The organism is Arcobacter sp. F155, assembly GCF_004116455.1.
Lineage (GTDB): Bacteria > Campylobacterota > Campylobacteria > Campylobacterales > Arcobacteraceae > Halarcobacter.
Map to the genome: position 1 here is coordinate 1 of NZ_PDJU01000001.1, position 57,671 is coordinate 57,671.

General features: G+C 29.3%; 50 protein-coding genes and 1 pseudogene (1 of these 51 running past the window's edge). 30 read left to right on the forward strand and 21 right to left on the reverse strand.

What is annotated here, in order from left to right; all coding sequences use genetic code 11:
- From glyA to CRV03_RS00015, 3 genes and pseudogenes are all read right to left on the reverse strand, one after another.
- Positions 1-251, reverse strand: a pseudogene (glyA, locus tag CRV03_RS00005) (serine hydroxymethyltransferase); the annotation flags it as partial.
- 20 nt (positions 252-271) lie between these two features.
- The gene (gene lysS, locus CRV03_RS00010; protein WP_375153729.1) at positions 272-1,798 is read right to left on the reverse strand and encodes a lysine--tRNA ligase; all 1,527 of its coding nucleotides are present in this window, start codon (positions 1,796-1,798) and stop codon (positions 272-274) included.
- A 2-nt stretch (positions 1,799-1,800) separates the two neighbouring features.
- Entirely contained in the window at positions 1,801-2,526 is a 726-nt protein-coding gene (locus CRV03_RS00015; protein WP_129083089.1) for a CvpA family protein, read from the reverse strand.
- A gap of 100 nt (positions 2,527-2,626) precedes the next feature.
- Between CRV03_RS00015 and ispG the strand changes: the two genes are divergently transcribed.
- From ispG to CRV03_RS00075, 12 genes are all read left to right on the forward strand, one after another.
- Entirely contained in the window at positions 2,627-3,700 is a 1,074-nt protein-coding gene (gene ispG / locus CRV03_RS00020) for a flavodoxin-dependent (E)-4-hydroxy-3-methylbut-2-enyl-diphosphate synthase (RefSeq protein ID WP_129083090.1), read from the forward strand.
- The gene (locus CRV03_RS00025; RefSeq protein ID WP_129083091.1) at positions 3,700-5,139 is read left to right on the forward strand and encodes a replicative DNA helicase; all 1,440 of its coding nucleotides are present in this window, start codon (positions 3,700-3,702) and stop codon (positions 5,137-5,139) included. Before ispG ends, CRV03_RS00025 begins: the two co-directional genes overlap by 1 nt.
- A gap of 67 nt (positions 5,140-5,206) precedes the next feature.
- Complete coding sequence (locus tag CRV03_RS00030) at positions 5,207-5,596, forward strand: type II secretion system protein (protein WP_129083092.1); 390 nt, start codon at positions 5,207-5,209, stop codon at positions 5,594-5,596.
- A gap of 8 nt (positions 5,597-5,604) precedes the next feature.
- Positions 5,605-6,129 (forward strand): D-glycero-beta-D-manno-heptose 1,7-bisphosphate 7-phosphatase, encoded by a 525-nt coding sequence (gene gmhB / locus CRV03_RS00035; protein ID WP_129083093.1) that lies wholly within the window; start codon positions 5,605-5,607, stop codon positions 6,127-6,129.
- Positions 6,130-6,183: 54 nt separating this feature from the next.
- Complete coding sequence (locus CRV03_RS00040; protein WP_129083094.1) at positions 6,184-6,726, forward strand: adenine phosphoribosyltransferase; 543 nt, start codon at positions 6,184-6,186, stop codon at positions 6,724-6,726.
- 9 nt (positions 6,727-6,735) lie between these two features.
- Positions 6,736-7,953, forward strand: coding sequence for a tryptophan synthase subunit beta (gene trpB, locus CRV03_RS00045; RefSeq protein ID WP_258238952.1), 1,218 nt, complete (start codon positions 6,736-6,738; stop codon positions 7,951-7,953).
- Between the two features lie 12 nt (positions 7,954-7,965).
- Positions 7,966-8,640: a DedA family protein gene (locus tag CRV03_RS00050; protein WP_129083095.1), complete on the forward strand. Its 675-nt coding sequence runs from the start codon at positions 7,966-7,968 to the stop codon at positions 8,638-8,640.
- Entirely contained in the window at positions 8,641-10,047 is a 1,407-nt protein-coding gene (locus CRV03_RS00055) for a leucyl aminopeptidase (RefSeq protein WP_129083096.1), read from the forward strand. It abuts the gene before it with no gap.
- Between the two features lie 30 nt (positions 10,048-10,077).
- Positions 10,078-11,070, forward strand: coding sequence for a D-glycero-beta-D-manno-heptose-7-phosphate kinase (gene rfaE1, locus CRV03_RS00060; RefSeq protein WP_129083097.1), 993 nt, complete (start codon positions 10,078-10,080; stop codon positions 11,068-11,070).
- A gap of 19 nt (positions 11,071-11,089) precedes the next feature.
- The gene (locus CRV03_RS00065) at positions 11,090-11,770 is read left to right on the forward strand and encodes a response regulator transcription factor (protein ID WP_129083098.1); all 681 of its coding nucleotides are present in this window, start codon (positions 11,090-11,092) and stop codon (positions 11,768-11,770) included.
- A gap of 164 nt (positions 11,771-11,934) precedes the next feature.
- Entirely contained in the window at positions 11,935-15,102 is a 3,168-nt protein-coding gene (locus CRV03_RS00070; RefSeq protein ID WP_129083099.1) for a filamentous hemagglutinin N-terminal domain-containing protein, read from the forward strand.
- A 14-nt stretch (positions 15,103-15,116) separates the two neighbouring features.
- A complete protein-coding gene (locus tag CRV03_RS00075; RefSeq protein ID WP_129083100.1) occupies positions 15,117-16,787 on the forward strand; it encodes a ShlB/FhaC/HecB family hemolysin secretion/activation protein in 1,671 nt (556 codons plus the stop codon).
- Positions 16,788-16,852: 65 nt separating this feature from the next.
- On the opposite strand, the gene CRV03_RS00080 is transcribed toward CRV03_RS00075, so the two are convergent.
- Positions 16,853-17,521: a response regulator gene (locus CRV03_RS00080; RefSeq protein ID WP_129083101.1), complete on the reverse strand. Its 669-nt coding sequence runs from the start codon at positions 17,519-17,521 to the stop codon at positions 16,853-16,855.
- 89 nt (positions 17,522-17,610) lie between these two features.
- Between CRV03_RS00080 and CRV03_RS00085 the strand changes: the two genes are divergently transcribed.
- From CRV03_RS00085 to CRV03_RS00095, 3 genes are all read left to right on the forward strand, one after another.
- Entirely contained in the window at positions 17,611-19,488 is a 1,878-nt protein-coding gene (locus tag CRV03_RS00085; RefSeq protein WP_164968582.1) for a 7TM diverse intracellular signaling domain-containing protein, read from the forward strand.
- 120 nt (positions 19,489-19,608) lie between these two features.
- The gene (ychF, locus tag CRV03_RS00090; protein ID WP_129083103.1) at positions 19,609-20,712 is read left to right on the forward strand and encodes a redox-regulated ATPase YchF; all 1,104 of its coding nucleotides are present in this window, start codon (positions 19,609-19,611) and stop codon (positions 20,710-20,712) included.
- 50 nt (positions 20,713-20,762) lie between these two features.
- Positions 20,763-21,581 carry an HDOD domain-containing protein gene (locus tag CRV03_RS00095; RefSeq protein WP_129083104.1) on the forward strand — a complete coding sequence of 273 codons (819 nt, stop codon included), beginning with the start codon at positions 20,763-20,765 and terminating at the stop codon, positions 21,579-21,581.
- A 4-nt stretch (positions 21,582-21,585) separates the two neighbouring features.
- Here the strand turns inward: CRV03_RS00095 and recO are convergent, their stop codons facing one another.
- Positions 21,586-22,203, reverse strand: coding sequence for a recombination protein RecO (gene recO / locus CRV03_RS00100; protein ID WP_129083105.1), 618 nt, complete (start codon positions 22,201-22,203; stop codon positions 21,586-21,588).
- A gap of 116 nt (positions 22,204-22,319) precedes the next feature.
- Here recO and CRV03_RS00105 point away from each other — a divergent pair, with 116 nt between their 5' ends.
- Entirely contained in the window at positions 22,320-22,631 is a 312-nt protein-coding gene (locus CRV03_RS00105; protein WP_129083106.1) for a pyrimidine/purine nucleoside phosphorylase, read from the forward strand.
- 16 nt (positions 22,632-22,647) lie between these two features.
- Here the strand turns inward: CRV03_RS00105 and CRV03_RS00110 are convergent, their stop codons facing one another.
- From CRV03_RS00110 to CRV03_RS00125, 4 genes are all read right to left on the reverse strand, one after another.
- Positions 22,648-23,004: a hypothetical protein gene (locus CRV03_RS00110; RefSeq protein WP_129083107.1), complete on the reverse strand. Its 357-nt coding sequence runs from the start codon at positions 23,002-23,004 to the stop codon at positions 22,648-22,650.
- Positions 23,005-23,074: 70 nt separating this feature from the next.
- Positions 23,075-24,787, reverse strand: coding sequence for an HD domain-containing protein (locus CRV03_RS00115; protein WP_258238953.1), 1,713 nt, complete (start codon positions 24,785-24,787; stop codon positions 23,075-23,077).
- Positions 24,738-26,120 (reverse strand): PhoH family protein, encoded by a 1,383-nt coding sequence (locus CRV03_RS00120; protein ID WP_129083108.1) that lies wholly within the window; start codon positions 26,118-26,120, stop codon positions 24,738-24,740. Before CRV03_RS00120 ends, CRV03_RS00115 begins: the two co-directional genes overlap by 50 nt.
- A 48-nt stretch (positions 26,121-26,168) precedes the next feature.
- On the reverse strand, positions 26,169-28,085 hold the full coding sequence (locus tag CRV03_RS00125; protein ID WP_129083109.1) for a cache domain-containing protein: 1,917 nt from the start codon (positions 28,083-28,085) through the stop codon (positions 26,169-26,171).
- Between the two features lie 82 nt (positions 28,086-28,167).
- Here CRV03_RS00125 and CRV03_RS00130 point away from each other — a divergent pair, with 82 nt between their 5' ends.
- The 5 genes from CRV03_RS00130 (at position 28,168) to CRV03_RS00150 (ending at position 31,743) form a co-directional block, all read left to right on the forward strand.
- A complete protein-coding gene (locus tag CRV03_RS00130; protein WP_129083110.1) occupies positions 28,168-29,097 on the forward strand; it encodes a methyltransferase domain-containing protein in 930 nt (309 codons plus the stop codon).
- Between the two features lie 85 nt (positions 29,098-29,182).
- Positions 29,183-29,599 carry a disulfide oxidoreductase gene (locus tag CRV03_RS00135; RefSeq protein ID WP_129083111.1) on the forward strand — a complete coding sequence of 139 codons (417 nt, stop codon included), beginning with the start codon at positions 29,183-29,185 and terminating at the stop codon, positions 29,597-29,599.
- A 15-nt stretch (positions 29,600-29,614) separates the two neighbouring features.
- Positions 29,615-30,172, forward strand: coding sequence for a TlpA disulfide reductase family protein (locus tag CRV03_RS00140; RefSeq protein WP_129083112.1), 558 nt, complete (start codon positions 29,615-29,617; stop codon positions 30,170-30,172).
- A 60-nt stretch (positions 30,173-30,232) separates the two neighbouring features.
- A complete protein-coding gene (locus CRV03_RS00145; protein ID WP_129083113.1) occupies positions 30,233-31,441 on the forward strand; it encodes a hypothetical protein in 1,209 nt (402 codons plus the stop codon).
- Positions 31,442-31,449: 8 nt separating this feature from the next.
- Positions 31,450-31,743, forward strand: coding sequence for a hypothetical protein (locus CRV03_RS00150; protein ID WP_129083114.1), 294 nt, complete (start codon positions 31,450-31,452; stop codon positions 31,741-31,743).
- A 1-nt stretch (position 31,744) separates the two neighbouring features.
- Here the strand turns inward: CRV03_RS00150 and CRV03_RS00155 are convergent, their stop codons facing one another.
- Positions 31,745-32,212: a ferritin family protein gene (locus tag CRV03_RS00155; RefSeq protein WP_129083115.1), complete on the reverse strand. Its 468-nt coding sequence runs from the start codon at positions 32,210-32,212 to the stop codon at positions 31,745-31,747.
- Positions 32,213-32,290: 78 nt separating this feature from the next.
- A complete protein-coding gene (locus tag CRV03_RS00160) occupies positions 32,291-33,040 on the reverse strand; it encodes a hypothetical protein (protein WP_129083116.1) in 750 nt (249 codons plus the stop codon).
- Positions 33,041-33,337: 297 nt separating this feature from the next.
- Between CRV03_RS00160 and CRV03_RS00165 the strand changes: the two genes are divergently transcribed.
- Complete coding sequence (locus CRV03_RS00165; RefSeq protein ID WP_129083117.1) at positions 33,338-34,453, forward strand: pyridoxal phosphate-dependent aminotransferase; 1,116 nt, start codon at positions 33,338-33,340, stop codon at positions 34,451-34,453.
- Here CRV03_RS00165 and CRV03_RS00170 read toward each other — a convergent pair.
- From CRV03_RS00170 to CRV03_RS00200, 7 genes are all read right to left on the reverse strand, one after another.
- Positions 34,439-35,086 carry an HAD family phosphatase gene (locus tag CRV03_RS00170; protein WP_129083118.1) on the reverse strand — a complete coding sequence of 216 codons (648 nt, stop codon included), beginning with the start codon at positions 35,084-35,086 and terminating at the stop codon, positions 34,439-34,441. The two genes, CRV03_RS00165 and CRV03_RS00170, sit on opposite strands and share 15 nt — an antisense overlap.
- Positions 35,076-35,483 (reverse strand): ModE family transcriptional regulator, encoded by a 408-nt coding sequence (locus CRV03_RS00175; RefSeq protein WP_129083119.1) that lies wholly within the window; start codon positions 35,481-35,483, stop codon positions 35,076-35,078. Before CRV03_RS00175 ends, CRV03_RS00170 begins: the two co-directional genes overlap by 11 nt.
- Before the next feature lie 235 nt (positions 35,484-35,718).
- Complete coding sequence (locus tag CRV03_RS00180; protein WP_129083120.1) at positions 35,719-36,303, reverse strand: TIGR00730 family Rossman fold protein; 585 nt, start codon at positions 36,301-36,303, stop codon at positions 35,719-35,721.
- A gap of 4 nt (positions 36,304-36,307) precedes the next feature.
- On the reverse strand, positions 36,308-38,797 hold the full coding sequence (locus tag CRV03_RS00185) for an RND family transporter (RefSeq protein ID WP_129083121.1): 2,490 nt from the start codon (positions 38,795-38,797) through the stop codon (positions 36,308-36,310).
- Positions 38,798-38,803: 6 nt separating this feature from the next.
- The gene (locus CRV03_RS00190) at positions 38,804-39,376 is read right to left on the reverse strand and encodes a phospholipid-binding protein MlaC (protein WP_129083122.1); all 573 of its coding nucleotides are present in this window, start codon (positions 39,374-39,376) and stop codon (positions 38,804-38,806) included.
- Positions 39,377-39,379: 3 nt separating this feature from the next.
- Positions 39,380-40,111: a VacJ family lipoprotein gene (locus CRV03_RS00195; protein ID WP_129083123.1), complete on the reverse strand. Its 732-nt coding sequence runs from the start codon at positions 40,109-40,111 to the stop codon at positions 39,380-39,382.
- Positions 40,112-40,171: 60 nt separating this feature from the next.
- The gene (locus tag CRV03_RS00200; RefSeq protein ID WP_129083124.1) at positions 40,172-41,023 is read right to left on the reverse strand and encodes a M23 family metallopeptidase; all 852 of its coding nucleotides are present in this window, start codon (positions 41,021-41,023) and stop codon (positions 40,172-40,174) included.
- A 95-nt stretch (positions 41,024-41,118) separates the two neighbouring features.
- Here CRV03_RS00200 and CRV03_RS00205 point away from each other — a divergent pair, with 95 nt between their 5' ends.
- Entirely contained in the window at positions 41,119-41,826 is a 708-nt protein-coding gene (locus CRV03_RS00205) for a YebC/PmpR family DNA-binding transcriptional regulator (RefSeq protein WP_129083125.1), read from the forward strand.
- 22 nt (positions 41,827-41,848) lie between these two features.
- Here CRV03_RS00205 and CRV03_RS00210 read toward each other — a convergent pair whose 3' ends face one another.
- On the reverse strand, positions 41,849-47,152 hold the full coding sequence (locus CRV03_RS00210; RefSeq protein ID WP_129083126.1) for an ABC transporter substrate binding protein: 5,304 nt from the start codon (positions 47,150-47,152) through the stop codon (positions 41,849-41,851).
- Between the two features lie 76 nt (positions 47,153-47,228).
- Complete coding sequence (locus tag CRV03_RS00215) at positions 47,229-47,975, reverse strand: M48 family metallopeptidase (RefSeq protein ID WP_258238954.1); 747 nt, start codon at positions 47,973-47,975, stop codon at positions 47,229-47,231.
- A 93-nt stretch (positions 47,976-48,068) separates the two neighbouring features.
- Between CRV03_RS00215 and CRV03_RS00220 the strand changes: the two genes are divergently transcribed.
- Positions 48,069-48,959 carry a DMT family transporter gene (locus CRV03_RS00220; protein WP_129083127.1) on the forward strand — a complete coding sequence of 297 codons (891 nt, stop codon included), beginning with the start codon at positions 48,069-48,071 and terminating at the stop codon, positions 48,957-48,959.
- Here CRV03_RS00220 and CRV03_RS00225 read toward each other — a convergent pair.
- Positions 48,949-49,392, reverse strand: coding sequence for a YiiD C-terminal domain-containing protein (locus tag CRV03_RS00225; protein ID WP_129083128.1), 444 nt, complete (start codon positions 49,390-49,392; stop codon positions 48,949-48,951). The two genes, CRV03_RS00220 and CRV03_RS00225, sit on opposite strands and share 11 nt — an antisense overlap.
- Before the next feature lie 340 nt (positions 49,393-49,732).
- On the opposite strand from CRV03_RS00225, the gene CRV03_RS00230 reads away from it, so the two are divergent.
- The 6 genes from CRV03_RS00230 to CRV03_RS00255 form a co-directional block, all read left to right on the forward strand.
- A complete protein-coding gene (locus tag CRV03_RS00230; RefSeq protein WP_129083129.1) occupies positions 49,733-52,309 on the forward strand; it encodes a bifunctional aconitate hydratase 2/2-methylisocitrate dehydratase in 2,577 nt (858 codons plus the stop codon).
- A 135-nt stretch (positions 52,310-52,444) separates the two neighbouring features.
- A complete protein-coding gene (locus CRV03_RS00235) occupies positions 52,445-53,035 on the forward strand; it encodes a TetR/AcrR family transcriptional regulator (RefSeq protein ID WP_129083130.1) in 591 nt (196 codons plus the stop codon).
- Positions 53,036-53,103: 68 nt separating this feature from the next.
- Positions 53,104-54,003 (forward strand): Ni/Fe hydrogenase, encoded by a 900-nt coding sequence (locus CRV03_RS00240; protein ID WP_129083131.1) that lies wholly within the window; start codon positions 53,104-53,106, stop codon positions 54,001-54,003.
- Positions 54,000-55,355, forward strand: a complete 1,356-nt coding sequence (locus CRV03_RS00245; RefSeq protein ID WP_129083132.1) for a nickel-dependent hydrogenase large subunit — start codon at positions 54,000-54,002, stop codon at positions 55,353-55,355. Before CRV03_RS00240 ends, CRV03_RS00245 begins: the two co-directional genes overlap by 4 nt.
- Before the next feature lie 249 nt (positions 55,356-55,604).
- Positions 55,605-56,843: a hydrogenase small subunit gene (locus CRV03_RS00250; RefSeq protein ID WP_129083133.1), complete on the forward strand. Its 1,239-nt coding sequence runs from the start codon at positions 55,605-55,607 to the stop codon at positions 56,841-56,843.
- A 3-nt stretch (positions 56,844-56,846) separates the two neighbouring features.
- Positions 56,847-57,671: the 5' portion of a nickel-dependent hydrogenase large subunit gene (locus tag CRV03_RS00255; RefSeq protein ID WP_129083134.1), read on the forward strand. 912 nt of this gene lie beyond the right edge of the window; only the first 825 of its 1,737 coding nucleotides appear in the window; it begins with the start codon at positions 56,847-56,849; the stop codon falls past the right edge of the window.

Consider the following 57,671-nt stretch of genomic DNA (forward strand, 5'->3'; position numbering starts at 1 on the left):
CAAGCTCTGTCAATAGCTAATTGCTCAGCTTTGTCAGCAAATTCACATCCACCATAATATCTTTTATATGGATAACCCTCTGCATACTTGTTAGTAAATACAGAACCCATTGCTTCCATCACAGCAGGAGATGTGAAGTTCTCACTTGCAATCATCTCTAAGTGTGTTGTTTGTCTTTCTAGTTCTGCTTCTACGATATCAAAAATCTCTTTATCTGCTTGTTCTAGTCTTGCTTCTGTTATGTAGCTCATTTCAAGTCCTTCTTTAATATTTATTTTTCGTCTTCGTCTTCTTCTGCATGTAAATCAATTTCATGTTTGATTGGTTTCATAGCAGGGAATAATAATACATCTCTAATTGAGTGTTCATTTGTTAACATCATTACAAGTCTGTCAATACCAATACCTTGACCAGCACAAGGTGCCATACCATAAGATAATGCATTTACAAAGTCTTCATCCATTTCGTGTGCTTCGTCATCACCCGCATCTTTAGCTGCAATTTGACCTTCAAATCTTTGAAGTTGGTCTAATGGGTCATTAAGCTCAGAGAAGGCATTTGCAATCTCTTTTCCAGCAATAAATAACTCAAATCTATCAGTTAAATGAGGTTTCTCATCATTTCTTCTAGCTAGTGGTGAAATTTCAACTGGATATTCAGTAATAAATGTTGGGTTGATAAGTTTTTCTTCAACATACTCATCAAATAGTTCACCTTGTAATTGACCTAAATTCATAGCTTCATTTACTTCAAGGTTTTTCTCTTTCATAAATGCAATAATTTTATCTTTGTCTTCAGTAATATCAGCAGGAACTCCACCAATAGTAGTAAGTGATTCAATTAATGGAACTTCAGAGAACTTAGTAAAGTCAATTTCAACATCTCCATATGGAAGAGTCATTGGTAAATCTAAGTGCTCAAATAGATACTCAAAATACTCTTTTGTAATATCAATTAAATCTTTATATGTTTTATAAGCCCAATAGAACTCAATAGAAGTAAACTCAGGATTGTGAGTTGCATCCATACCTTCATTTCTAAAGTTTCTGTTGATTTCAAATACTGCTTCAAATCCACCAACAATTAATCTTTTTAAATATAACTCTGGTGCAATTCTTAAGAATCTATCAACACCTAATGCGTTATGGTGAGTAACAAAAGGTTTTGCATTTGCTCCACCTGGAATTGGGTGCATCATTGGAGTTTCAACCTCTAAGAAACCTTTATCTTCAAAGAATCTTCTAGTAAGAGAGATAACTTTTGATCTAATATGGAAAGTTTTTCTAACTTGAGAGTTCATGATTAAGTCTAAATATCTTTGTCTATATCTTAACTCTTTATCTTGGATACCATGGTATTTTTCTGGTAGTGGAGAAATAGATTTTGTTAAAATTGTTAAATCATGTACGTGTAGTGATAACTCACCTTTACCAGTAATAAATGGGTATCCTGTTACTTCAATGATATCTCCAACTTCAATGTTCTTTTTGAAAATATTGTTATAGAAACCTTCTGGTAGGTTATCTCTTGCTACATAAATTTGTAGAATTCCACTTTCGTCTTCAATTTTTAAGAAAGATGCTTTACCCATAAGTCTGAAGAACTTAATTCTTCCTGCAACTGTATAGTGTCTATTTTCATCTCTTTTATCTTCTTTTTGGAAAATATCTGTATTTACATTTAAATATTTACTAATAGTTGTATTTCTTGCACTATCATTTGCATATGGGTTTACCCCTAACTCTCTTAAAACATTAGCTTTTTCTATTCTTTGTTGTATATATTTATTTTCAAACAATATTAATTTCCTTTTTCCGTATTAGTTGTATTTTCTTCATTTGAAATTGAATTAACAATATTTTCTGTAGCTTCTTTAGTTGCTTTTTCAATCTCTTTGTTTACTGCTTCTTTTGTAGATTCAATTGTTTCATTAGTCGTTGTTTTTAACTCTTCAAAAGTTTTTTTTGCTTCTTCAGAGATATTTACTTTTTCACCATCTTCATTTGAAGGAAGTTTTTCTTCGATTTTTTTAGTAAAGTCTGCTGGGTCTAGTTTAATAATGAAATCACCAGTTTTTACAAGAAGAGGGAAAGTTATTGAAGTAGAAACTTTTTCATCTAAAAGGTTTCTAAATGACTCAATTTGATAAACAGCATAAGTAATTACTGAGAATATAAAGAATATTTTTGCACTACCAAATAAGAATCCTAAAATTCTATCAAAGATTCCAAGTCCACTTGCAGAGAAGATATTACTGATTATAATTCCAGCAACATAAAGAATAATCCAAAAACCAATAAGACCTACGATAAAACCAATAAGTTTATTAGTTGAACCATTTTCTAAGGCTAAGATAGGTGCAATAATACCACCAATATTTTCAGAAAGCCTAGATGCAACAAAAATACCACCTATTATTCCAACTAAACCAAAAACCTCTTTTATAAAGCCCTTCATAAGGCCTTTAAGACCTAATAAAACAGTAATACTTAAGATTATTATATCAAATGCAGTAAACTCTTGCATAAATATCCTTATATTTATAATATGGCGCAATTATATCTTAGTTTTTCTAAAATAAAAGTTTAAGAGATATTAATCTTTTTTTGCTAGAATTCTTTCTATTATGAACAATGTAAAAAGATATCCAACAAAAAAGATTTTCGTAGGTGATGTTGCTATTGGAGGAGATGCTCCAATATCAGTTCAATCTATGACATATAGTAAGACTTCCGATGTGGAAGCAACCGTAGAACAAATTAGAGCATTACACTTTGCAGGAGCAGACATCGTAAGAGTTGCAGTTCCTGACTTAAAAGCAGCAAATGCATTAAAAGCTATTAAAGAACAAACTTCTTTACCACTAGTTGCAGATATACATTTTAACTATAAATTAGCATTAATAGCAGCAGAAGTGGTAGACTGTATCAGACTTAATCCTGGAAATATAGGAGATAAAAAAAGGGTTACAGAGGTTGTAAAGGCTTGTCAACAAAGAAATCTTCCAATTAGAATTGGAGTAAACTGTGGTTCTTTAGAGTCACAATTTGAAGACAAATATGGCCAAACAGCACGTGGTATGGTAGAGAGTGCGGACTATAATATTAAGTATTTAGAGGATTTAGGTTTTGATGATATTAAAGTATCATTAAAAGCTAGTGATGTTCAAAGAACAGTTGAAGCATATAGAATGCTAAGACCTATGAATAATTATCCTTTCCACTTGGGTGTAACAGAAGCTGGAACACAGTTTCATTCAACTATAAAATCTTCAATTGCACTTGGAAGTTTACTTCTTGATGGTATTGGTGATACTTTAAGAGTGTCTATGACAGGTGAGCTTGAAAAAGAGATTGAAGTAGGGCGAGCAATACTTAAAGATGCAGGACTTGTACAAGAGGGCTTAAATATTATTTCATGTCCGACTTGTGGAAGAATTGAAGCTGATTTAGTAAGTGCTGTTGCAGAAGTTGAAGAGAAAACTAAGCATATTAAAACACCTTTAAATGTATCTGTTATGGGATGTGTTGTAAATGCTTTAGGTGAAGCAAAAGCTGCTGATGTTGCGATTGCATATGGAAAAGGAGTTGGGCTAATCATCAAAAAAGGTGAGACAATAGCAAAACTTCCAACAGACCAATTATTAGATAGATTTTTAAAAGAAGTAGAATTTGAAGCAAAGAAAGAGGGTAATAATTAGTGGATAGTGTATATAGTATAAATATTGAAAGAGCAGTTTTAAGTTCAGTTCTTTTTAATCCAGAGGAGTTAGAAGATATTTTAGGTGTTTTAAAACCTAAAGATTTCTATTTACCTGCACATCAAAAAATTTATGAAGTAATGTCAAAACTTCATGATGAGTCAATGCCAATTGATGAGGAGTTTATTAAAAAAAGAGTTGATTCTAAAGATGTTGATGATTCAATATTACTTGAAATACTTTCTGCTAACCCAATTACAAATACTTTAGCATATGTAAAAGAGATTAAAGATGGTTCTGTAAAAAGAGAACTAGCAACTCTTGCAACAACAATAAAAAAAGTTGCAATAGAAGATGAAGTAAGTGCAAATGATGCTTTAGACACAGTTCAAGGCGAACTTTATAAAATCTCTACAGATAGTGCAACTTCTGAGTTAAAAGAGATGGAAACTATTACTTCTGATACTCTTTCATACATAAAGAAAATGAAAGAGTTAGGAAATACTCACTTAACAGGGCAAACAACTGGATTTTATGATTTAGATAAAAGAACAACCGGATTTAATGAAGGTGACCTTGTAATTTTAGCTGCAAGACCTGCTATGGGTAAAACAGCACTTGTTTTAAATATGGCTTTAGCCAATGTTGAAGCAGGAAAAGGTGTTATCTTTTTCTCTCTGGAAATGCCAGCAGAACAACTTATGTTAAGGATGCTTGCTGCAAAAACTTCAATCCCTTTACAAAACCTAAGAAAAGGTGATATGGATGATAATCAATGGGCAAACTTAACGGGAGCCTTTGAAGATTTAAACCAGAAAAAACTTTTTGTTGATGATGGTGGTAGTATTAACATTAACCAGTTAAGAGCAAGGGTTAGAAAACTAGCTCAAAATGAAGATAATAAAATTTCAATGGTAATCATCGATTATCTTCAACTTATGCAAGGAACTGGAAATAAAGATAGACACCAAGAGGTTTCTGATATTTCAAGGGGACTTAAAATGCTTGCTAGGGAGATGAAAATTCCTGTTATTGCACTTTCTCAGTTAAACAGGGGACTTGAAAATAGACCTGATAAAAGACCAATGCTTTCTGACCTTAGGGAGTCTGGTGCTATTGAGCAAGATGCCGATATTATCATGTTTGTTTATAGGGATGATGTATATAGAGAAAGAGATGAAGCAAGAAAAGAGAAAGAAGCTAAAGACAAAGGTGAAGAGTATAAATCTACTTTTGTAAATAAGCCTGAAGAAGAAGCTGAGATTATTATTGGTAAACAAAGAAATGGTCCAATTGGTACTGTTAAACTTGATTTCCAAAAGCAATACACGAGATTTGTTGATAAAGAAAACTCTAATGATGCTCCTATTGAAGTAGTATTTGAATCTATTTCTGATACTGAAAAAGAAGCAAATATTGAGGTTCCTAATATTTTATAATATTTAAAGTTATTTATATTTAAGAAAGTACTTGCCATAATAATAAATCTTATTATAAGGTTTGATTATGAAAAAGGCTTTCTCCTTACTTGAACTTATTTTTGCAATTGTTGTAATAGGTATTATAGCTTCTTTTGCAGTTCCTAAATATATTGATACAAGAGATAGTGCTCTTGCTTCCACAATAAAAAGAGACTTAATTACTGTAATAACCTCCGTTCAAAGCTACTATTTAATAAACCAAGAAATTGAAAAAATCACTGATAGTGTAAGTGTAAACGAGTCAAATTGGCTAGTTGAAGATAAAAAAATGCTTTTTAATGACAAAAAAGAAGAGTGTCTAAGCTTAGAACTATCAGAGTCTAGTATAATTATTACAATTGAACCATCTAAAGGAAATGTTTGTAAAATATTAGAAGAGATGGGTGTAAAAAGTGAAACATTTGACTTAATATAAGGTTGCTGATGACAAAAGCTGTTTTTTTGGATAGAGATGGAGTAGTAAATGTTGAGAAAAACTACTTATATAAAATAGAAGATTTTGAGTTTATTGATGGAATATTTGACTCTTTAAAGAAAGTACAAAACTTAGGCTATAAACTTTTTATAATAACAAATCAATCAGGAATAGGAAGAGGTTATTATACAAAAGAAGATTTTGAAAAACTAACTTCATGGATGTTACAAGAGTTCAGAAATAATGAAATTGTAATATCGCAAGTAGAACTATGTCCCCACGGTCCTAATGACAACTGTCTTTGCCGAAAACCTAAAACTGGTATGATTGATAAGATACTAGAAAATCACAATATCGATTTAGAAAACTCATGGCTTGTAGGAGATAAATCTTCTGATATAAAATGTGCTAAAAATGCAGGAATACTAAATACAATACAGGTTAAATCAGGTCATAAATTTAATGAAAATGAGTCACTTGCTAAGTATATTTGTGAAAGTATTAAGGATATAGATAAAATTATACAGACATAATATTTTTTTAGATAGAATAATTACACTTTGTAAAAAATAATGTTAGGATTTAATATGGTATTAACTCAAGAAGAGAAAAAAATAATAAATGATTCAATTAGAGATATCAAAGATTTCCCAAAAGAGGGGATTGTTTTTAAAGATATTACAACACTATTAAATAATAAAGAAGCATATCAAACTTTAATGAACCATTTAGAACAAAGGTACAAATCCTATGATTTAGATTATGTTGCAGGAATAGACTCAAGAGGGTTTATTTTTGGTGCAGCATTAGCGGATAGATTAAAAGTTGGTTTTGTTCCAGTTAGAAAAAAAGGAAAACTTCCTAGTACAACAGTTTGTGAAAAATATGAATTAGAGTATGGTTTTGACGAAGTTGAAATTCATCTTGATGCTTTTCCAAAGAAAAATGCAAGAGTATTAATGATTGATGATTTAATTGCAACAGGTGGAACAGCAAATGCAGCTGCCAAACTTATCAAACATGTTGATGCCGATTTAGTTGAAGTATGTTTTTTATTAAACTTAACATTTTTAGAGGGTGCAAAAAAAGTAGAAGAGCATGCACCAGTATATTCAATATTAGAAATTTAAAGAAGTGATATGAAAGAAAATAACATTTATATACCAAAGAAAAGTAAATTTGATCCAGATGAAAATGGACATTTTGGAGAGTTTGGAGGAAGATATGTCCCTGAAACTTTAATGCCTATTTTAAAAGAGCTAGAAGAAGAGTATAACAAATATAGATTTGATAAAGGTTTTTGGACTGAAGTCAATGACTTACTTAAAGATTATGTAGGAAGAGAAAACCCTTTATACTTAGCAAGAAATGTTAGTGAAGAAATAGGTGCAAAAGTATATCTAAAAAGAGAAGATTTAAATCATACAGGTGCACACAAAGTTAATAATGTAATTGCACAAGGACTTTTAGCAAAAAAACTAGGAAAAACAAAAGTAATTGCTGAAACAGGAGCAGGACAACATGGTGTTGCAACTGCAACTATTGCAGCTCTTTTAGGTTTAGATTGTACTGTTTTTATGGGTGCAAAAGATGTTGAGAGACAAGAGTTAAATGTATTTAGAATGAAACTTCTTGGTGCAAAAGTTATAGCTGTAGAGTCTGGAAGTAGAACACTTAAAGATGCGATGAATGATGCTATTAGATACTGGGTTACAAATGCAAGGGATACATTTTATATCATTGGAACTGTTGCTGGTCCACATCCTTATCCATTAATGGTTAGAGATTTCCAAGCAATTATTGGATATGAAGCTAGAAAACAGATTTTAGAAAAAGAAGGAAAACTTCCTGATTATGTATTAGCATGTATCGGTGGTGGATCAAATGCAATTGGAATGTTCTCACACTTCTTAGAAGATGAAGAAGTAACTTGTGTGGGAATTGAAGCAGGTGGTTTAGGACTAGATACAGATAAACATGGTTGTTCTCTAGAAAAAGGGAAACCAGGAATTTTACATGGACAGTGTTCATATCTTTTACAAGATGAAAATGGACAAGTTTTAGAAGCTCACTCTATAAGTGCAGGGCTTGATTATCCAGGAATTGGACCTGAACACTCTTTCCATAAAGATAATAAATCAGTTCAGTATGATTCGGTTACAGATGATGAAGCTATGGATGCTTTTGTATGGTTAAGTAGAAAAGAGGGAATTATTCCTGCTTTTGAATCTGCTCATGCAATTGCATATTTAAAGAAAGCAAAAGATAAGTTACAAGGTAAGACTGTGATTATTAGTCTTTCTGGTCGAGGTGATAAGGATATGGTTCAAGCTAAAGAAATTTTACACTTTGACTAAATAAGGCTAGGGATGAAAGAGTTTTTAAGAAATAATGCAGGAAAAATACTTTTTATAGTAGTAGCTTTATTTGTGGTTTTTTTAGGATATAGCCTTTATCAAGCACCTGTTGAAGGTATTGAAAATAGGTTTGTTTATCTTTTAAAAACATATGGATATATAATTTTATTTGCTTGGAGTATTTTAGAAGGTGAAGCTGGTCTTATTATGGCTGGTCTTTTATCTCATACTGGTGATATGAATATGTATATGGCAATTTTTATTGCAGGACTTGGTGGCTTTGTTGGTGACCAAATCTACTTTTATACTGGAAGATTTAATAAGTCTTATGTTCATAGAAAGTTCAAAGGTCAAAGAAGAAAATTTGCCTTAGCTCATATTTTATTACAAAAATATGGTTGGCCAATTATTTTTGTTCAAAGATATATGTATGGTATGAGAACAATTATTCCAATCTCAATTGGACTAACAAGATATAGTGCAAAGACTTTTGCTTTTATTAATCTTATTAGTGCTTGGTGTTGGGCAGCTATTACTATCGTTCCAACTTGGTACTTTGGTGAAGAGATTTTAATTGTTTTAAAATGGTTAAAAGAACACTGGTATTATGCTTTACCATTCGCATTATTAATTGGTGGAAGTATAGTTTATTATTTCCATGTAATGACAAAGAAAAAGGAGAAATAAATGGTATTAAATTTAATTGAAAAAAATATAAAAAAAGTAAATACTGATTTAGAAATTATAATTGTAGATTCTATTAAAAATTTAAAAGAAAAAGAGATTTTAGAAAATTTAGGTTTTGAAGCAAAAGATGAAGTATCAGTTTTACTTCCTGAATCAAGAAAGATTTTTGTTGGTTGTGAAGCTAATGATTATGACTCTTTAGCAATTGCAATTGCAACTGCTGTTAAAAAATTTAACTCAACAAAATTTACAAGTGCAAAAGTTAAAGCTGAAAAAGAGAGTTTAAAAGCTTTAGTTGAAGGTGCTGCTCTTGGTGCTTATAAATTTGATAAATATAAATCTGAAAAGAAAAAAGAGAAAGAAAAAGAGTTAAACTTTTGTATTGAAAAAGTTACAAAAACTATTAAAAATAGTTTTGAAGAGTCTTTAGAGATTGCAAAAGCTGTAAATAAAACAAGAGATATGGTAAATACTACACCAGATGATTTCTATCCAGATGTTATGGCAAAAGAAGCAAAAGATATCGCTAAGGAAACAAAATTAGAGTGTGTAATTCATGGTGAAAAGTATTTAGAAAAAAATGCAATGTTTGCAATGCTAAGTGTTGGTAGAGCGTCAAGACATGAATCTAAACTTATTCATTTATCATATAAACCATCAAATGCTAAGAAGAAAATAGTATTAGTTGGAAAAGGTTTAACGTATGATTCAGGTGGGCTATCTTTAAAACCAGCAGACTTTATGACAACTATGAAATCAGATAAAAGTGGTGGTTGTGCAGTTCTTGGAATAATGAGTGTTATTTCAAAACTACAACTTCCTTTTGAAGTTCATGGTATTGTTGGTGCTGTTGAAAATATGATTGGTGGAGATGCTTATAAACCTGATGATGTATTAAAAGCTAAAAATGGAACTACTATTGAAGTTAAAAATACAGATGCAGAAGGAAGACTAGTATTAGCTGATTGTTTATGTTATGCACAAGATGAGATTAAAAATATTGATTATCTTTTTGATTATGCAACATTAACTGGTGCTTGTGTAGTTGGAGTAGGTGAATATACTTCTGGTATCATGGGTAATAATAATCAATTAGCTCAAGAAGTTGTAAATAATGCTGAAAAAGCAGGTGAATATGCTACTGTTTTACACTTTAATAGATTTTTAAAGAAAACAATCAAATCTGAGGTTGCAGATATAAATAATATTGCAAACACTAGATATGGAGGTTCGATTACAGCGGGAATTTTCTTAGAAAAATTTATTTCAAAAGAAAATAAAGATAAATGGGTACACCATGATATCGCTGGACCTGCCTATGTCGAGAAGGCTTGGGGATATAATCCATTTGGTGGAAGTGGTGCAGGAGTTAGAATGACTCTTGAGTTTTTAAAGAATATTAAATAATGTTATAGTATATTTTCATTAGGAGAAAAAATGATAAATATTGAGAAAAAACCTAAAGTTTTAGTTATTGGTGACTTAATGATTGATTCATACCTTATGGGGTCTTGTGACAGAATAGCAACAGACGCTCCTATCCCTGTTGTTGATGTAACAAAAGAAGAATCAGTTTTAGGTGGTGCAGGTAATGTTATAAGAAACCTTGCTTCATTAGGTGCAAAAGTTAGTGTAATGTCTGTTGTTGGTGATGATGACAATGCAAAACTTTTAAAGCATCTTTTAGATGAAATTCAAACAAAATCTTTTTTGATTGAACAAAAAGGACGTAAAACATCTAAAAAAACTAGAATTGTCGCAGGTAACTCTCAAGTATTTAGATTTGACCATGAAAGTAAAAATAATATCTCTTTTGATAATGTAAAAAGTCTTTACTCTAAATTAGTTGAAAAAATAAAAGCATACGATGCAATTTTGTTAGCAGATTATGGAAAAGGTGTTTTAACTAAAGATTTTACTCAAAAAATTATTGCTTATGCAAATAAGAACAATGTTAAAACAATCGTTGATCCATATGGAAGTGATTATACAAAATACAAAGGTGCTACTTTAATTATTCCAAATAAAGAAGAAGCACAAGCTGTATCAAACATAGAAATCTCTAATGATGATAAGTTATTAGATGCTTTAAAAGCTATTCAAAAAGAGTTTGATACAGAACATGCAATTATAACTTTAGCAGAAGAGGGTATTGCAGTATTAAGAGAGAATAAATTATCAGTTATGCCAACTGTTCCATTAGAAGTATTTGATGTAACAGGTTCTGGTGATACTGTATTAGCATCAATTGGATTTTCACTAGGGTTAAACAACTCTATTTATGATTCAGTTGAGTTTGCAAACTTAGCTACAGGTGTAGTATTAAGAAAAACTGGAACAGCTACAGTTTCGATTGATGAAATTCAATCAGACCAAGTATATTTAGATAGAAAATTAATAGAAAAAAACTTAGCTTGTAAAGTAAAATAAAACTATATTAGGAAATGACATGGAAAATAGTTATTCAGTATTATATGCAGAGGATGATGAAAGCGTAAGAAAGAATTACGTTTTATATTTAGAGAAGTATTTCGATAAGATTTATGAAGCAAGTGATGGGCTAGAAGCTCTTAACTTATATAAAGATAAGAAGCCAAATATCTTACTTCTTGATATTACTATGCCACAATTAAATGGTTTAGAAGTTATTAGGAAGATTAGAGAAGTTGACCAAACTACGCCAATTATTGTTTTAAGTGCACACTCTCATAAAGAGTATCTTTTTGAGGCTATTAAATTAAATCTTGTGGATTATTTAATTAAGCCAATCAATAGAAATGAGTTTAAAGAAGTTATTGAAAACTCTTTTGAAAGATTAAAAAATGATACAGTAAATGATGAAGATAAAGTTGTAATTAACAATAAATGTTACTGGGATGCTAGGTCTAGAATTCTATTCTTTAAAGATAAGATTGTAGATTTAACTAAAAATGAGAGAATCTTATTTGAGTTATTATTAAATAAGAAAAATCAAATTGTAAAACCAGAAGAGATTTCTTCATATGTATGGAATACTGAAAATAATGTAAATGATGCTAGTATTAGAAACTTAGTTAAAAGATTAAGAAAAAAATTACCTGTAGATATTATTGATAGTATTTATGGTAGTGGTTATATTTTAAACTACTAATTAAACATCCTATATCTATAGAAATAGTCTCTTTTGATATAGGATAACTTTAAACTTTTTATTTATTAAATCAACAAAAGTAACGACGAAAGTAACGAAAGCTAAATATAATACTTGAATATAAGAAAAAGAGATACGTCTCTTCTTTATTCAAGGATAATATTATGAAACATCTACATGATTATAGCTCAAGATTTAGAATCCTAAAAGGTGGAAAGATAAGCTTAGTTGTTAGTGCTTTACTTGGAGCAACAACTCTTAGCTTTGCAGCTCCATCTGGTGGAGTAGTTACTTCAGGAAATGCTTCTATAAATCAAGTTAATAAAACTACCAACATCAATCAATCCACTTCCAAAGCCTCTATCAATTGGCAAAAGTTTGGTATAAAAGCTGATGAAGTTGTAAACTTCATTCAACCAGATAAAAACTCTATAACTTTAAATAGAGTAGTAGGAAATGAAAGAAGTATCATAGATGGTGCACTTAATGCCAATGGTCAAGTTTGGATACTTAATTCAAATGGAGTTTTATTTGGAAAGAATGCTTCTATTAATACAAGTGGGCTATTAGCTACTACTAAAGATATAAGTGACACTGATTTTCAAAGTGGAAACTATAGCTTTAGTGGAGATTCTACTGAGTCTATTATCAATCAAGGTACTATAAAGATAAAAGACAATGGTTATGTGATACTAGCCTCTAATGAAGTAAGAAACTCTGGAGAGATAGAAGCAGTAAAAGGAAGAGTACAATTAACAGGTGCAGATGAATATACAATAAATCTAAATGGTAATTCTTTAGTTGATCTTGTTGTAGATAAAGGTGTCTTAGATGCACTAGTTGAAAACTCTGGAACTATACTAGCTGATGGTGGAGAAGTTTATCTAACTACTCATGCAGTAGATGAACTTCTAAGAGGAGTTGTAAATAATACTGGAATCATAGAAGCTAATTCTTTAGATAGTATTTCAGGACATGTGGAACTCTTTGCTCATGGGGGAACTGCAAATATTGATGGAACTATAAAAGCTAAAGGTGGTTTTATAGAGACTTCAGGGACAGAGCTAAATGTAGCTTCTTCAACTTCTATAGAAGCTTCTACGTGGCTTTTAGATCCTGTTAATATGATAATAGAATCAAGTGGTGGAACTGACTTAAGTGGATCAAGTGTAAGTGCTACTGCTATTATAAATGCCCTATCTTCTGCGGATGTAGAACTTCAAGCAGATGAAGATATCACTGTAAATGAAAATATCACTTGGGGTGATGCTACAAAGCTTACACTAACAGCTGGTGATGAGATATATGTAAATGCAACTATAGAAAATACCAATAGTACTAATGGTGGAGTTTACTTTAATGCAGTTAATAGAAATGCAGCAATAAAATTTGATGCAACAACTGGAAAAGTAATCATCAATAATATCAATCAACTTCAATGGATAAGTCAAGCTTTAAATGGTAATTATGAGTTAGGCTCAAACATTGATGCGAGTATCACAAACACTTGGAATGGTGGAAGAGGCTTTAAACAAATAGGGGATAACTCTACAAATAATATTGATACAAGATTTACAGGAAGCTTTGATGGTAAGGGATTTGTTATAGATGGTTTGTATATCAATAGAGGTAGTGAAGATTACGTAGGATTGTTTGGTTATACCAGTGCTTATGGATCTAATAGTGCAAACATATTAAATCTAGGACTGATCAATGTAGATATTAACGGTGGTATTTCTGTTGGGGGGATAGTGGGTAAAAGTGATAATAACACTTCAATTTCAAACGCTTATGCCATAGGAGAAGTTATCGGCTATAGAATTGTTGGAGGATTAGTTGGGGATAGTAACTACCTAACCATCACAAACTCCTACTCTACAGGAGATGTTAGTGGAGAAAGTCATTCGATAGGAGGATTAATTGGATATGGTACACATACAACAATTTCTAACTCTTATGCTGCAGGAGAAGTTACAGGTATAAATAGTATTGGTGGGTTAATAGGAACTTCTGATACTAGTACAATAAATAATTCTTATGCTACAGGAACAGTAACTGGAACTGGTGTTCATGTTGGAGGGTTAGTTGGAAGTAGTTTAATTGATGGTGTGTTAAACATCAACAACTCATATTGGGATATAGACACCACAGGACAAACCAATGGTGTAGGAAATGCTTCATCAGCAGGAGCTTTAGGAATCTACAGCTCAACCAACACAATCAATGCTTTTAATGAAGCCACTTACGCAGGCTTTGATTTTAGTAATGATTGGATTATCTATGAGGGGCATACAAGACCACTTTTGAGAACTTTTATGACTGAGCTTACTGTAAAAGCAAATGATCATACAAGAACTTATGATGGTACTACTTATAGTGGAAATGGAGGTGTGACTTACTCAGATCCCTCTTATGATAGCTCTTTATTACAAGGATCTCTTAACTATACTTCAAATGATGATCTAAAAAATGCAGGAACTGCTACAGTTAACTTAGATGGTTTATACTCTTCACAACAAGGATATATTATAAGTTATGATACTGGTACTTTAACTACCAACAAAAAAGATATCACAGTAACAGGGAATTCAAATACTACCACTTATAATGGAACTGCACAAAATTCAAATGGCTTTACTGCAAGTGGTTTAGTCAGTGGAGAAACTATAGCTGTACTTGATGGAGTTACAGGAGATAGCGTAATTGGGACTAATGCAGGAACTTACAATACAAACCTAAGTGGTACAGATGAAAACTACAACATCACTTTTGTAGATGGTAGTTTAGTTATCAATAAAAGGGGTTTAACTTTAGAAGCTTCAAAAGACTATGATGGTACAGATGATCTTACAGGCTTTGTAACCCTTGGCAATCTTGTAGGAAGTGAAACACTAGAATATATTGGTGCAAAAGCAAATTCAAGTGATCCTGTAGCCAATAACTTCATAAAAGAGATCATTCTACAAGATGGAACAAACGGTGGATTAGCTAGTAACTATGAACTTCCTTCACTTTTAGCATATTCAGCGAATAATAGTGTTCAAATTGGAGATATTTCTGTTGAGCCAACTATGCCTGATTTAACTAGTGTTATAACCCCAATTGCTAATCAAACAGTATTAACAAATAAAGATATCGAAGCATTACTCAAAAGTGAAGTAGATATGCAAACTCTCTTCCAACAGCTAAATACAAATGAACTAGCTCTTATCCCCGGTGTTGTTTTACAAATGTTAAACGGTGGTATCAATATTCCCTTTGGAAATAAACAACAGTTTAGTTTAGACAATAGCAATAATCAAGATGATGAAAAAGAAGAAAAGTCAATTTAAAAGGAAAGAAAAAAATGAAAAAAACATCTATACTATTAGTAGCTGCAACATTAAGTTTAAATGCAGCTCCTATTCCAAACATAGGTAATCTCTTAAATGAAGCAAAACCACCAAAGATACAGAAGAAAAAAGAGATACTACCTCCTTTAGTGCAAGAGAGTGAAGAGTATAAAAGAACTTTAGAAGATGGAAAGAAAGTAAAGGTAAAAAAGTTTTTAATAACAGGAGCTATACAACTAAGCAATAAAGAACTAAAAAAGATAGTAAGACCATATGAACAAAAGATGCTTAGCTTTAAAGATATGAAAGATATCACAGAACTTATCACAAAAGCATATAAAGATAAAGGATACTTTATAGCAAGAGCATATATCCCTGTACAAAACCTTCAAAAACAAAATAAACTTTTAAAGATAGCAGTTATAGAAGGGGAATATGGAGATTTTGAACTACAAAATAACTCTTTAGTAAAAGATTCTGTTTTACAAGCTAAACTAGAGGGGATAAAGAAAAATAAGATCATCTCTACAGAGTCTCTTCAAAGAGGTTTGTTACTTATCAATGAGACTCCTGGAGTAAAAGTGATAAACTCCAAGATAAAACCAGGAAAAGATGTAGGGACAAGTAGCTTTGTGATAGGACTAGATAGAACAAAACCGTACAATGGATACATCATAGTTGATAATTATGGATCTCCTTATACAGGAGAATATAGAGCTATGGCAGGTTTAGATATAAACTCCCCTTTTAGAATTGGAGATAAACTTTCCATATCAGCACTTAGTTCAGATGATATAGGACTTTTAAATGGAAGAGTTGCGTATGAACTACCTTTAAATGGCAGTGGACTAAAGGGTTCAATAAGTTATGCAAAAACCACTTATGAACTAGGAGAAAGATATAAAACACTTGATGCTTTAGGAGATTCTGATAGTTTTAGTGCAAATATAAGCTATCCATATCTTTTATCTCCACAAGAGATATTGAACACCTATCTTCAAACTTCATACAACAAAATGAGCGATGAGATGCGAGCAGTTGATAGTGAACTCAAAAAAAGCACTTTAGTTGCAAAGCTTGGAATTGACTATATGAAAAGATCACTTATATTTGGGAAATACTCAGAATCTAAAATAGACACCTCTATTAGCTATGGAAGACTAAAGTTCAAAGAGGAACAAGACAGATTGAGTGATCAAGATAGTGCTAATACAAATGGAGATTTTTCAAAGTTAAATATCGATCTTGAAAACACTCTTATATTAAGTGAAAAATTCACTTGGAAAAATAAGTTACAACTTCAATATGCTTTAGGTGATAAAAACCTAGATGGCTCAGAAGATATGAGTCTTGGAGGGATAAACGGAGTAAAACTATATCCATCAGGAGAGGAAAGTGCAGAAAATGGTTATATCTATACTACTGAATTAACATATAATCTTCCTTCTTCTAGTGGAATCAACTCTAAAATAGGTCTTTTTTATGACAATGCTCGAGTATATATGAGCAAAAATATAACCAATGAAAAAAGTAGAACCTTACAAGATATAGGCTTGAGCTATTATGGTAGGTATGAAGATTTTTTTATTAATTCCCATCTAGCTTATAAGGTAGGTGCAGCAGATATATCTAGTGAGAATGACTATAACTCAAGATTTATGTTTCAGTTAGGGTATATTTTCTAATGAAATTCTCTGACTTTCTTTTTAGTCAGAGAATAGAAAACTTTATAGTTTCAAAAAGTATAATTTTAGACTTTTAAAATATAACCTTCTCCTTTTATAGTTTGTATTTCTAAATCAGGTATTTTTTTTCTTAGTCTAAAAAGTAGTTGTCTTCTATTCTCATCATAAGTCATACTATCATGCCATAAAACTAAATCTATATATTCATTTGATACTAAAGTATTTTTATTTTGTATTAATATATGCAAAAATTGTTCTTCTTTCTTTGTAAGTTTAACTTGTTTGCTATCTTTAAATAAAGCTTTGTTTTTTGAATCATAAATATAGTTATTTAAAGAAATAGGTTCAATTTTATCGCTTAATCCAAAGCGAAAAGAAGCAAGTTTTACCTCCCTTAAAAGATGACTATCTAAATAAGGTTTAACTATGTAACCTGTAAAATCTACAATAGAAGCCTCCTCAAGAGTTGAATCATCATGATATGAAGTTAAGAATATAACGGGAACATTAAAGTTTTTTTGAATTAGTTGAGCTGTTTGGATACCATTTAGTTCTCCTTTGATATTTATGTCTGCAATTATAAGGTCAATATCATTATGTAACATCACTTCAATTGCCTGTTCACTTTTACTTGCAATTGCAACAACATCATAACCTGCTAATTGTAGAGTTCTTTTCATCTTTTGAGCAGTCAACATCATATCTTCAATTATTAGTATCTTTATTTTTTTCATAAAATTATTTTATCCCTCTATCGTTATATTTATCGTTATAAGTTTATCAAATTATTCTTTTTATGTTAAACTTTAGAAAAAAGAGTGTTATGCGACTATTATTTTTCCTGTTTTTTTCTTTTTTAACTTTAAGTGCAACAATTGTAGTAGATAAAAAAGAGACTGTTAATTTATTAGAATATTCTAAAGTCTACCATGATGTTGAAAATAAAGAGACAATTTTAACTATCCTTGAAAAAGGGGATAAGTTTGAAACAACTAAAAAAGAAGCAATTGATTATTGTAATCTAACTCCTGAAGGAGTTTGGATAAAGTTTAATCTTCAAAACTCTACGAATAAAAATATAGATAAAATATTAAGAATAGATAATCTATCTACTGAAAGAGTTGATTTATATAAAGTAAAAAATAAAAAACTAATTTCACAAAAAACAACTGGAATTTATCATCTTAAAGAGTTTGATGGAACTATTGCTCTTAGTTTGCCTATATCAATAAATGCAAATAGTATAGAAAGTTATTATCTAAATGTTAAAAATGAAAAATTATCCTTGTGGTTTAAACCACAACTTTATGAACCAAAAGAGTTTTATAAGGAAGATACTCTAAAACAGATTATGTGGGCACTCTTTTTTGGAGGTATTTTTTCTTTAATTATTTATAATATCTTTTTATTTATCTTTACAAAAGATAAAATATTTTTATTCTATTTTTTATATCTAATTGCAACTCTGATGCAGAGTCAATTCTCAATAAATGCAAAATTTTATCTTTTCCCGATGGATAACCCTAATTTTGTAAAAAATGATTTTTATTTTAATGTTTTTTATGTAAATGTGTTAGTTAGTTTTACAATGACTCTTTTTATACGATACTTTTTGAATACAAAGCTTTACCCAAAAATTGATTTATCTTTAAAGCTATTAATTTTTATAATTCCAATCTATTTTATTTTACAAATTTTTGATATCTTTACTATTCCTCAAGTTGTATTATTCCAATTTTTTACACCATATTATTTCTTATGGATTGGGTTTTATGCTCTTTACAAGAAAAACCCACAAGCTAATTTTTTCTTATTAGGCTGGAGTTTTGCCTTGCTTGCTTGGCTATCCTTATTTTTCCAATATATGGGAATTCTTCCTGTTGAATATATATATGGATATACTTTTGAAACTCTTATTATGGCTGAAGTTATTCTTTTTGCTATTTCTTTAGCCTATAGAATAAAGAATTTGGAAAAGAAGAAAAATGATTTGACTGTTGAACTTTTAAAAAAAGAAAAAACTGAATCAAGGCGTTTAGAAAAAATCGTTAAAATTCGAACAAAAGAATTAAATAGCGAATTGAAACAAAATGAACTACTACTAAAAGAGTTGCATCATAGAGTAAAAAATAATATGCAGTTTATTACCTCTTTATATGCTTTAAAACTTAATGAAAATGCAGATAAAAAAATGGAAGAGAATTTGCATGATGTAGAGAGAAAAATTCATGCGATGAGTATTGTTCATCAAATGCTTTATAATCAAAAAAATCTTGAAAGTATAAATGCTAAAGAGTACTTTGAAAAAGTTATTGAAAATATAAAAAATGGTTTTGAATTAGAAAATATCTCTTTCAAATTAAATATAAATGCTATTCTTGATATTGAAGAAGCTATTTATTGTGGCTTAATAGTAAATGAACTAGTTACAAATGCAATTAAATATGCTTTTGATGGTAGAAAAGGTTGTATTTCTATTTATTTAAATAATTATAAAAAAGGAATTTTATTAGAAGTTTTGGATAACGGAAAAGGATTAATAAAATCAGATAAAATTACTTTTGGTCAAATGATGGTTGAGTCTTTAGCCACGGAACAATTAGAAGGTAATCTTAATATAAAAGTAGAGAATGGAACACATATTTCTCTCTATTTTAAGAATAAAATTAAAAAAAACATTAGTGAAAATAATGAGAAGTAAATAGAACACTTTATCTATTTCTTTGCCATAATTGTTTATAATCTATTTTTAAAATATATGAACTATATTTATTGATTCAATAAATAAAATATAAAATTTCGAAATGATAAAAGGAAATTAATGGGATTAGGTGTAGGTATAGTAGGGCTTCCAAACGTAGGTAAATCAACAACTTTTAATGCTTTAACAAAAGCACAAAATGCAGAGGCTCAAAATTATCCTTTCTGTACAATTGAACCAAATAAGGCAATCGTACCAGTACCAGATAAAAGATTAGACGAATTAGCAAAAATCGTTAACCCAGATAAAATCCAACACTCAACAATTGATTTTGTTGATATTGCTGGACTAGTTAGAGGGGCGAGTAAAGGTGAAGGTTTAGGAAACCAATTCTTATCAAATATTAGAGAAGTAGAAGTTATCTTACACATGGTTAGATGTTTTGATGATGGAAATATTACTCACGTAGAAGGTGATGTAAATCCTATTAGAGATATTGAAATTATTGAGACTGAACTTATTTATGCTGATATTACTCAGTGTGAAAAGAAAATTGAAAAACTAAAAAAACAATCTAAAGCTTCTAAAGAAGCCGCAGCTATGTTAGTTGTAGCAGAGGCATTATTAAAACACTTAGAAGATCTTCAGCCTGTTAAAACTTTTGAAGATATTGAAAATGATTTATTCCTTCAAATGGACAAAGAGTTAAGATTCTTATCAAATAAAGATGTAATCTATGGTGCAAACATGGATGAAGACTCTTTAATGGAAGGTACAAATGAGTATGTTGAAGCATTAAGAGCTCATGCAAATGAAGTAAATGCAGATGTAATTACTCTTTGTGCTAAAATTGAAGAAGAGCTAGTTGGAATGGATGATGATGAAGCAAAAGAACTTTTAACTGATTTAGGTGTTGCTGAATCTGGTTTAGAACAAATCATTCATAAAGCATTTGATAAGTTAGGTCTTCAATCATACTTCACTGCTGGAAAAGTAGAAGTTAGAGCTTGGACTATTAGAAAAAATACAAAAGCTCCTCAAGCAGCAGCTGTTATTCATAATGACTTTGAAAAAGGATTTATTAAAGCAGAAGTTATCTCTTATGAGGATTTCGTATCTTTAGGTGGAGAAGTTAAATGTAAAGAGGCTGGAAAGCTAAGACTTGAAGGAAAAGATTACGTTGTTCAAGATGGTGACGTAATGCATTTCAGATTTAACACTTAATTTGATATAATTGTGTTACATAAAATAACCTTTGGTTGCAGGAGAATAAAATGACTGATACTATAATTGAGAAGATTGAAGCACTACCACCACTTCCGAAAACAGTTTTAGATATTGAAGAGTTCAGACAAAAGAATGAAAAAGAGGCTTTTGAATTATTACAAATCATCGAAAAAGATGCTTTAATAATATCTACACTATTAAAAGTTTCAAACTCAGCAATGTTTGGATTTAGAAGTAAAGTTGAAACAGCTAGTAAAGCTATTAACCTTTTAGGAATTAACTTTACAATATCTATTGCAATTGGTGGTACAGTTCAAAATCTTTTAAAATCAAACTTATCAGCCTATGGAATAAATAGTGATGACTTTATGAGAGCATCAAACCTAGCAACTACATTAGCTTCTCTTTGGTTAAATAAAGTATCTTTTGACTTAAAAGAGGAGTTAGTTCTTCCTGCACTTTTACAAGAAGCTGGAAAGTTTGTTCTTGCAGATGTAATTGATAGTGAAGGGAAGACTGAAGAGTTTAAAAACCTTATTTCTACTGGTCATACAATTGCTCAAGCAGAAAGAGAGACTGTTGGTGTAACAACTTCTCAAATTACTGCAAAAATATTTAGACACTGGAAGTTAAGTGAAAATCTTATTTCTGTGATTGAAAATGTAGATGATATAGATAAGTGTGAACCAGCATGTAAATCTAAATCAGAAGTTTTAGATGTAATTAAAACAATTTGTAATGTAACTGACCCAATGAGTGTTGAAAACATCGAAAAAGGTATTGCAAAAGCAAATAGTTATGATTTAGATATAAAAAGTTTAAAACAAGCTATTGAAAAACTAGAAGATAGATTACTAGACGAGTAATCTTCTATAAACCTTGAAGTAGAATATTCCATAAATATTCTATTTCACTATCATTAAAAAGTATCAAGTTCTTATTTAAATATAACTCTTCCATCTTTTTTTTATCAAACTTTCTACTGTAACTACAAGTACTATGTGTAGGTACAAAACTTCTAACTAGAGAAAAGTTTTTAGTAATTTTTGATTCGCATAAAAAACATTCAAAGTCTGGATGAAGTCTTCCTTCATAATCTAAAAGTTCTAAATAGTTGTTACAAATAGCTCTTTTAGGATTTTGTTTAATCATTTCATGTACAAGTTTATCTAGAAGATTAAAATAAAAATCATCTATTGCTTCTACATCTTTTAAGTGAGGATGAAATAGTTTTATAAATCTTTGCCAGCAATAAAGTTTTTCTGTATCAAATATCCATTGAAAACCAAGTTGAATTACATCTTTAAGTCTTGGAATAGTACTTTTTATATTTGTTTCTAATTCAAAATCTATTTTGTATCCGATATTGATATTTGAATGTCTTGCTCCATAAAATCTATAACAAGTATAAACTTGACTCTCTGTTAATATAGTAACAATTAAGTCATCGTCTCTGACTTTTTTAATATCTATTATGTAACCTTGCATTCTCTTCTTTTAACTAAAATTGAAAAAAATTATATCAAACATAAAATAGATATTTGCTTCAAATAATTATTATGTTAAAATAAAACAAAATTTTTTAAAATTGAAAAGGGACTTTGATGGATTTTAATAATGTAAGTATTGCTAAAGAAGCAAATATCTTATTTGATGGAAACATTACTAGTAGAAGTATTACATTTGAAGATGGAAGTAAAAAGACTTTAGGAATTATGTTACCTGGTGAATATGAATTAAATACTGTAAATAAAGCAACTATTGATATTAATTCTGGAGTTGTTGAAGTTATGTTACCAGCAGAAGACTGGGTTGAATATGTAGCACCTGCAACTTTTAAGATTGCACAAAACTCTAAGTATAAATTAAAAGTAACTTCTTTAGTAGACTATTGTTGTTCTTTTGAAAGAGTATAATTAAAATAGAAAAGGTTTAGGCCTTTTCTACTTCTTCATCCCAAAGTATGGATACACCATACTCTAAATCAGGAATAACATACTTAAAATACTCTCCTGAACCACTTCTTCCATGTAGTCTTACTATTGTTTGCTCATCTTGAAGTAGTTTTTTCATTTCGTATTCTGAAAAGCTTCGTTTATTCCATCTTAAAAATGCATTTGAATATACTCTAAATCTACATGTTGAATCAGCTGTAAAAACATATTGTTCACTCTCATCATACTCTTTTTTAGCATTCTCACAAGAGTAAAGTTTAATATTTTTACCTTTTACATTTATTTTTTTTGATAAAACACTACCTTCACAATAAGGACACTTACCAAGTATCATTAAAAACCTTTTTTATTTGAATATTAACAAAAAAAACTATTAATAATAAAATACTTGGCAAAATGCAATATTAATCTTTGAATACTGAAAGAATAAGCTCTTTTAATTCACTTTTCATTTCATCATTCATATTCTTTTTATTTGTATAGATATAAAAAGGTACAGTATTTCTCATTGATTGTTTCAATCTTTTTCTAAGGGTTGAAATCTCATCTAGGTTTATTATATTTTCTCCATCATATAAAGAAAACTCTTTTTCTATACCTATTTTAAAAGAGACCGTTTGGTAAGTGAAGAATAACTCTTCTTCTTTTTCTTCCCATTTTTTAATAAATAAATCTAGTAAGTTTTGAAGTTTAGATAGTTTTTTAGGAGTGATATATCCAAAGCTTTCTCTAAACTGATATCTTTCAATAGTTGAAAAACCTAATACTTTATAAAACTCATTTAAATTTTTCCAAGGGCTTCTAAAGAACCTTTTTCCAAATAAAACCTCTTCAAAACAGTATTTATATTTCTTTTCCATATGAGTTAAAGACTCTTTATTTTTTAGTGAAAAATACTCATTTTTAAATAAAGAGATTAACCAGTTCTCATCTAATACAGAGATTATATCAAGGCGTTTATCACTATCTTTTTCTTTTTGAAAGTTCCAAAGCATAGAGATACAATTAAAGGGATTTTGTTCATTTTCTTTTTTATCAAAGCATTTTGATGATAGATATTGAACTACATTTTCAAGTAGGGCATCTGTTTTTGCAATACCATGATTATAAATAACCTTTTTATAGAGATTAAATCTCATCTCAAGCATATGCTCTATATCTATTAATCCCATATCAAAAAAGCTTAAGAAGTATGAATTATTCTCTTTTACAAGTACAGCTTGCTTTGTAATTCTAATATGATCTAAAGGACCTGTGATATAACCACTTGCTAGCATATCTCTATTTATATAATCAAGTCTATCTGCATCAACTGTTGAGTCTATTATTTTATGAATAGTAGAAAAATCAAAGCCTTTATAAACCTTGTCTTCAAGTATATAAATACATAATGTTTTGATAAGTTTTAATAACTCTTTTTCTTCATTATCTTTTATAAAATCAAAAATCTCAAACTCAAATAGAAGCTTCACAAGCTCTTTTCCAATAGCTTCATGTAAAACTAAAGTAGAGTTTCTTGTAATATTTTCATATAAAGAGATAAACTCTAACTCTTTTTCTTCAAGAGTCTCTTTTTTGATTAAGTCAGAGTATATTTTTTTTAGTGCATACTCAACTTGATGTGAAAAGGGTAAATGTCCTACATCATGCATAAGACCTGCTATTCTAATAGTTTGTAAAAGTATAGTATAAACAGCTCTATCTTTTTTATTTTTTGTAGGAATAGTAAACTCATATAAAGCTTTGTTGTCAAAGTAACTTAAATCATCAAGGTTGATATTTAACTTTTGTTCTTTAACAATTGCTTTTATAACTTTTTTTAAGTCTTTCAAAAACTGATTTTTTGTCTCTTTATTTGCATTTAGTAAAGAGTTTTTAAAAATAAATGAACTTAAATGCATAGTTCCTAAAGAGTGAATAAATCTTTTTGTTGTAATTGAAGGGTATGAAAAATAGGCTAAAGCATTTTGTGTAATAAACTGTAGCCTATTTAATATCTTTGTTTGTAAAATTTTATCTTCTAATTTTGTATATGGTATATGATTGTATATTGTATCATTAACTAATCTATTTTGTATTTTGTTTCCTTTCGAATATTCTTTCAGTAAACTCAGCAAATTTACCTCGAACAGCTTTTTCTAACTCTATTGCAAACATATTTATTTCATCGTGATGATGTCTTGTTTGTTTTAATAGTGTTGTTAGACCATTATTATATTTATTTAAATATAAATTATCTATTTGTCTATTTGAACCAATCACAATTGCCATGCAAGACTCATCTAGTCTACTTAAGATTAATTGTGTTGTTTTCTCAGAAGAGTTTTGCCACTCATCCATGATAACAACTGCACTAGAAAGAGTTCTTCCTCTAGCTTCCCCTGGCCAAAGTGTTTCAATACAATACTTTGAAGTAAGTTCTGAAATCTTTGATTCTATTGATTCTTTGTTTTCTCTACTTTCACTTTTTTTAAGATGCTTTTTTGCAATAAATTCTAAAGTATCTTGTAAAGCCATATTATAAATCCTAAATTTCTCATCATTTCCAGCTAAGTAACCTATATCTGCACCTCTATCAAGTGATTCAATAGAGTTTCTAACATAGACAATCTTATCATAATGCCCTAAATCAATTAGTCTCATAGCACTAACCATTGACATTAAAGTCTTACCAGAACCTGCTTTTGCATCAATCACAAGCAACTCAAACATATCTGAAAGAATAGCTTTCATAAATAATTTCTGTTTTAGGTTTACAGGTTTTACTTGCAATGATTTAAAATCAGCTTCGCTTAAAAGATTTATTCTCTCATTTATAATAATTCCATGACAAGAGTTTCCATCTTCACTTTCAAAGATATAACAGAAGTTTTCCTTCGAGTACTCTTCATCATACTCTTTTATATCAGCTTGGTCTAGTGAATTAAAAAGTGATGAATCAACTTTTATAGTTTTTATAAATTCAAAATCAGGAACTGTAGATTTATCATCATGTAATGTTTCAGATTTAATACCTTTAAATAGAGCAAAAGTTCTTGCATAAACATCTAGCGATAAAAAGATAGTTTGACTTCCTTTATAGTAGTCTTGAGCAATTGCAGCAACTTCTATAATTCTTTTATCATTACTTTCACTTAAGTGAGTTTGTTCTATTTCAGATTCATATTTATCTTTTGAGATTATATGTAAAGTAAGTTCATCGTTGAAAAGTTTTACAACTTTGAAACCTAGTTTGTAATCAACTTCCTTGATTTTCATTTTTGCTAAAAGTCTTGCAAACTCTCTAGAATAAAATCCAAGTTCATTAGTAAGCTTCTTTTTATCCTCAAGCTCTAATAATACAGTTTCAGGGATTACAATAGCATTTGTACTATTGTCAGATATTCTACTTAAGTTTTGAACATTTTGCAAAATAATATTTGTGTCTAATACATATACTTTATCTTTCATAAGATAATTATAGCATGTAATAGTTGCAAGTTAATGACAGTTTGTATATTAATTATCTATTGGAAGTTTAATAGTAAAACAAGCACCTCTATAATCACTATTATTATAATTGAAATCTATATTCTCAACAAAAATTTGACCATTCATATTTTTTCTAATAATCTCTTGACTCATGTAAAGACCTATTCCAGTTCCTTGAGATTTATGCTTAGTTGTAAAGTATGGTTCAAATACTCTTGGTAGAATATCTTCAGGTATTCCACCTGCATTATCTTTTATAGAAATCTCTATAGTCTCTTTTTTCTTTAAAACATCAATAAATATTGTTTTCTTTTCTTCAAAATCTTTTTTTACAAGTTCATCTCTTGCATTATTTAAAATATTTATTACTACTTGAATAAACTCATTTTCAAGGTTTTTAATATCTGCATCAGCACTATTTTTTATGATTTCAATATTTTTATTATGGAATTGCACATAAACTAGGGCTAAAGCTTTATCTAAAGCATTTTGTATAGAAAAGGCTTCTTTGTTTTTATCAGTTTTGAAGAAGTTTCTAAAGTCGTCAATTGTTTTAGAAAGAAATTGTGCTGAGTTATTTATTCCCTCAAGACTCTCTATTAAAAACTTATCATCTAAGATATCCATCTCTTTTTGCAGTTTTAAACCTGTTGCAGTAGTAGAAATAGTTGATAATGGTTGTCTCCATTGATGAGCGATATTTCCTATCATCTCACCCATTGCGGCCATTTTTGATTGTTGGGCTAAAATATTTTGTTGTTTTGTATTTTCTATTAGGTGTTCTCTGATTTCTCTTTTATATTTTCTAAACTTTTTTTGTAATATTTTAGAAAAATAGATTGAACTTAGAAGTAATATTACCACTAAAAATAGAGATATTTCAAGGGTTTTTTTAAGACTCTCCTGATATTCATTTTCTATCTCTTCTTTTTTATCTTTAATAGCTTTTTTTAAATCATCTTCATAGAAACCAGTTCCAATAACCCATTGCCAATCTTGAAAACCTCTTACAAAGCTAATCTTTTTTATTGATTCTGCTCCATCTGGTTTTATAAATTGTGTATATTCATAGAACCCTGAACCACTTTTAGATATCTCAACTAGTTTTTTTATTACTGTTCTTATTTGTTTTGCATCATTATTTGTAATTGCATCTTTTCCAATATACTCTTTTTTAATATGACTTAAATAGATATAGTCATAATTGATTACAAATACATAGCCATTTTGTCCAAATTGTAAGTTTTTGATATGTTTTAGTATTTTTTCTTTTACTTCTTGCTCATAATCTTCGATATATTCACCAGTTCCTATAAACCAATCAAAAGGTTCAAAGTTTTTAATATATCCAAGTTTTTCTCTCATTTTATCTTGTTTATTTGGGTTATACCAGTACCAAGAGTAGAAAGTAGAGTTGTTCTTTGATAAAGCTTTATTCATCTCTTGGATAATAAAAGTTCCCTTTGAATCTTGGTGATTAATAAAGTTTGTGCCTTCTAGGTTTTCATTATATGGAAGAAGAAGATTTTTACCACTTTTTTCATAGATAAAAAAGTATCCACGTCCTTTATTAAATCTAACATCTCTTAGGGCATCAATAATAAGCTTTTTAATTAACTCTGGATTTTTGTTTTTATTTCTTTCATAAATAGAGTTTGCAATAGAGTGAGCATTTTCAACTGCTCCTTTGATTGAGTTTTTTAACTCTTCTTTAGTATAACTTCTCTCTTTTTCAATAAAGTTATAAATAGAATCAACTCTTGTTTTAATTAGGTTTTTATTTTTTTGAATATATTCTTGAGTGATTTTTTCTTTTTCTTTTTCAAAAGTATTATTTTTATCAATAAACTGAAAAATAATAATAATCAGCGATAAGATAATAATAAAAAATGAAGGTGTGTATTTAATTATTTTTAAAAATTGTTTTTCGTTTTCAAATATCATGTTTTATCACCTATTAAATCTTCGTGATTATAACTATTCTGTAGTTAAACTTCGATATACTTTTAACAAAAAATGGAGAAAAATGAAAAAAAACTTTACAAAAAAATCATTATTCGAAATTTATGCTTACTTTAATAATAAAAAAGAAGAAAAAATAATAAATATTATTGTTTTAAATCCTGACGTAGTTGAAAATGCTTATGCAGGAGAGAAAATATTATTAGAAGATGAAGAGTATGTATATAGATCATATAAGTCTTGGAATGATTTAGCAGAAAAATTCCACTATAAAATGTTGACTCCAATGTTAATAGATAAAAACTTTGTGGAGTTGAGTTTCTTAAAACTTGAAGATAAGACTTTTCATTCAAGTAAAGAAGTTGAAGAGAAGTATGGTGTTGATTCACAATTTTCAAGAATAAATAAAAATGAAGAGCCTGAGTTTTTTCACTCTTATTTACAAGCATTAAAAAATGTAAAAGTAAATAAAAGAAAAAGAGTTTTAAACCTTGGAGTTAATAATGCAGAAGAGTTTGAACTTATCAAAACAGCATTTAAAGATGAGTTCTTAGAGATTGAGTTTGTAGGTATTGATTATTGTCTTTCTGCAATTAAAAAGGCAAAAGAGAAGTTTATAGAAGATGATAATGTAAAGTTTTATTCCTATGATATAAATCTTTTAGATGAACTAGATTTAGGAAAGTTTGATTTGATAATCTCAATTGGAACACTTCAAAGTTCAAATTTAGATTTTAACGCTATTTTTATGCATATTGTTCAAAACTATTTAGAGAAAACAGGTGCATTAATCCTAGGTTTTCCAAACTGTAGATGGCTTGGTGGTGAAGTTGTTTATGGGGCAAAAGCTCCAAATTATAGTTTTAGTGAACAGTCTTTACTGTATAAAGATGCTTTCTTTTGTAAAAAGTATTTACAACAAAAGAAGTTTAGAGTTACTCTTACTGGTAAGTATTATACTATTTTAACGGCTACATCAATAAGAGCAAATTAAGTGGTGTTTTCTTTTAAAGTCTTATTTACACAGACTTTACACAAGAAAATTATAAAATATGAAAAAATATAGGATTAGTTAAATAATGAATAAAGTTAATTCAAGTCTTGTTCTTGTAATGTTTATTGTAGCTTCTATAGCTACTTTAGGGTCACTATTTTTTAGTGAAGTAATGGAGTTTATTCCTTGTAGTATGTGTTGGTATCAAAGAATTTTTATGTATCCACTAGTTTTAATCTTTTTAATCAATCTTTTATATCCAGATGATAAACTATTTAAATACTCAGCACCACTTGTTTTTGTAGGTTTAGGGTTTGCTATTTACCACAACTTACTTATGTGGGGAATTGTTCCAGAAAGTGCAGTACCTTGTAAACAAGGGGTTCCTTGTTCAACTGAGTATTTTGAGTACTTTGGATTTATAAATATTCCATTCTTATCATTAGCAGCATATGGAATAATCGCAGTATTACTATTAAGTTTACAAAAAAGTAGAGCATAAAGGAGAAATTAGTATATGAAGAGACTATCTTTATTATTTATATCAATATTTGCAGTATTGATTTTTACAGGATGTAATTCAAGTGATGAGGCAGTAACAATTGTAGAAGATAATACAAGTTTTGAAGAGCTTAAAAAGCAAAGTAATAAAACTTATAATCTTAAAACAACAGATGGTAGAACAATTACATTAACAGTAGAGAATGATGTTTTAACATCAGAGCAGTTAAAAGGAAAGTATGTATTACTTAACTTCTGGGCTACTTGGTGTCCTCCTTGTATTAAAGAAATGCCTGTATTTAATAAATTATATGAGAAGTATCAAGATAAGTTTGAACTAATCGGAATTTTATTTGAAAGAGATAAAGATGTTCAAGAGTTAGCTGCTTTTATGGAAAAGCATAAGATTAAATTTCCTATTACAGTAGGGGAAGAAAACTTTAGAATGGCAAAAGCTTTTGATGATGTTAATAAAATTCCTGAGTCATTTCTTTATGGAACAGATGGTAGGTTTTTAAAGAAATATGTTGGAGAAGTTGGAGAAAAGGACTTAGAAAGCTTTCTTAGTAAATAGTTTATGAAGTTTATTTTAGTATACTAATAATTATTTTTTACACTTGAAGGATAGTATACTATGAGTGACTTCTTAAGCCTTATAAAAGAATCAAATTACAATTTATTAGAAATTTATAAACAAGCTCCCAATGAGACTTTGATAATAGTTGCAGTGCTATTAGCTTTAATAGCACTTGCATTTTTCTTTATTAATCACAGTATCAAAAAATCTACAGTTTTAAAAGAGATATCTAAAATTGATGATATAAAAACTTTTGATGAACTAAATGCAAAATTTGTACTTTTTATTAATGAAGTACCAAAAAGAGGTGAGGTTGTAGCAAAAGCTTTAGATAAAAATAAAGATAAGATTTTATTTAAATCACTAAAACTTTTATCAACTTTTTCAATTAAAGATAAAATCAAAAAATATCAGATAATTAGTAAACGATTTAAGCAGTTATCTAATAGCTCATCAAAATATAACAATGATAAATTAACTTCATATTTTAAAAACAAATCTTTACAGTTATTAAGTAATGAATTAACTAATGAGATTAATGAATACTCTTCTACAACACATTTTTGCCAAGATGAGGTAGAAAATGTAAATGCTATTGTTCAATATGCAAACAAGCAAAACTCTCCTTGGCAAATTTTAGATGTACTATTTAAAAATTTAAATAGATTCTCTTTTTCTTATAATATTGAACTTTTCAAATTTATTGAAAAACTAAATAAAAAAGAGTCTAATCAAGTATATGATTATTGTAAAGAGAAAATTGATTCTATTTTCACAAGTGGTGAAGATGAAGTATCAGTTAATATTTTAGAGTATCTTTATGAAAAAGAAGAGAAAGAAAAAGTTTATGAATATATAAAAACTTTAACTAATGCTTCTTATTTACAATATTTATATAAAGTTTTATTTGATGAAAAAGATGACTTACATCTTGACTTAGCATTTATAGCAAATCCTACACAAATAGAAAATGACTACAAAGAGTATATAGATAACTCTTTAACTACAAACTGGAGAGATAAGGAGCACATTGAGTTTGTTTCAAAGTCGCCAGGTGTTTTAGATGTTTTAGGTCATGCTGAGTTTAGAAGTTTAATTGAAAGAGTAGATAGAATTAAAACTGATATTGAAAATAATAAGAAGATAGAAGAGGCTTTAACTATTGCAAAAAGAGCTGAATCTATTGCAATAGAAGCAAAATCTTTTAATCAATCTGGTTCTAAAAAGAAAAAAGAGAAACCAGTAGTTCAGCCAAGAGTTGATTAGGAGCTTTTTTGGAAGTTTTAGTAGTTGTTTTAGGTTTAGCCCTAATTGCTTTTTTAGTCCTTTATTTAGGAAACAATACAAGTAGAAAAGAGTATCGTTCAAGTGCTTTAAAAAAAGAAGAACTTATTCAAAAGTATGAAGATGAGATGAAAGCTATAATTGAACAGTATAAAGATGACCCAGATACTTTAACTACAAAAAAAATAGAGTATCTAAAAAAAGCAAGTAATAAGATTCATAATAATATATTCTTTAGTGATAGTGAAGCAAAAGCCTTAGTTCAAAGGCTTGCTTCTTTATAGTCTAAAACTCGGCGCTAGCTACCCAGTTGTCTGGTTCTTCCAAGAAATGAACAATCTCTTCTAAAACCTTTTTATGTTTTGTTTCTTCGTGAGCAATCTCTATAAATATTTGTCTCTCTTGTTCATCTTCAATATCTTTTGATTTTTCTATATAAAAGTTATGAGAGTTTTCTTCTCTTTTTATTGCATCTTTGTAGTAGTTTATTTGTTTTTCATCAAAGCTTACATTATCTTTTTCATTAGCAAGTGTTTCAAAGATTGTTTGAGTATCAGTAATAAGATTTAGATTATCAATATCTAGCTTTTCTTTTTTCATCATGCTTTTAAAAACATTGTAGTGCTTAACTTCTTCTTCTGCAAGCATAGTGAAAATTCTTTTTAATCCAGCATTTGGTGACATATTAGCCATTTCTCTATAGTAGGCTTCACCTTCTTTTTCTACTTTCATTGCATACTCATAGACATTCATCTTCTTCTCCTTTATGCGTAACAATTAGTGTTACTATAATATCTAACAAAGAAAATAATGTCAATGAAATATAAAGTTTTAACTATAAGATTGGCTAATAGGTGGAAAACTTTCAAATGATTTTTTTATGGCATTGTGAATTGATGTTTTATATTTAGAAACTTGTGCAGGTGCAGCAAATTGAATGAAGTCTTCTGACCACTCAATTGTTTTCTCTTTTTTATAAACAAAAGCAACATTTTTGCTTAGTTCATCTTTGCATCTTCTATAGATAGTTTGTGCATAGTTGTTGATATAAATAAACTCTTTTGGATTGATTTTTTCTCCCCATGCAAAGAATACAAACTTTCCTTTTGGAATAATATTTTTGCAGTCTAAATACATAATATCTCTATCAAACTCAGTATTTTGTTGTGAATAGTAAATCTCTAAGTCTTGGTCAAACTTCATAAGTAATGAAGAAGCATCAATATTTTTTTCCATAAGATTAAATAGGTTTACAATCTCTACAAGTTTTCCTTCAAATTGATTTCCCATAGCATGTTTATATAGTGTAATATAGTCTTCACACTTTAGCTCTACCATTTCATCGTATTGGTCAAAGTCTTGGTCTAATAAATATTTATTAGAGTCATATCCCACAGGAGTAACAAGTGGACTATACATAATAATAGTTCCTACAATGTTCTTCTTTTTGTCTTTGTTTGTTTTAATTAATTGTTTAAGCTGTTTAGCATCAATTTGTTCATCTTCTTTATTAAAATATAGATAACTTGAAGTTAAAAATACTTCTTCATATTTAGTTTCTAAAGTTCCAAAATATTGCATAAAAATCCTTGTATTAGTCCTGAAATAGTATCAAAAGTAAGCTCAGACTTTGTTAAAATAGGAATAAAACTTAAATAAGACTAAAATACTCCTATTTGTTTTAGGGTGTGATTTTTGGTTAAGAGTAGTTTGCTAATATTTCAATACATTAAAAGAATTTGATGTAAACTACACAGCCAAATTTAATGAGAGTTAGCATTTTTTTATTCTTCTCCTTCGCTAATGCTACTCTCATTAATATATCAAAAATCCAACTTTTTTATAGTATAATCCATTTTTTAATTATTAGGATTACTTATGCGATATGAAAATATGAACTCTTTTATTGTTATGGATATAGTTAGAGAAGCTTTGAAATATGAAGATACTATACATTTTGAAATAGGGCAACCTGACTTAAATCCAAACCCTAAAGTAAAAGAGGCTTTAAAACAAGCAGTTGATGAAAATAAATTCTCTTATACTGAAAGTTTAGGTTTAAAAAGTTTACGTGATAAAATAGTAGCTCACTATAAAAAAGAGTATGGTGTAGATATTGACTCTTCTCAGATTTTATTAACTCCTGGAACATCAGGGGCATTTTTAGTAGCTTATACTTTAACTTTAAAACAAAATGGAAAACTAGGACTTAGCGATCCTTCTTATCCTTGTTATAAGAACTTTGCAAATATGCTTGATATAGAACCTGTTTTTATGAATATTGATAAGTCATGTGATTATGAGTTGAAAGTTGAGCATTTAGAAAAACAGAACTTAGATGCTCTTCAAATATCTTCTCCTTCTAATCCAACGGGAAATATCTATGGTGATAGAAATTTAAAAGAGCTAGTTGAGTATTGTGATAAAAATAGTATCTCTTTTATTTCAGATGAGTTATATCATGGTTTAGTTTATGAAAAAGATGTTTCAACTGCTTTACAGTTTAGTGATAATGTCTTTGTTATCAATGGCTTTTCTAAATACTACTGTATGCCAGGACTTAGACTTGGTTGGATAATAGTTCCAAAGAACTTAGTAAGAGAAGCTGAGATTGTGGCTCAAAATATTTTTATCTCTGCTCCAACTCTTTCTCAATATGCAGCTTTAGAAGCTTTTGATTATGAGTATTTAGAAAATATAAAAAACAGTTTTAAACAAAGACGAGATTATTTATATAAAGAGTTAAATGAAATCTTTAGTGTTGATGCTAAGCCTGATGGAGCTTTTTATCTTTGGGCTGATGTTTCAAAATATACAGATGATAGCTTTGCTTTTGCAAAAGAGTTATTAGAAAACATTCATATAGCAACAACTCCAGGAAAAGATTTTGGAACTAACAGCACAAATAAGTATTTAAGATTTGCCTACACAAGAGATATAAAGCATATGGAAGAGGGAATTAAAAGATTAAAAGAGTATCTACAAAGTAGATAAAAGCTCTTTTAACTCATCTAATTTTTTAATATGATAGTTTGCTTTTGAAAAGTCATGGGTTTTAGTAAACTCATTATGAACTACAGCACACTCAATACCTGCATTATATGCTGAAGTAAGACCTCTTTGTGAGTCTTCAACTATAATAGTTTCTTCTTTTTTTGCATTAAACTTTTTAAGTCCTGCAATGTATGGGTCAGGTGCTGGTTTAGCTTTTGCATACTCTTCAACACAAAGAGTAAAATCCATAAAATCAACAATACCTCTGTTTTTATGAATTAAATCAAAATCAACTCTTCTTGAAGTTGTAATAATAGCCATTTTATAGTTTTGAGATAACTCTTTAAGTAAAGGCTTTACACCTTGAATTTCAATATCTTTAGTTGTAAGAAACTCTTGATAGAATACATCTCTTTTTTCTCTTTGCTTATCAACTACATCTTTTGAAACCCCTTGAGCAAATGCAATTTCCCAAGCTGTTCCACCTCTAGCCATAATCTCTAAGTAAGTATCTAATTCAAGTGTTAGGTTTAACTCTTTTAGTGCTTTGACGTTAGCTTCATAATACCATTTTTCTGTTTCTACTAAAACACCATCATTATCAAAAAGTATAAATTTTTTTTTATTTGTCATCGTACTCTTCAAACTCTTCGTCATAGAAGCATCCAAGTTGACAGTGAGTAACTTTTATATCTGAGTTATTGATTGTAGAGCCTACTTTTCTTAGACTTGCACCTTTGTCTCTTGCTGTGTACCAAGCAACTTCACAATCAACTTTTTTATCCTGTGCAAAGTTTTGAGATAGTTTATTATATATATTGTCATCTAAGTCAGAGAAGTTAATTTTTCCAAAAACACCAAGTTCGCAGTTTGTAATTTTTATATTCATTGATTTTGTTACTTCAGCCATGTCTTTTGGCTTCATCCCAATTAATCTGGCAACTTTAAATGCTTTTAGACATGATAGTTTGCCATCTTCATCAAGATTTGTTAGAAGTAAATCTCTTTGAATATTGTCAAGTTTTTTCATTAATTTATATAGCCTTAAAATTTTTTTGAATTATACAATTATACCATAACAATTGTGTAGCAAATGTGATAATTATATTCAATATTTATTGTATTACTAAAAAAAAAGCAGAGCAAGGAGAAAGCTCTGCTTTTTAGGAGATTGTTTGTTCGCAAAAATGCTCTGAGTAAGTTCGCTGTTACTCATTGCTTAATAAAATTATAATAGTTAAGAATTAATGAGCAGTAACAAAAAATTAACAATTCGTTAACGCTTTTAAAATCTCCCATTTACTCTTTGGTGCTTCATAGTTTATAAAGCCTTTGTAAATCACTTCTATATCGTCACTTACAATAATTGAATCAAGATGTTCTTTTAACATAAAACCTTCATTTACAGCATTTTGTAAAAAAGATAAAAGATTGTCATAATATCCATTTAGGTTAAAAAAAGCGCAAGGTTTTGTACTATATCCCACTTGTATAGATGTTAATATCTCTGAGATTTCTTCTAAAGTACCACATCCACCAGGAAATGCAATAAAAGCATCAGAAAGCTCTTCCATCTTTGCTTTCCTTTCTCTTATATCATTTACTTTAATGATATTTGAAAGCTTTTCATTTTCAAGTTCTTTACTTGCAAGGTCATGGGTAATTACTCCATAAACAGGAATATTCTTTTCTAAAGCATGGTTTGAAATAACTCCCATAAGTCCAGCTTTACTTCCTCCGTAAACAATTGAACAATTCTCTTTAGCTAGATAATCAACCATTTTCAAGGCTGTATTTTTATATATCTCATTTTTCCCAAAGTTTGAACCACAATATACTGCAATATTCATTTACTTAAATGCTCCTAGCTTTTTTATTACCATAAGGTTTTAATAGAATTAATAGTTTTGGAAGTAAAAGTAGGGCAGAGCTTAAAATAGTTGCCATTACAATTACTGTTAATAGTCCAAAATAGATAGTAGGAATAAGATTTGATAATACTAAAATACAGAATCCAACAATTACTACTAAAGAAGTATAAGTCATAGCATAACCGATACTTTCGTGACTTCTTTTCATAGCTTCCATATAGTTATGGTCTTTTTTATACTCTTCATGAAATCTATGAATATAGTGAATAGTATCATCTACCCCAATTCCTATAGAAATAGCTGCAATAGTAATAGTCATAATATCTAGTGGAATAGTAAGCCATCCCATAATTCCAAAGATAATAGAGATAGGAACAATATTTGCCAAGATTGCAATTGTTGCTATTTTAAATGATTTAAATAGTATCAAAAACATTACAAATAAAATTATAACAACAAAACCTAAAGTCTTGATTTGCGAATCAAATAGCGATTGAAGCATGTTGTTATATAAAACCATTAGATTTGATAATCTAAACTCTACACTTGAGCTATTTATTACAGCTGGAAGTTCACTATTAATTCTTTTTAAAAGCTCATCCCTTCTTAAATCGGGATTTGAATCAATGATTCTAGTTGTAATTCTTGCTTGATTATTTTCAATATTAATATAAGGACTTAGAATTATCTTTTTATACTCTTCAGGAAGCTTTTTATAAAGTAAAGCAAGGGTAAAGCTATCTAACTCTTTTCCTTCATTTAATGTTTTTCCTATTTTTAAAAGAGTTGCTAATGATTGAACTTTTCCTATTTCCTCAATAGATTCTAAATAGTTATGTACTCTTAGAATGACATTTAGTTTATCCCTTGTAAACCAATACTCTTCACTACTTTTATCAATAGCAAATTCATCTTCAAAAGAGTCAAAACCAAAGCTATCTTTTGATACTTTAACTTCTTGTTTCTCTTCCTCTTTAAAAGTAATTACTACATCTAAAGGAGTTGTTCCTCCTAGACTTTCATCAATTACTTTCATTCCTTTGTATATCTGCGTTGATTCTTTAAAGTAGTTAATAAAACTATTTTCAACAATAAGTTTTGAAGCTCCTGTTAGTGCAAAAACTACTACAACAATACTAGTAAAGATGATTTTTTTACCATGGAATTCTACTAGGTATTTTGATAGAGCAATTGTTTTTAGCTTGAAGTTAGACTCTTTAGGACTTTGAACTCTTTTTAGTAGTATTAAGATAGCTGGAAATACTATAAAAGAGATAACTAAAGAAATAGCAATACCAGTACTCATCATCCAACCTAAGTTTTTAACTGGTTGAATACCTGATAAAACTAAAGAACCAAACCCTGCAATAGTAGTAATAATAGCAAAGAATGATGGGTTTAGTTTTGATAAAATAGTATTTATTACAAGCTTATATTGTGAAGAGTTAGGATAGATAGAACTAAGTTCTCTATATCTTACAATTAAGTGTAAAACAATAGATATTGTAATAATTAATTGTAATGCAATAAAGTTTGATGAGATAACTGTTACTTCCCAAGCAAAGAAACCTAAAGCACCTGTTGTTGAAACTACTGAAAGTACACAGATTAATAAAGGTAGAGTTATCCAAATCATTTGTCTAAAAATAATCCATAAAATAAGGATTAGAAGTAGAACTAAAGTTGAACCATAGATAACTAAATCATTTTTTACAAAAGTGATAATATCATCTGCAATCATATTTACTCCGCCTAAAAATAGGGAAGCATTATTTTGATACTGCGCAATTACTGTTCTTATCTCTTCTATTGTTTGACTATTTTCTTCTCTTTGTTTATCTCTAAATAGTTTGAACTCTTTTTGAATCTTAGTTAATTGTTGTTTTTCTTCTTCACTTAAACTATTAGTTCTTTGTTTATCTAAAAGTTTTTTTCTTTTATCAATAAATTTAAAATACTCTTTATTTTCTTTTAGATTTAGAACTAGTGCTGTTGTTTTAAAATCAGAACTAACTAAGGCATTTTTATATATCTCAGAAGTTAAAAACTCTTCTTTTACAAGTTTTTTGTCTGGATTACTATTTTCTAATGTTCTTATATTATCAACAAGTTTTGTTAACTTTTGAACAGGAGATTGAAGGAGGGGAACATTTAAAATAGAAGTTACAGAGGCAATATTCTCTATTTGTGTTAGCTCTTCTGATAGTTCTTTTAACTCTTCAAGAGTTTCATCATGAAGTAAATCTTTTTTTGGAGAATATGTAACTAGTAAGAAATCAGGATTATAGTATAACTTTGAAACTTTTCTAGCAAATTGTAAGTCTTTGTCATCATCAAGAAGTAGTGTTTCTGAAGAAGCGTCAATCTCTAACTTTGTAGAGTAATATCCTAAGAATATTACTCCTAATAAAAGTATAAAAACTGTTTTAAAGGGGTGTTTTATAACAGTTAAATCAAAAAACTTTTTAGTCATATTAAATTATTTTTTACTATTTAAGTTTTTTAATAAATCATCAAAAGATTTGTCTTTTAAAAATCCTGCGAATTGTTGTCTGTAAGTTTGAATAATACTTACTCCAAGTAGATTGATATCATAAATCTTCCATTCATCTTTTGCTTTTTGGTAGAATTTATAGTTAATATCAAAGTTTTCTTTCTCACCAACAAGTACAGTATTTACAATAATTCTATTGCTTTTTGGTTCTTGTGTCCCTAAAAATTTAATCTCTTGATTTGTATATAAATCAAGTTTGTTAAGGTATGACTTTTTTAAAACTTTAGTAAATAGTGAAGTGAACTCTTCTTTTTTATCATTTGAAAGTGTATTCCACTCTTTTCCAAGTGATAATCTAGCCATTAAAGTATAGTCAAAGATTGGATCCATCTTTGAAATTATTTGTTGACTTTTAGTCTCTTTATTTAGTTCTTTACTTTTTAAAATAGAAAGTACTTCATTTACTTTTTTAACCATATGTGGTTCTATTTCTTCTTTAGTTACTGCGAATATTAAAGTTGTAGAAACTAGAAATAGTAGAAAATATTTTTTTAACATTGATTATTCCTTAATCTCTTTTTCTCTTCTTTGGTTGTATGCATTTTTTAGTAGTGAATATAAATCAATTGCATCTTTTGTAAATGTTTCATATCTTCCCTGATTTAAAGAAACATTGTTTACTAATTTAATTGCTTGTATTCCTAACGTTTTTTCAGCTCTGTCTGGTATTTTATAATCTAATGAACTTACATCTGTTAACGGTGAAATATAACCATCAGCAACCAGTCCAAAAGTATCCCTTAGGTTTGAAGGACCAAAAAATGGTAATACTAAATGAAAACCTTCACCAGCTCCATAAAAAGCAAGAGTTTGACCAAAGTCTTCTTTTCTTTCTTTTAGGTTCATACTTGTTGCAGGATCCATTAGTCCAGCAATACCAATTGTAGAGTTTATTGCAAATCTACCTAACTCTTCTAAAGCGTAGTTAAATTTTAATTGAAGAACATTGTTTACAAATCTAATTGGAAACGTAACATTATCAATAAAATTTGAAATACCAGTTCTAGCTATTTCTGGTACAACTGTTGCATAACCTTTTGCTGTTGGTTCTAAGATGTTTAGGTAAACATAATGATTAAATGAAGTCATTGTACGGTTATAATCAACAAGAGGGTCAAAGCTCTCTTTAGGCGTACTAAATTCACTAAACTCATTATTAAAATCATCTTTTTCTAGTTCTTGAGCAAAACTAATGCTCACAAGCATTAAAAAAAGAACAACTAACTTTTTCATTTTAACTTTTCCTTGTGTGTATAAGAGAGATAGAATACCTAAAAATATTATAAAAAAAGCTTAATGTGATAAATTGTTATTTAGTAAATCAATAGCCTGTAACGGATCTACTTGTATACCATGTATTCTAAATGAGAAATGTAAGTGAGGTCCCGTAACTCTACCTGTGCTACCACTTAGACCAATGATATCACCTTTTTTTACAAGGTCACCTTCTTTATAGTTCATTTTACTTAAGTGATAGTAGCCAGAATAGATACCATTTCCATGGTCAAGAACAATAGAGTTCCCAGCATAAAATCTATCTTTTGCAATAACAACTTTCCCATTGTTAATTGCTTTTATTTTAGTACCAACTTTAGCTCTATAGTCTGTTCCACTATGGTATGATTTTAGACTTCCGTTATAAACTCTTTTTCTCCCAAAATCACTAGTTATCTTAGTTTCAAGGGGATATATGAATTTATCATTGATATAAAGAGTTTTACTTGTAGTGTTGTAGATTTTCATAGCTTCTTTATACTCTTTTGAAACACGTTTTTTGTTTTTTTCATTTAATGTAACTTTTGAGCTATCTACATTTATAACTTCACTTTTATATTTTCCATCAATAACTTCAATAGGAATACCTTTGAAGACTTTTTTCTCATTTTCAATATAAGAGATGATGATTTTATACTTTTTTAAATCCTTGTAGTAAGAGATAGGAACTAAAGCATAATAACTATTTTTTTTGTTTGGGAATTTAAAAAAGTTGATGTTGTGATTATCTAAAGTAAGTTTTGGTTCTTTGATATTTTCTTTAACAATTTTAAGAAATAAAGTATTTGCATTTTCTACCTTTTTAGAAGATATTTTAAGTGCAAATATAAGTTGATTAATAATAAATAAAAGTATAAATATTTTTTTCATGATGGAATCTTATCCAAAAAATATTATTACTATCTTATAAAGCTATTATATCAAAAAGGGTATACTACGCAAAAATTAAAGTTTATGGAGTTTTTATGGGTAGAGCCTTTGAATATCGAAAAGCAGCAAAAATGAAAAGATGGGGAAATATGTCAAGAGTTTTCCCAAAACTAGCAAAAGCAATCGAAATTGCAGCAAAAGCTGGAGGTGGTGATCCTGAAATGAACCCAGTTTTAAGAACAGCTATTCTTAATGCTAAAGCACAAAACTTACCAAAAGCAAACATTGAAGCGGCTATTAAAAGAGCAACAGGAAAAGATGCAAAAAACTATACTGATGTTAACTTTGAAGGAAAAGGTCCTCATGGAGTATTAGTATTTGTAGAGTGTGCAACTGATAACAATACTAGAACTGTTGCAAATGTAAAAATGCACTTTAACAAAAATGGTGGTCAAGTTGTTCCAACTGGTTCTTTAGAGTTTATGTTTGATAGAAAAGCTATTTTTGAGTTTGATAAACCAGATATGGATTTAGAAGAGTTAGAATTAGAACTTATTGATGCAGGATTAGAAGAACTTGAAGAAGAAGATGGTTTATGTATAGCACTTGCAGACTATACTGACTTTGGTAATATGAATACAAAATTTGAAGAGCTTGGACTTGAGCTTAAAAAAGCTGAGTTAAAAAGAATCTCAAATAATCCACAAGAGTTTACAGAAGAACAACAAGAAGAGATTGGAAAGTTATTAGAAAAACTTGAAGAAGATGATGACGTTCAAGCAATCTTTACAAACATGGAATAAAATTTAAGTACCTTTTAGGTACTTAAACTCTATTTGATTTAAGCCAATTATTACACTCATTTACAACTTTTTCTAATCCCGTAATTATTTTTTCTAGATTTTCATCACTTAATTTTTCTTTCTCTTTTATCTCTTTTTCACAATCAATTAAGAAGTCTCCAAACTTTTCAGCTCCTAATGTTTTAGATAAACCTTTTAGTGTATGAATCTCTGAAGTTAAATTTTCAATATCATCTCTTTGTTTAAATGCTTTTATATTTGAAAGATAGTTCTTTTTACTTTCTCTAAAGTTAATAAGAAGGTTTTTATATAAGTCTTCTCTACCTAACATTCTATCTATAGCACTTTGTGCATCAAAATATAAATTATCTTCTTTTGTTTTTGTTGATATTTCACTTACTTCTTTTTGTATAAGCTCTTTTCCAGATAAAACTTTTGTAACTTTTGCTTTAAGCTCTTTTATATCAATTGGTTTAGCAATATGATCAATCATTCCATATTCAAATGCTTTATTTATATCATCTGTAAGTGCATTTGCAGTCATTGCAATAATAGGAAGATTTTTATAGTTGTCATCTGCTTTGATTTTTTTAGTTGCAGTATATCCATCCATTATTGGCATATGAATATCCATTAAAATTAGACTATAGTAATCACTATTATGCTCTTTTAGTTTTTCTATTGCTTCTAAACCATTTGCTGCAATTTCAATATTTTTTACAAAGTCACTTAACAGTGTTTGAGCTAATTCTTGGTTAATGTCATTATCTTCTACAAGTAGAATATTTGCATCATAAAGTATATTTTGTTCTAGAGAGTTCTCTTTTTCTAGTGACTCTTTCTCTTTTATATTTTTAACTATCTTTGTTGAGATAGTAAAGAAGAAGCTACTTCCTTCATTTTTTTTACTTTTAAAGCCAATTTCTCCATTCATAAGCTCCACAAGTTTTTTAGATATTGCAAGTCCTAGTCCTGTTCCTCCATACTCTTTTGAAATAGAGCTATCTTCTTGAGAAAATGATTTAAATAGTTTTTCTTGATTTTTCTTAGCAATACCTTTTCCAGTATCTATAACAGAGAATCTAAGCTTGATATCATCATTATCTTTTGATAAAAATTCTATTTTTACTTTGATATAACCTTTTTGGGTAAATTTAACAGCATTACTAATAAGATTAGTTAGAATTTGAAATAGTCTTAACTTATCTCCTAATATAAACTCAGGTATAAGCTCATCTTGTTCTATTATAAACTCAAGCTCTTTTTCTTCAATCATATGACTAAAGATATCATTTATAGCACTTACTGATTCCCTTAGACTTATCGTCTCATAATTGATTTCTAGTTTTCCTGCTTCAATTTTAGAAAAGTCTAAAATATCATTTATGATTTTTAAAAGAATATTTGCAGAGGTTTGTGACTTTTTAATATAGTCCTTTGCTTTGTCTTTATCTATATCTATATTTTTTATAGCAAGGGTTGTCATTCCTATTATTCCATTCATTGGAGTTCTTATTTCATGACTCATATTTGCTAAGAAATCACTTTTTGCTTTACTTGCATTTAATGCTTTTTGTCTTGCATTGATTAGCTCAATCTCAACTTCTTTTCTTTTACTAATCTCTGCTTTTAGTTTTCTATTCCAAAATACAATTGGTATTAAAATTAAAAGAGAAATAGCAATTATTTTATATATAAGGTTATAATCAATCTTATCTTCAAATCTTACTGTAATCCATTTATCATAAATCTCTTTTATCTCTTTTTGAGTAACTGCATTTATTGCTTTTGTAAAAATAGTATTTAAAAGAGGTTCATCTTTTCTTGTCCCTATAGAAAGCTCTAAATCAAAACCTACTTTACCTGCAATTTTTATCTCATAGTTTCCTTGCTCTTGTAGTTCATAACTAATACTTCCTAGTGCATCAATATAACCATAGACTTCTTTACTTCTAACTTTTTCTAGTCCTTCTTTTATATTAGCAACTCCCACAATATTTAGTTCAGGATAAGCTCTTTTTATTAAATTAGAGTGAGCATATTTTTTTACAATAGCTACTTTTTTATCTTTTACTTCATCTAAGTCAGTTACAAAAATCTCTTCGTTTCTTGTTGCAATTACAGTTGTTTGTTTTATATATGGTTTTGTGAAATCAAGATATTCTCTTCTACTTGGTAGGTTTTGTACAATAGGTAAAATATCACATCGACCTTGTTTTATATATTCATGGGATTGTGCCCAAGTTTGTGTTGGTTCAAGTAGTATTTTTATACCAATCTTTGATTCCATAATTTGAATCATGTCTTCTGCTATACCTATATGTTTCCCTTCTTCGCTTATTGCTTCATAAGGAAGTGCATCAGGAAGAGCACACATTCTAATAACTTTTTTATTTTGTAGGAATCTTAACTCTTCTCTTGATAGTTCAATTTTTTCTTCTTCTTTTGTTGTCTCAGAGCCAAACCATTTGTTTTCTAACACTGATAATTCACCAGGAGTTAGTGTTAATAAACCTTTATTTATGATACTTATTAGTTCAGGCTTATTTTTGTGTGACATAAAGTGTAGTTTACTTGTCTCTTTATTGTTGTATTCATGGAACCAACCAGACACTTTTAAATCAGAAAAAAAGTGTTTTTTAATCATATATTTTAGTACAGGTTCAGGGTCAATAAATGCATAAACTTCTCCTTTAGATACTAGTTTTAATCCTTCTAGTGTAGAATCAACTAATCTTAGTTTTAGGTCTGGATGGTTTTTTCTTAAATATTTCTCATATGCATATCCTCTTCCTACAGCTATTGTTTTATTTTCTAATGAGGAAATATTACTAATCTCATCTGCTGTTTTTTTTGTTGCATATGCGGGTTTATATGAAAATGCTGCTTCTGAAAAAATCCATTTTTGCTTTCTCTCTTCTATTATTCCAACAGGGTGAACTAAGTCAATCTCTTTGTTTTCAAACTTATCCATTAACTCAGTCCATGTGAAACCATTTACAAACTCTAACTCTAATCCTGTTTTTTTAGAAATTAATTGAAGTAAATCAATAAAGTAGCCATGGGGTTGATTTCCAATTGCAAAATCAAATGGAGCCCAGTCTAACTCATTGCTAACTTTTATAACAGGATGGTTTTTTAAGAAGAACTGCTCTTTTTTAGTAAGGGTGATCTTAGATTCAACTCTATTATTTTGCTCATTGATAATAATACTATTTTCTGGAAGTTTTGTTTTATCAATATCAAACTTATCTAATAAGATTTCATCAAAAATATATGTTGAGGTAGACTCTTTACTTACATTAATATCATTTGCACTTTTGCCTTGAAGAATACTGTTTGCTAAGTTTGCAACTTCTAAACCTTGGCTATATCCACTAAGTAGTTTTCCACCAATAATTCCATCTCCTAATAAAAAAGCCCACACTCCATAAATAGGTACAGTGCTGATTCTTGAAATAGATTTTATTACTTCATTTGTATTAAAATATTTATTGTTTTTATCCCTAAAGAAAGATAAATATAAAATGGCACTATCAGAAGGAAGGTCTTTTACTTTTACTAAAAGTTCATCAATACTTAAATTTCTTGTATCAATAAAATTTATATCAGTGTATTTATTTTTGATTTTCTCAATTCTTTTATTTATTAGTTGTGCTGTTTTTGTATTATCTAACACAACTAAAAGGTTTTTAATATCCCCTTGTATTAAAGGAATAAGTTTTAAAGTGGATTCAAAATCAGCTTTTTCTTCAATTCCTGTTATATTTTTCATTCCTTTTAGTTGACTCTCTTTGAAGTTATTAACTCCTAAAAAGGCTACAGGAGTATTTCCAAAAATTAGATTTCTATTCTCTATTAAAAAGTCAAAGGCATTGTTATCTGATGCAATGATTAAATCAAACTTCTCTTTTGAGTATCTATAAAGATAACTTTTCTTTAAGATTTCAAGATATGTTTCATCAAATCTTCTTTTTGTATCCATATATTCAATTGTTAATGCAACATTGCTTTTTTTAGGGAATAGTGATTTTATTCCTGCTGTAATATCATCTGTCCATTTGTACCCTTGATGATAAGAGTGTAGGATTAAGACTTTTTTTGTTTTATTATAAATAACTGGTTTAAATCCACTATTTTTTAAAATCTGTTCTGTCAGTGTTAATCTATTTATTTGTGAGCTTGTATTGTTAAATACTTTATTTACTAGCCAAGTTCTATTTAGTTTTAATCTTTCTTGATAAGTAAAAGAGTTGATGGTTTTATCAATGATTGATTTAAAAATAGGCCAATCTTTCCTGATACCAATTTTGTCATAATAGTTAATAGAGTCTTCAAAGTTAGTTACACCATGAAAATAGACATTGTTAATTGCATATTTTGTAATTAAGTTTTGTATTACTGGAGCTAAATCGATTATTGCATCAACTGTTTCATTTGAAACAAGGTTTACTGCATCTTGTGAATTATTTACTGTAATCAAATCAATTTTAGGATAGTTTTTTTTGATTACATCTTCAAACCAGAAACCTTTTACTAAAGCAACTTTATAACCTTCTAAGTCTTTAACATTTTTAAAAGTTAGGTCAATTTTATTTGAGTAGATTGAAGGAGAAATACTATGAATGTTTTTTTCTGAAAAGATAGCAAACTCTTCTCTCTCTTTTGTTTTTACCATATTTGAGATTATGTCTATTTTTTTATCTTTTAATAGATTTATATATTCATCCCAAGTATGACCTTTTATAAACTCAATTTTTAGTCCTAGTTTTTTTGCAATTAACCTAATATAATCATTGGAATAACCTTTTACTTCATTTCCTTCAATGAAATTAAAGGGAGCCCATTTTTCTTCGGCATGAACTCTTATTGTATTATGCTTCTCTAACCAAGCAATCTCTTCTTCATTTAGGTTTAGATTATTAAATCTATTTTTTTTGTAGTAAACAAATACTTTACCAATATTTTTACCTTGATAAAATATAGATTTATTTTTAGAGCTGTATTTCTTTTGATTTTTAAATTTAGAAGGAAGTTCATTATTCTGAAAAAAAGTAATCTTCTCTTTCTCTTCATATGCACTCATAATATATTTATCAAGATCTGAATCATAGATAACAACAGCTTCTATCTGGGTTGTATTTAAGTAGTTTTCAATATTTTTTTTAAGATTTTCATAGTTTAAACTCCAAAGTTCATCTTCAATAGAAGTTGAAAATAGAACTATATTGTTATCTATGGATAGATTTTTATAATTATTGTCTTGAGCATTTAAGAAAGATGTCAGTAGTAGAAAAACCGTAAATATTTTAATTAGTGTTTTCATAGTAAATCTTTATACTTAGATTTACTAGTTTAAACAATTAACTCTTTCTTAAACCTTAATGAAAAATAAGTAGTTTTTAATTTAATTTTTTTATTATATTCTTGATACTTTTGATTCTGTTTTGTGAATTTGGGTGAGTAGATAAAAACTCAATATTCTCTTCTTTCCCTTCACTCATATTTTCCCAAAACTTGATGGCTTCATTTAAATCATAACCTGCTTTATGCATAAGATAAATACCTATTTCATCTGCTTCACTCTCTTGCATTCTTCCATATGGCATTAAAACTCCATATTGTGAGCCAAGACCATATGCAATATTAAAAGTCTTTGTATATTCTGGGGCTTGAGTTGAAATTGCTATATTTCCTAATATTTGGATTCCTTGTGAAATCATACTTGTACTTATTCTTTCGGCCCCATGTCTAGCTAAAGCATGGGCAATTTCGTGAGAGATTACCGTTGCAAGTTGGTCGTCATTTTTTGCAACTTCTAAAATACCTGTATAAACTACAACTTTTCCACCTGGAAGACAAAAGGCATTTTTTGCTTTGTTTTCTATAAGGTTAAATTCCCATTTATAATTTGTATTTGCAACCTTTGCTATTCTTTTCCCAATCTCTTTTACTTTTAAAGACTCTCTTGTATTTGTTATAACCTTTGATTCTTTTAAAGTCTTTTCATAACTTTGTTCTCCTAGCGCTAACTCTTTTTCATCTGAAATCAAAATCATTTGACTTCTATTTGTATATGGTGTTTTATGAGTACAACCAGCAATTAATATTGCTAGGAAAAGTATTGAAAGTATTTGTCTGATTTTCACGTTATCTCCTTTAGTTTCTAATTTTATCAAAAAGAAAATTATTTTAAGAAAATTAGAGTAAAATCTTTTTTTTATTTAGGAGATATTTATTAAATGGATAATACAAAAGGAAATATCTTAGGTCTTATAACCATTCTTTTATGGTCATCCCTTGCACTTTTTACAGTTTATTCAGGAAAAATACCTGCATTTTTATTATTAACAATCTCTTTTTCTGTGGCTTCAATAATTGGTTTATTAATGTTAAAAAAACAAAAAAGAGCAATAAGTGAGTTATTTAAAGTTCCTTTAAAAGCTTATTTTATAGGGGTTATAGGATTATTTGGTTATCACTTTTTTTATTTTTTAGCAATTAAAAATGCACCAGCAGTTGAAGCAAATCTAATTAACTATTTATGGCCTTTATTGATTGTTGTTTTTTCAGCTTTTTTACCAAATGAAAAGTTAAAATGGTTCCATATAGTAGGAACAATCTTAGCTCTTAGTGGAGCTTTTTTATTAGTACTAAAAGATGGAAGTTTAGAGTTTGATTCAAAATATACTTTAGGTTATAGCTTTGCCTTAATTGCAGCACTTCTATGGTCAAGTTATTCTGTAATTTCAAAAACATTAACCCACGTGCCAACTTTTGCAGTTACTGGCTTTTGTCTTTTGACTGCTTTATTTTCTTTTATTTCACATTTAATTTTTGAGCAAGTTTATCTTCCAAGTTTTGTTGAGATTATTTCAGCAATTATGTTAGGTCTTGGTCCTGTTGGAGGAGCGTTTTATTTATGGGACTTTGCTTTAAAAAATGGTGATATTAAGATTTTAGGTTCCCTTGCTTATTTAGCTCCGTTGCTGTCAACTCTTATTTTAGTAGCAGTTGGAATTTCAAGTATGACAACAACTATAGCTTTAGCTTGTATCTTGATTGTATTAGGTTCAATAGTTAGTTCAAAGCAGTATTTAAAACTTATTACAAACTATATTTTTAAATCTTGATTACATAAATACCTTCAAAATCAACACATACTTTTTCATCTTCTATAATTTGTGACTTGATTCTTAAAGAACCACTTCCTTTAGAATCAAGTTTTTGTTTTAATCTTTCTATCTCTTCTTTGCTTGGAAGAGTAGTTTCACAATATAACTCTTTTGTTACAGGAGCTCTATATGAGGTATCACTTTTAATTACTGCAATCATTGTGTTTTTAAACCCTAATTCTTCTTCTACAAGTAAATAACAAGCACTCCAAGCTGAAATGGTAACAAGAGTACTTAAACTTCCTGCAAAACCTGTTTGTTTATCATTGATATTTGGTTCTATTGGTGCTGTTGTAATTAGTTTGTTCTCTTTTATCTCTTTTGGATTTATTTGCATATATTTTGTAAGTGGAATCTCTTTGTGAAGTTTTTCTTTTAATTTTTTAAGCAATTTAGTCCTTTATGTATAAATAAAATTTATTAAAATTATATATTATTGTGATTATTTAAGTCTTATTAAATATCTATATATTGAAAACTATATGTACAATAATTGTACATCAATGTACCTTAAATTAGCATAGATTAGCATTTTAACGCTTTTTTATTTGAAGTTATAGTTTCAATGCTATTTGAATTATCAATAAAATAGCCATTTTAGTGTCTTTTTTATTACTTTTTGTAACTTTTTTTCTAAGAATAAAAAATTGTAGAATAGTTAGCAGAAATTGTACATCAAAGGAAATAAACATTATGCTATACTAGTGCTACAAATTTATTAGGAGATCTATATGAGTTTATTAGCTACTTATAAAGCGCATACTGAAGAAAGATTAAATGAAGGTGGATTACCACCATTAGCATTAACTGCTGAACAAACTGCAGAATTAGTTGAATTATTAAAAGCTAATCCAGTAGAAGAAGCAGAGTATTGCTTAGAATTATTTAAAAATAAAATTAACCCAGGTGTTGATGATGCTGCATATGTTAAAGCTGCATTTTTAAATGATATTGTACAAGGAAATGTTACATGTTCTGTTATTTCTAAGACTGAAGCTGTTGAGATTTTAGGAACAATGATGGGTGGGTTCAATGTTACTCCACTTATTGAAGCTCTTAAAGTTGAAGAAGTTGCAGAGATTGCTGCTACTCAACTAAAAAACACTATTTTAGTATATGATGCATTTAATGATGTAAAAGATTTAATGGATGCTGGAAATGCTAAAGCAAAAGAAGTTATTGAGTCATGGGCAAACGCTGAGTGGTTCACTAATAAACCAGCATTAGAAGAAGAAATCAAATTAACTGTTTACAAAATTCCAGGTGAAACAAATACAGATGATTTATCTCCTGCAACTGTTGCATTTACAAGACCTGATATTCCATTACACGCAACTGCAATGTTACAATCAAGAATGGAAAAACCATTAGAAAAAATGGAAGAATTAAGACAAAAAGGTAACCCATTAGCATACGTTGGTGATGTTGTTGGTACTGGTTCTTCAAGAAAATCAGGTATTAACTCTGTTCAATGGCACATGGGTAGAGATATTCCAGGTGTTCCAAATAAAAGAACAGGTGGTGTTGTAATTGGTTCTATTATTGCTCCAATTTTCTTCAATACTGCAGAAGATTCAGGATGTTTACCAATTGAAGCTCCAGTTGATAACTTAGAAACTGGTGATGAAATTGTTGTTAAGCCATACGCAGGACAAATCACTAAAAATGGTGAAGTAGTTTCTGAATTCAAATTAGCTCCAAACACAATGACTGACGAAATGAGAGCAGGTGGTAGAATTCCTTTAATTATTGGTAAAGGTTTAACTGCCAAAGCTAGAGAAGTATTAGGATTAGGTGCATCAGATATGTTCTTAGCTCCTGAGCAACCAGCTGATTCTGGAAAAGGTTTCTCTCAAGCACAAAAAATGGTTGGTAGAGCTTGTGGTATTGAAGGTGTTAGACCAGGTATGTACGTTGAGCCAATCGCTACAACTGTTGGATCTCAAGATACAACTGGACCAATGACAAGAGATGAGATTAAAGAGCTTGCAGCATTATCTTTTGGTGCTGATATGGTTATGCAATCATTCTGTCACACTGCAGCTTATCCAAAGCCAGCAGATATTAAATTAAGACATACTTTACCAGATTTCATCAACTCAAGAGGTGGTGTTACACTTAAGCCAGGTGACGGTGTTATTCACTCTTGGTTAAATAGATTATGTTTACCAGATACAGTAGGTACTGGTGGAGATTCTCATACTAGATTCCCAATTGGTATTTCATTCCCAGCTGGTTCTGGTCTTATTGCATTCGCAGGTGTTACTGGTATGATGCCATTAACTATGCCAGAGTCTGTATTAGTTAAATTCAAAGGTGAAATGCAACCAGGAATTACTTTAAGAGACTTAGTAAATGCTATTCCATACCAAGCTATTCAAGATGGTTTATTAACTGTTGAGAAAAAAGGTAAGAAAAATATCTTTGCTGGTAAAATTATTGAGATTGCTGGATTACCAGAGCTTAAAGTTGAGCAAGCATTCGAATTATCAGATTCAGCAGCAGAGAGATCAGCAGCAGCTTGTTCTGTACAATTAGATAAAGAACCAATTATTGAGTACTTAAACTCTAACATTGCTTTAATTGAAAAAATGATTGAAGAAGGTTATGAAGATTCTAGAACTCTTCAAAGAAGAGCTGACAAAATGAAAGAGTGGTTAAAAAATCCTGAGTTATTAACTCCAGATGCAGATGCAGAATATGCAGCAGTAATTGAAATTGATTTAAATGAAATCACTGAGCCAATCTTAGCTTGTCCAAATGATCCAGATGACGTTGATACTTTAACAAACATCTTAGCTGATGACAATAGAATTCACAAAATTGATGAAGTATTCGTTGGTTCTTGTATGACTAACATCGGATTATTTAGAGCACTTGGTGAAGTTCTTAAAGGTGAGGGTGAAGTTCCTACTAAATTATGGGTTGCTCCTCCAACAAAAATGGATGAAGCTCAATTAACTGAAGAGGGTTACTATGCTACATTTGCAGCAGCAGGTGCTAGATTAGAGATTCCAGGATGTTCTTTATGTATGGGTAACCAAGCACAAGTATCTGAAGGTGCAGCAGTATTCTCTACATCTACAAGAAACTTCGATAACAGACTTGGTAAAGGTTCTCAAGTTTATTTAGGATCTGCAGAAGTTGCAGCAGTTACAGCACTTCTTGGAAGACTTCCATCTAAAGAAGAGTACATGGAAATCGTACCTAAGAAAATTACTGAGCAAAACAAAGATGGAGTTTATAAATACTTAAACTTCAACCAAGTATCTAAAGAGCATTTAACTACATTAGTTACTTCTAGATAGTATACTTACACTTCAAAAGGTAAAGAGTTTTCTCTTTACCTTTTTTTCTTTTTAATTTACTTTATGAACATTCATTTACTATTAACCAATTTAATAATATAATCAAAATAACAAAAATTTAAACTAAGGAACAATGTGTCTTTAAAAGAAGAAAAGAAAAATTCAATTATTGAAAAATCTTTACTACTGTTCTCTAAAAAAGGTTTTTATAATACAACAATTCCTGATATAGCAAAAGCTATGAGTATGAGTGTTGGAAATATGTATAACTATTTTAAATCAAAAGAAGAGTTAGCAAAGTTTGCTATTAAATACTCAACTAATATCCTAGCAAATGATTTAAGAGAAATTAATCAAATGGAAACTTCATCTAAAGATAAAGTATTTCTATTTACAAGAAAATATTTAGAAAATGTTCAAAAGTCACCAGAAGTAATTGAATATTTTTTAAGAGTTTACTTATCAAATAGAGAAGTTTTTAACAAAGATTGTGAAGGTTTTTTATGTGTAAGTGAATTTGTAACAGAGGTTATGATTTTACTTGATGAGGGAGCTGCTAAAAATGAGTTTAGACAGCAAGACTTTTTCCCAGCTTTTGCTATGATTATGGGAGCTTTAGGTGGCTTTGCTTTTCTTGCAGGAGAAAAGGTTTTAGAGAAAGATATTTCAACTTACTCTGATGATGTTGCTGAAAATATCTACAGAGCTTTAAAGTATGAAGATTAATAAAATTAATTAAAAGAAGATAGTTTATATAAAAACTATCTTTGTTTTTAGGGAGTAGTTTTCTAGCAATGAATAGTAAAATTAAAAAACCCAAAATTGTTTGGCTTCAAGCGATAACTTGTAATGGAAATACTCACTCACTTCTTAGTGCAAATGCAAATAGACTAAAACTATTTCTAGATAGTTTTGATTTAGTTTACCATCCTTCTTTAACTACTGATATTTTACTTGATGACTTACTAGAAAAAGAAGAAGAGATTGACTTTTTACTAGTTGAAGGTGCAATCACTTCAAATAAAGAGTTCTTTCAAATATCAGACCAAACTACAAGTGAAGTTCTTAAAAAGCTTGTTTTAAAATCAAAATATTTAATTGCTGTTGGCTCTTGTGCTTCTTATGGAGGAGTTCATAAAAAGTTTGAGCAAAATAGTGATATCTTTGGTTTAGAAGAAGCTTTAGATAAAAAAGATATTTCATCTTTAGTTCATCCTATTGTAAATCTTACAGGTTGTCCTGTTCATCCTGAATGGATACTTCAAACACTATTTTCTTTAAAAGAGTATAAACAAATGCCTTTAGATGAAAAAGGAAGACCTAAAGAGATTTACTCTTATTTAGCCCACCATGGATGTACTAGAAATGAGTATTTTGAGTGGAAAGTAGAAGCAAAATCTTTTGGATTAAAAGAAGGGTGTCTTTTTTATGGACAAGGGTGTCGAGGTCCTATGACTCACTCAAACTGTAATAAAATATTATGGAATGATGTAAATACAAAAACAAGGGCAGGAATGCCATGTATTGGTTGTACTGAGTTTGATTTTCCACGAAATAATATGCTTGAAACAAAAAAGAACATAGGTATTCCCGATGAAGTGCCATTAGGAGTTAGTAAAAGAGCATACCTTTCTTTAGCTGGTGTTGCAAAAACTTTCAAGATAGATAGATTAAATGAAAAGATAATTAAATGAAAACTGTAGATATAGTAGAAAGAATAGAGGGTGAAGCTAAATTAGTTTGCCAATGGGATAAGAAAAAAATATCAGATGTAAAAATACAGTTTTTAAATTTTAGAGGTTTTGAGTTTATACTAAAAGATAAGCCTATTTTAGATGCTTTAGTTTATACCCCTAGGATTTGTGGAATTTGTGGACAAGCCCACTTAAAAGCTACGGTTGAAGCATTAGAAAATATCTATAAAAATCATAATGAAGAATTAACTTTAACAAATAAAGCAAAACTTCTTAGAGAAATAGGTTTAAATATAGAAATTATTGATTCTCATATAAAATGGTTTTATATGTTTATTATGCCTGATATTGTTAAGTTTTCGCAAAATAGTTTAGATGAATACTCACCCTTAAAAGGTAAGAAATGGTTAGAATCTTCAAGTGTTGCTAGTGAAACTATTAAGTCTTTAGCAATTATAGGAGGGCAGTGGCCACATACTTCTTATATGATTCCAGGTGGAGTAATCTCTGACCCAACTTTATTAGATTTAGTATCAATGCAAAACTATATGGACCAAGCTATTAGATTTTATGAAGATAGTTTAGTTGGTATTGAACTTGATAATTATCTTGATTTTAAGAAGAGTGAAGATTTATATAAAGTGAAGGGTGATTTAAAAGACTTTATAACAATCTCCTTTGAAAACGAATTTGAAAAGATTGGTAAGTCATATAATAGACAATTAGTTTTAGGTGATTCTTTATCTTTTGAAAAAGGAAAAGTCAATAGAAAGCTAATTAAAAATATTGACTATGAAAACATTGAAGAACTAAGTATAAATAGTTTTGATATTGATAAATCAAAGGTTTCAAAAGAAGCATATACTTGGTCAAAGACTGCTCTTTATGCAAATAACTTTTATGAAACTGGACCACTAGCAAGAGCAGTTGTTCAAAATAGAAGCTTTGTAAGTGATGTTCATAAACACTATAAAGACTCAATGTTTACAAGAGTTTTAGCTCGTATGGATGAGTTAGGTTTTTTACTTCATAAAACAAAACAATTAATAAAACAAATAGATATAAACGAAGAGTCATATATTAAGCCAAAAGTTTCCCTTAGTGATTTTAAGTATGGAGTTGGACAAGGTTCTGTAGAAGCTTGCCGAGGTTCTTTATATCACGATGTAGAAATAGAAAATGGTAAAATCTCAAAATATGATGTAATAACACCTACTGTATGGAACTTAGGACCTGGTGTAGATGGGAAGTTATCTACTTCTCAAAAAGCAATAGTAGGAAGTGATTCATTAGAAAAAGCAAAATTAATTCTACGAAGTTTTGATGTTTGTTCGGTTTGTACAACACACTAAATTTTTGTTTCACTTTGAAACACCTTAGAAAAAAATAAAAAAAACTTTAATCGTTATAATTCTTATGTGCTTTTAGAACCTTCTTTTCTCAATTGCCCTTATAAATGAACATTCATTTTCTCGATGCTATGCTCATGCTACTAATGTAATAAAAATAACTATTTTTAATAATTTGACATTAAGTAAGAAATAGTTAATTTTAGAATGATAATAAATGAACATTCATTTAAAAGCAAAAAGGAGAAGGGGATGATTGATTCTCAAGAGATGGTAAAAAAAGTTTTTACCCAAAATTCCGCTAGAATTGATACGAATAAAGGTGATGCTTATTATAATTCGCTTTTTGAAAAGGCAAAAAGTAGATTAGAAGCATTAAGAAAACAACCTGCACTTAAAGATGTAGATATGATGGAGGTTGTAGAGAGTGAAGGTGTAAACAGAAGAGATTTTATGAAGTGGGCAAGTGCTACAACTGCAACACTTATGTTACCTCCTATGTTTACTCCTTTAGTTGCCGAAGCAACAGAACTTATGAATAGAGTTCCTGTTGTATGGATTGAGCTTCAAGACTGTGCTGGTAACTCTGAAGCTATTTTAAGATCAGCTACACCTACAGTAGATGATTTACTTTTTGATGTACTTTCATTAGAATTCCACCATACTTTACAAGCTGCATCTGGTCATCAAGCTGAACATCAGTTAGAAGATGCAATTCACACTTTCAAGGGTAAGTATTTACTATTTGTCGAAGGTTCTATTCCTACAGCAATGAATGGTCAATATGGAACAATTGGACCTGCTGGTGAAACTTTTGAAGAGAACTTAAAAAGATTATCAAAAGATGCTGCTGCTGTTGTAGCTGTTGGTACATGTGCAACATTTGGTGGTATTCCTGCTGCTGCTCCAAACCCTACAGGTGCTGTTGGTGTTATGGATATTGTAAAAGGTAAGCCAATTATTAATATTCCTGCCTGTCCTGCAAATCCTGCAAATATGGTTGGTGTAGTTTTACATTATGTATTAACAGGTCAAGTTCCTGAGTTAGACTCTTTATTAAGACCTAAATTTGCATTTGGATATAGAATCCATGATAACTGTGAAAGAAGAGCACACTTTGATGCTGGTGAATTTGTAGAAGAGTGGGGTGATATTGGTGCTGAGAATAACTGGTGTCTTTACAAGGTTGGTTGTAAAGGTCCTATGACATTTAATAACTGTTCAATTATCAGATATAACGAAGGTGCAAACTGGCCAATTGGTGTTGGACGTGGTTGTATTGGTTGTTCAGAGCCAGACTTCTGGGATAAATATGCATATGAAAGACCAATGGCTGATGCAAATATCAAAGCTCCAACTGGTGGAGTAGAAAAAACTGTTGATGAGTTTGGTTTAGGATTATTAACAGCAACATCAATTGGTATTGGTGTACATGCAGTTGCAAGTGCAGTTGCAGGAAAAAGAACAGTTCATAGTGAAGATGAGGAATAATAAATGAGTAAACACGTAGTAATAGATCCAATAACAAGAATCGAAGGACATCTTAGAATTGAAGCTGTAATTGATGATAACAATGTTATTCAAGAAGCTTATAGTTCTTCAACGATGTTTAGAGGTATTGAAGAAATTTTAAAAGGTAGAGACCCTAGAGACTGTGGTCTTTTAGCTATGAGAATTTGTGGTGTATGTACAGGAACTCACTATCAAAGAAGTATTGAAGCTGTTGAACATGCATTTGATGTAACTATTCCAAAAAATGCAAGACTAGTAAGAAACCTTATGCAAGGTGGACTATATATTCACGATCATATTGTTCACTTCTATCACTTACATGCTCTTGATTGGGTAGATATTACAAAAGCTTTAGAAGCAGACCCAAAGAAAACTGTAGAAGAAGCACAAAAGTGGGCTAAACTTTCAGGTCAAAGACCATGGAATGCAAGTGAAGATAACTATGCAGCAGTTCAAGAAAGAGTTACAAAATATGTAAAACAAGGTAGACTTGGAATTTTTGGAAATGCATATTGGGGAAGTAAAGCATATAAATTAACTCCTGAGCAAAACCTAATTGGTCTTTCTCACTATTTAGATGCTTTAGAGTTACAAAGAGAAGTAGCAAAAGCTCAAGCTATTTTTGGTGGTAAAAACCCACACCCACAATCAATTGTAGTTGGTGGTGTAACTTGTGTTCAAGATATTAAAAACCCTGTAAGAGTTGCAGAGTTTAAAGATATCATTCAAAAAGCTCTTAAATTTACTAAGCAAGCATATTTACCAGATGTTTATATGGCTGGAACAATGTATGCTGATGAAGCACTT

Excerpts from the sequence above, each read along its gene's own strand:
- CRV03_RS00130 (WP_129083110.1), top strand. The coding sequence starts at position 28,168 with ATGAAAAAAAACTTTACAAAAAAATCATTATTCGAAATTTATGCTTAC.
- recO (WP_129083105.1), bottom strand. The coding sequence starts at position 22,203 with ATGCAAGGTTACATAATAGATATTAAAAAAGTCAGAGACGATGACTTA.
- CRV03_RS00145 (WP_129083113.1), top strand. The coding sequence starts at position 30,233 with ATGAGTGACTTCTTAAGCCTTATAAAAGAATCAAATTACAATTTATTA.
- CRV03_RS00030 (WP_129083092.1), top strand. The coding sequence starts at position 5,207 with ATGAAAAAGGCTTTCTCCTTACTTGAACTTATTTTTGCAATTGTTGTA.
- CRV03_RS00085 (WP_164968582.1), top strand. The coding sequence starts at position 17,611 with ATGCGACTATTATTTTTCCTGTTTTTTTCTTTTTTAACTTTAAGTGCA.
- CRV03_RS00185 (WP_129083121.1), bottom strand. The coding sequence starts at position 38,797 with ATGACTAAAAAGTTTTTTGATTTAACTGTTATAAAACACCCCTTTAAA.
- ispG (WP_129083090.1), top strand. The coding sequence starts at position 2,627 with ATGAACAATGTAAAAAGATATCCAACAAAAAAGATTTTCGTAGGTGAT.
- CRV03_RS00220 (WP_129083127.1), top strand. The coding sequence starts at position 48,069 with ATGGATAATACAAAAGGAAATATCTTAGGTCTTATAACCATTCTTTTA.
- CRV03_RS00155 (WP_129083115.1), bottom strand. The coding sequence starts at position 32,212 with ATGAATGTCTATGAGTATGCAATGAAAGTAGAAAAAGAAGGTGAAGCC.
- CRV03_RS00230 (WP_129083129.1), top strand. The coding sequence starts at position 49,733 with ATGAGTTTATTAGCTACTTATAAAGCGCATACTGAAGAAAGATTAAAT.
- CRV03_RS00040 (WP_129083094.1), top strand. The coding sequence starts at position 6,184 with ATGGTATTAACTCAAGAAGAGAAAAAAATAATAAATGATTCAATTAGA.
- gmhB (WP_129083093.1), top strand. The coding sequence starts at position 5,605 with ATGACAAAAGCTGTTTTTTTGGATAGAGATGGAGTAGTAAATGTTGAG.
- CRV03_RS00050 (WP_129083095.1), top strand. The coding sequence starts at position 7,966 with ATGAAAGAGTTTTTAAGAAATAATGCAGGAAAAATACTTTTTATAGTA.
- ychF (WP_129083103.1), top strand. The coding sequence starts at position 19,609 with ATGGGATTAGGTGTAGGTATAGTAGGGCTTCCAAACGTAGGTAAATCA.
- CRV03_RS00070 (WP_129083099.1), top strand. The coding sequence starts at position 11,935 with ATGAAACATCTACATGATTATAGCTCAAGATTTAGAATCCTAAAAGGT.
- CRV03_RS00065 (WP_129083098.1), top strand. The coding sequence starts at position 11,090 with ATGGAAAATAGTTATTCAGTATTATATGCAGAGGATGATGAAAGCGTA.
- CRV03_RS00125 (WP_129083109.1), bottom strand. The coding sequence starts at position 28,085 with ATGATATTTGAAAACGAAAAACAATTTTTAAAAATAATTAAATACACA.
- CRV03_RS00095 (WP_129083104.1), top strand. The coding sequence starts at position 20,763 with ATGACTGATACTATAATTGAGAAGATTGAAGCACTACCACCACTTCCG.
- CRV03_RS00180 (WP_129083120.1), bottom strand. The coding sequence starts at position 36,303 with ATGAATATTGCAGTATATTGTGGTTCAAACTTTGGGAAAAATGAGATA.
- CRV03_RS00015 (WP_129083089.1), bottom strand. The coding sequence starts at position 2,526 with ATGCAAGAGTTTACTGCATTTGATATAATAATCTTAAGTATTACTGTT.
- CRV03_RS00240 (WP_129083131.1), top strand. The coding sequence starts at position 53,104 with ATGAATAGTAAAATTAAAAAACCCAAAATTGTTTGGCTTCAAGCGATA.
- CRV03_RS00205 (WP_129083125.1), top strand. The coding sequence starts at position 41,119 with ATGGGTAGAGCCTTTGAATATCGAAAAGCAGCAAAAATGAAAAGATGG.
- CRV03_RS00080 (WP_129083101.1), bottom strand. The coding sequence starts at position 17,521 with ATGAAAAAAATAAAGATACTAATAATTGAAGATATGATGTTGACTGCT.
- CRV03_RS00120 (WP_129083108.1), bottom strand. The coding sequence starts at position 26,120 with ATGAAAGATAAAGTATATGTATTAGACACAAATATTATTTTGCAAAAT.
- CRV03_RS00110 (WP_129083107.1), bottom strand. The coding sequence starts at position 23,004 with ATGATACTTGGTAAGTGTCCTTATTGTGAAGGTAGTGTTTTATCAAAA.
- CRV03_RS00250 (WP_129083133.1), top strand. The coding sequence starts at position 55,605 with ATGATTGATTCTCAAGAGATGGTAAAAAAAGTTTTTACCCAAAATTCC.
- CRV03_RS00195 (WP_129083123.1), bottom strand. The coding sequence starts at position 40,111 with ATGAAAAAGTTAGTTGTTCTTTTTTTAATGCTTGTGAGCATTAGTTTT.
- CRV03_RS00135 (WP_129083111.1), top strand. The coding sequence starts at position 29,183 with ATGAATAAAGTTAATTCAAGTCTTGTTCTTGTAATGTTTATTGTAGCT.
- CRV03_RS00140 (WP_129083112.1), top strand. The coding sequence starts at position 29,615 with ATGAAGAGACTATCTTTATTATTTATATCAATATTTGCAGTATTGATT.
- CRV03_RS00210 (WP_129083126.1), bottom strand. The coding sequence starts at position 47,152 with ATGAAAACACTAATTAAAATATTTACGGTTTTTCTACTACTGACATCT.
- CRV03_RS00105 (WP_129083106.1), top strand. The coding sequence starts at position 22,320 with ATGGATTTTAATAATGTAAGTATTGCTAAAGAAGCAAATATCTTATTT.
- CRV03_RS00160 (WP_129083116.1), bottom strand. The coding sequence starts at position 33,040 with ATGCAATATTTTGGAACTTTAGAAACTAAATATGAAGAAGTATTTTTA.
- CRV03_RS00190 (WP_129083122.1), bottom strand. The coding sequence starts at position 39,376 with ATGTTAAAAAAATATTTTCTACTATTTCTAGTTTCTACAACTTTAATA.
- CRV03_RS00170 (WP_129083118.1), bottom strand. The coding sequence starts at position 35,086 with ATGACAAATAAAAAAAAATTTATACTTTTTGATAATGATGGTGTTTTA.
- CRV03_RS00075 (WP_129083100.1), top strand. The coding sequence starts at position 15,117 with ATGAAAAAAACATCTATACTATTAGTAGCTGCAACATTAAGTTTAAAT.
- CRV03_RS00200 (WP_129083124.1), bottom strand. The coding sequence starts at position 41,023 with ATGAAAAAAATATTTATACTTTTATTTATTATTAATCAACTTATATTT.
- CRV03_RS00165 (WP_129083117.1), top strand. The coding sequence starts at position 33,338 with ATGCGATATGAAAATATGAACTCTTTTATTGTTATGGATATAGTTAGA.
- CRV03_RS00245 (WP_129083132.1), top strand. The coding sequence starts at position 54,000 with ATGAAAACTGTAGATATAGTAGAAAGAATAGAGGGTGAAGCTAAATTA.
- rfaE1 (WP_129083097.1), top strand. The coding sequence starts at position 10,078 with ATGATAAATATTGAGAAAAAACCTAAAGTTTTAGTTATTGGTGACTTA.
- CRV03_RS00175 (WP_129083119.1), bottom strand. The coding sequence starts at position 35,483 with ATGAAAAAACTTGACAATATTCAAAGAGATTTACTTCTAACAAATCTT.
- CRV03_RS00055 (WP_129083096.1), top strand. The coding sequence starts at position 8,641 with ATGGTATTAAATTTAATTGAAAAAAATATAAAAAAAGTAAATACTGAT.
- trpB (WP_258238952.1), top strand. The coding sequence starts at position 6,736 with ATGAAAGAAAATAACATTTATATACCAAAGAAAAGTAAATTTGATCCA.